At 65.0% G+C, this 57,671-nt stretch carries 46 protein-coding genes and 1 rRNA gene (1 of these 47 running past the window's edge); 32 read left to right on the forward strand and 15 right to left on the reverse strand.

What is annotated here, in order from left to right; translation table 11 throughout:
• Positions 1 to 88 (forward strand): 5S ribosomal RNA (gene rrf / locus F9929_RS08805); the annotation flags it as partial.
• 699 nt (positions 89 to 787) lie between these two features.
• On the forward strand, positions 788 to 1,795 hold the full coding sequence (locus F9929_RS08810) for a zinc-dependent alcohol dehydrogenase family protein (RefSeq protein WP_152046204.1): 1,008 nt from the start codon (positions 788 to 790) through the stop codon (positions 1,793 to 1,795).
• A 46-nt stretch (positions 1,796 to 1,841) separates the two neighbouring features.
• Here the strand turns inward: F9929_RS08810 and F9929_RS08815 are convergent, their stop codons facing one another.
• Positions 1,842 to 3,275, reverse strand: a complete 1,434-nt coding sequence (locus F9929_RS08815; protein ID WP_152046205.1) for an aldehyde dehydrogenase family protein — start codon at positions 3,273 to 3,275, stop codon at positions 1,842 to 1,844.
• A 184-nt stretch (positions 3,276 to 3,459) separates the two neighbouring features.
• On the opposite strand from F9929_RS08815, the gene F9929_RS08820 reads away from it, so the two are divergent.
• Entirely contained in the window at positions 3,460 to 4,521 is a 1,062-nt protein-coding gene (locus F9929_RS08820) for a fatty acid desaturase family protein (protein WP_152046206.1), read from the forward strand.
• 10 nt (positions 4,522 to 4,531) lie between these two features.
• Here F9929_RS08820 and F9929_RS08825 read toward each other — a convergent pair whose 3' ends face one another.
• Entirely contained in the window at positions 4,532 to 5,290 is a 759-nt protein-coding gene (locus tag F9929_RS08825) for a phosphocholine cytidylyltransferase family protein (RefSeq protein ID WP_152046207.1), read from the reverse strand.
• Between the two features lie 130 nt (positions 5,291 to 5,420).
• On the opposite strand from F9929_RS08825, the gene F9929_RS08830 reads away from it, so the two are divergent.
• The 6 genes from F9929_RS08830 to spt all read left to right on the forward strand — a co-directional run bounded on the left by F9929_RS08830 (position 5,421) and on the right by spt (position 12,258).
• Positions 5,421 to 6,548, forward strand: coding sequence for a sensor domain-containing protein (locus F9929_RS08830; protein ID WP_152046208.1), 1,128 nt, complete (start codon positions 5,421 to 5,423; stop codon positions 6,546 to 6,548).
• On the forward strand, positions 6,545 to 7,873 hold the full coding sequence (locus F9929_RS08835) for a lipopolysaccharide biosynthesis protein (RefSeq protein ID WP_152046209.1): 1,329 nt from the start codon (positions 6,545 to 6,547) through the stop codon (positions 7,871 to 7,873). Before F9929_RS08830 ends, F9929_RS08835 begins: the two co-directional genes overlap by 4 nt.
• A gap of 71 nt (positions 7,874 to 7,944) precedes the next feature.
• Complete coding sequence (locus F9929_RS08840; RefSeq protein ID WP_235919146.1) at positions 7,945 to 9,684, forward strand: fatty acyl-AMP ligase; 1,740 nt, start codon at positions 7,945 to 7,947, stop codon at positions 9,682 to 9,684.
• 5 nt (positions 9,685 to 9,689) lie between these two features.
• Positions 9,690 to 10,619, forward strand: coding sequence for an NAD-dependent epimerase/dehydratase family protein (locus tag F9929_RS08845; RefSeq protein WP_152046210.1), 930 nt, complete (start codon positions 9,690 to 9,692; stop codon positions 10,617 to 10,619).
• 112 nt (positions 10,620 to 10,731) lie between these two features.
• Complete coding sequence (locus F9929_RS08850; protein ID WP_235919147.1) at positions 10,732 to 10,989, forward strand: acyl carrier protein; 258 nt, start codon at positions 10,732 to 10,734, stop codon at positions 10,987 to 10,989.
• Between the two features lie 9 nt (positions 10,990 to 10,998).
• Entirely contained in the window at positions 10,999 to 12,258 is a 1,260-nt protein-coding gene (spt, locus tag F9929_RS08855) for a serine palmitoyltransferase (RefSeq protein WP_152046211.1), read from the forward strand.
• Here spt and F9929_RS08860 read toward each other — a convergent pair.
• The 3 genes from F9929_RS08860 to F9929_RS08870 are packed head-to-tail and all read right to left on the reverse strand — an operon-like array spanning position 12,218 to position 15,236.
• A complete protein-coding gene (locus tag F9929_RS08860; protein ID WP_152046212.1) occupies positions 12,218 to 13,156 on the reverse strand; it encodes a hypothetical protein in 939 nt (312 codons plus the stop codon). The genes spt and F9929_RS08860 overlap by 41 nt on opposite strands.
• Positions 13,153 to 14,100: a diacylglycerol/lipid kinase family protein gene (locus F9929_RS08865; protein WP_152046213.1), complete on the reverse strand. Its 948-nt coding sequence runs from the start codon at positions 14,098 to 14,100 to the stop codon at positions 13,153 to 13,155. Before F9929_RS08865 ends, F9929_RS08860 begins: the two co-directional genes overlap by 4 nt.
• The gene (locus F9929_RS08870; protein WP_235919150.1) at positions 14,097 to 15,236 is read right to left on the reverse strand and encodes a CDP-alcohol phosphatidyltransferase family protein; all 1,140 of its coding nucleotides are present in this window, start codon (positions 15,234 to 15,236) and stop codon (positions 14,097 to 14,099) included. Before F9929_RS08870 ends, F9929_RS08865 begins: the two co-directional genes overlap by 4 nt.
• A gap of 121 nt (positions 15,237 to 15,357) precedes the next feature.
• Here F9929_RS08870 and F9929_RS08875 point away from each other — a divergent pair, with 121 nt between their 5' ends.
• The 5 genes from F9929_RS08875 to mobA are packed head-to-tail and all read left to right on the forward strand — an operon-like array spanning position 15,358 to position 19,955.
• On the forward strand, positions 15,358 to 15,795 hold the full coding sequence (locus tag F9929_RS08875) for an HIT family protein (protein ID WP_152046214.1): 438 nt from the start codon (positions 15,358 to 15,360) through the stop codon (positions 15,793 to 15,795).
• Positions 15,796 to 15,797: 2 nt separating this feature from the next.
• On the forward strand, positions 15,798 to 17,018 hold the full coding sequence (locus F9929_RS08880) for an LptF/LptG family permease (protein ID WP_193227670.1): 1,221 nt from the start codon (positions 15,798 to 15,800) through the stop codon (positions 17,016 to 17,018).
• A complete protein-coding gene (locus F9929_RS08885; RefSeq protein WP_152046216.1) occupies positions 17,015 to 18,100 on the forward strand; it encodes an LptF/LptG family permease in 1,086 nt (361 codons plus the stop codon). Before F9929_RS08880 ends, F9929_RS08885 begins: the two co-directional genes overlap by 4 nt.
• Positions 18,097 to 19,215 carry a dATP pyrophosphohydrolase gene (locus F9929_RS08890; protein WP_152046217.1) on the forward strand — a complete coding sequence of 373 codons (1,119 nt, stop codon included), beginning with the start codon at positions 18,097 to 18,099 and terminating at the stop codon, positions 19,213 to 19,215. The genes F9929_RS08885 and F9929_RS08890 overlap by 4 nt, the downstream gene beginning before the upstream one ends.
• Positions 19,212 to 19,955: a molybdenum cofactor guanylyltransferase gene (mobA, locus tag F9929_RS08895; protein WP_152046218.1), complete on the forward strand. Its 744-nt coding sequence runs from the start codon at positions 19,212 to 19,214 to the stop codon at positions 19,953 to 19,955. Before F9929_RS08890 ends, mobA begins: the two co-directional genes overlap by 4 nt.
• On the opposite strand, the gene F9929_RS08900 is transcribed toward mobA, so the two are convergent.
• The 3 genes from F9929_RS08900 to F9929_RS08910 form a co-directional block, all read right to left on the reverse strand.
• Positions 19,952 to 21,136, reverse strand: coding sequence for an alpha-hydroxy acid oxidase (locus tag F9929_RS08900; RefSeq protein WP_152046521.1), 1,185 nt, complete (start codon positions 21,134 to 21,136; stop codon positions 19,952 to 19,954). The two genes, mobA and F9929_RS08900, sit on opposite strands and share 4 nt — an antisense overlap.
• A 25-nt stretch (positions 21,137 to 21,161) precedes the next feature.
• Positions 21,162 to 22,460, reverse strand: a complete 1,299-nt coding sequence (rhaI, locus tag F9929_RS08905; RefSeq protein ID WP_152046219.1) for an L-rhamnose catabolism isomerase — start codon at positions 22,458 to 22,460, stop codon at positions 21,162 to 21,164.
• A gap of 66 nt (positions 22,461 to 22,526) precedes the next feature.
• Entirely contained in the window at positions 22,527 to 24,629 is a 2,103-nt protein-coding gene (locus tag F9929_RS08910; RefSeq protein WP_152046220.1) for a bifunctional rhamnulose-1-phosphate aldolase/short-chain dehydrogenase, read from the reverse strand.
• 190 nt (positions 24,630 to 24,819) lie between these two features.
• Here F9929_RS08910 and F9929_RS08915 point away from each other — a divergent pair, with 190 nt between their 5' ends.
• From F9929_RS08915 to F9929_RS08945, 7 genes are all read left to right on the forward strand, one after another.
• Positions 24,820 to 25,629: a DeoR/GlpR family DNA-binding transcription regulator gene (locus tag F9929_RS08915; RefSeq protein WP_152046221.1), complete on the forward strand. Its 810-nt coding sequence runs from the start codon at positions 24,820 to 24,822 to the stop codon at positions 25,627 to 25,629.
• Positions 25,630 to 25,698: 69 nt separating this feature from the next.
• Positions 25,699 to 26,700 (forward strand): rhamnose ABC transporter substrate-binding protein, encoded by a 1,002-nt coding sequence (rhaS, locus tag F9929_RS08920; RefSeq protein ID WP_152046222.1) that lies wholly within the window; start codon positions 25,699 to 25,701, stop codon positions 26,698 to 26,700.
• Positions 26,701 to 26,807: 107 nt separating this feature from the next.
• The gene (locus F9929_RS08925; protein ID WP_152046223.1) at positions 26,808 to 28,355 is read left to right on the forward strand and encodes a sugar ABC transporter ATP-binding protein; all 1,548 of its coding nucleotides are present in this window, start codon (positions 26,808 to 26,810) and stop codon (positions 28,353 to 28,355) included.
• Between the two features lie 5 nt (positions 28,356 to 28,360).
• Complete coding sequence (locus F9929_RS08930; protein WP_152046522.1) at positions 28,361 to 29,353, forward strand: ABC transporter permease; 993 nt, start codon at positions 28,361 to 28,363, stop codon at positions 29,351 to 29,353.
• A gap of 2 nt (positions 29,354 to 29,355) precedes the next feature.
• The gene (locus F9929_RS08935) at positions 29,356 to 30,396 is read left to right on the forward strand and encodes an ABC transporter permease (protein WP_152046523.1); all 1,041 of its coding nucleotides are present in this window, start codon (positions 29,356 to 29,358) and stop codon (positions 30,394 to 30,396) included.
• Entirely contained in the window at positions 30,393 to 30,716 is a 324-nt protein-coding gene (rhaM, locus tag F9929_RS08940) for an L-rhamnose mutarotase (RefSeq protein ID WP_152046224.1), read from the forward strand. Before F9929_RS08935 ends, rhaM begins: the two co-directional genes overlap by 4 nt.
• On the forward strand, positions 30,713 to 32,101 hold the full coding sequence (locus tag F9929_RS08945) for an FGGY-family carbohydrate kinase (RefSeq protein WP_152046225.1): 1,389 nt from the start codon (positions 30,713 to 30,715) through the stop codon (positions 32,099 to 32,101). The genes rhaM and F9929_RS08945 overlap by 4 nt, the downstream gene beginning before the upstream one ends.
• Positions 32,102 to 32,156: 55 nt before the next feature.
• On the opposite strand, the gene F9929_RS08950 is transcribed toward F9929_RS08945, so the two are convergent.
• On the reverse strand, positions 32,157 to 33,470 hold the full coding sequence (locus F9929_RS08950; protein WP_193227671.1) for a polysaccharide biosynthesis/export family protein: 1,314 nt from the start codon (positions 33,468 to 33,470) through the stop codon (positions 32,157 to 32,159).
• A 583-nt stretch (positions 33,471 to 34,053) separates the two neighbouring features.
• Between F9929_RS08950 and F9929_RS08955 the strand changes: the two genes are divergently transcribed.
• Genes F9929_RS08955 through rfbC form a run of 4 tightly spaced genes read left to right on the forward strand, consistent with a single transcriptional unit; the run spans position 34,054 to position 37,780 of the window.
• The gene (locus F9929_RS08955) at positions 34,054 to 35,106 is read left to right on the forward strand and encodes an NAD-dependent epimerase/dehydratase family protein (protein WP_152046227.1); all 1,053 of its coding nucleotides are present in this window, start codon (positions 34,054 to 34,056) and stop codon (positions 35,104 to 35,106) included.
• Positions 35,103 to 35,879, forward strand: a complete 777-nt coding sequence (rfbF, locus tag F9929_RS08960; RefSeq protein ID WP_152046228.1) for a glucose-1-phosphate cytidylyltransferase — start codon at positions 35,103 to 35,105, stop codon at positions 35,877 to 35,879. Before F9929_RS08955 ends, rfbF begins: the two co-directional genes overlap by 4 nt.
• Before the next feature lie 6 nt (positions 35,880 to 35,885).
• Entirely contained in the window at positions 35,886 to 37,235 is a 1,350-nt protein-coding gene (locus F9929_RS08965; protein ID WP_152046229.1) for an NAD(P)H-dependent oxidoreductase, read from the forward strand.
• Positions 37,232 to 37,780, forward strand: coding sequence for a dTDP-4-dehydrorhamnose 3,5-epimerase (rfbC, locus tag F9929_RS08970; RefSeq protein WP_152046230.1), 549 nt, complete (start codon positions 37,232 to 37,234; stop codon positions 37,778 to 37,780). The genes F9929_RS08965 and rfbC overlap by 4 nt, the downstream gene beginning before the upstream one ends.
• A gap of 42 nt (positions 37,781 to 37,822) precedes the next feature.
• Here the strand turns inward: rfbC and F9929_RS08975 are convergent, their stop codons facing one another.
• The 3 genes from F9929_RS08975 to F9929_RS08985 form a co-directional block, all read right to left on the reverse strand.
• Positions 37,823 to 38,710 (reverse strand): hypothetical protein, encoded by an 888-nt coding sequence (locus F9929_RS08975; protein ID WP_152046231.1) that lies wholly within the window; start codon positions 38,708 to 38,710, stop codon positions 37,823 to 37,825.
• A gap of 348 nt (positions 38,711 to 39,058) precedes the next feature.
• Positions 39,059 to 40,168 carry an NAD(P)/FAD-dependent oxidoreductase gene (locus F9929_RS08980; RefSeq protein WP_152046232.1) on the reverse strand — a complete coding sequence of 370 codons (1,110 nt, stop codon included), beginning with the start codon at positions 40,166 to 40,168 and terminating at the stop codon, positions 39,059 to 39,061.
• A gap of 70 nt (positions 40,169 to 40,238) precedes the next feature.
• Complete coding sequence (locus tag F9929_RS08985) at positions 40,239 to 41,345, reverse strand: glycosyltransferase family 4 protein (protein WP_193227672.1); 1,107 nt, start codon at positions 41,343 to 41,345, stop codon at positions 40,239 to 40,241.
• Positions 41,346 to 41,924: 579 nt separating this feature from the next.
• Between F9929_RS08985 and F9929_RS08990 the strand changes: the two genes are divergently transcribed.
• The 7 genes from F9929_RS08990 to F9929_RS09020 all read left to right on the forward strand — a co-directional run bounded on the left by F9929_RS08990 (position 41,925) and on the right by F9929_RS09020 (position 52,852).
• A complete protein-coding gene (locus F9929_RS08990) occupies positions 41,925 to 43,442 on the forward strand; it encodes an oligosaccharide flippase family protein (RefSeq protein WP_152046234.1) in 1,518 nt (505 codons plus the stop codon).
• A 127-nt stretch (positions 43,443 to 43,569) separates the two neighbouring features.
• Complete coding sequence (locus F9929_RS08995) at positions 43,570 to 44,577, forward strand: glycosyltransferase (protein ID WP_152046235.1); 1,008 nt, start codon at positions 43,570 to 43,572, stop codon at positions 44,575 to 44,577.
• A gap of 567 nt (positions 44,578 to 45,144) precedes the next feature.
• Positions 45,145 to 46,842, forward strand: a complete 1,698-nt coding sequence (locus F9929_RS09000; protein ID WP_193227673.1) for a GumC family protein — start codon at positions 45,145 to 45,147, stop codon at positions 46,840 to 46,842.
• 65 nt (positions 46,843 to 46,907) lie between these two features.
• On the forward strand, positions 46,908 to 47,840 hold the full coding sequence (locus F9929_RS09005) for a glycosyltransferase family 2 protein (protein WP_235919182.1): 933 nt from the start codon (positions 46,908 to 46,910) through the stop codon (positions 47,838 to 47,840).
• A gap of 388 nt (positions 47,841 to 48,228) precedes the next feature.
• Positions 48,229 to 49,281 (forward strand): acyltransferase family protein, encoded by a 1,053-nt coding sequence (locus F9929_RS09010; RefSeq protein WP_235919184.1) that lies wholly within the window; start codon positions 48,229 to 48,231, stop codon positions 49,279 to 49,281.
• 165 nt (positions 49,282 to 49,446) lie between these two features.
• The gene (locus F9929_RS09015; RefSeq protein WP_152046239.1) at positions 49,447 to 50,901 is read left to right on the forward strand and encodes a hypothetical protein; all 1,455 of its coding nucleotides are present in this window, start codon (positions 49,447 to 49,449) and stop codon (positions 50,899 to 50,901) included.
• Positions 50,902 to 51,676: 775 nt separating this feature from the next.
• On the forward strand, positions 51,677 to 52,852 hold the full coding sequence (locus tag F9929_RS09020; protein WP_152046524.1) for a glycosyltransferase: 1,176 nt from the start codon (positions 51,677 to 51,679) through the stop codon (positions 52,850 to 52,852).
• A gap of 28 nt (positions 52,853 to 52,880) precedes the next feature.
• On the opposite strand, the gene F9929_RS09025 is transcribed toward F9929_RS09020, so the two are convergent.
• The 3 genes in view from F9929_RS09025 to F9929_RS09035 are tightly spaced (at most 21 nt apart) and all read right to left on the reverse strand, a layout consistent with a single transcriptional unit that may run on beyond the window.
• Positions 52,881 to 54,230 carry an HlyD family type I secretion periplasmic adaptor subunit gene (locus F9929_RS09025; protein ID WP_152046240.1) on the reverse strand — a complete coding sequence of 450 codons (1,350 nt, stop codon included), beginning with the start codon at positions 54,228 to 54,230 and terminating at the stop codon, positions 52,881 to 52,883.
• Positions 54,227 to 56,203 carry a type I secretion system permease/ATPase gene (locus F9929_RS09030; protein ID WP_235919154.1) on the reverse strand — a complete coding sequence of 659 codons (1,977 nt, stop codon included), beginning with the start codon at positions 56,201 to 56,203 and terminating at the stop codon, positions 54,227 to 54,229. The genes F9929_RS09025 and F9929_RS09030 overlap by 4 nt, the downstream gene beginning before the upstream one ends.
• Positions 56,204 to 56,224: 21 nt before the next feature.
• Positions 56,225 to 57,671, reverse strand: the 3' portion of a protein-coding gene (locus F9929_RS09035; RefSeq protein ID WP_152046241.1) for a type I secretion protein. The gene runs 617 nt beyond the window's last position; only the last 1,447 of its 2,064 coding nucleotides appear in the window; its start codon lies beyond the right edge, outside the window; it ends in the stop codon at positions 56,225 to 56,227.

Here is a 57,671-nt window from a genome sequence, read left to right on the forward strand (position 1 = left end):
CCCGATCCCATTCCGAACTCGGCCGTGAAACGCTCCAGCGCCCATGATACTTCGTCTCAAGACGCGGGAAAGTCGGTCGCCGCCAGATCCGCCAACAACAAATACACAGCTTCTCACCTCACAATCAGACACACAATCAACAATCCAAACACCTCCCCACAGCACCAAACATACCCGTACTCGCACGCACGCTCGCAAACGCAAACGCGTGGGGACGCGATGCGACGCGATCAGACGTGATGCGAGATGCGGCGCGGACAGAACTCAGCGCTCAACGGGCTCGCCGAGATGGCTTCAAGGCATCGGTGTCCAACGCTTGAAATGCCAAAGTGCCGAAGCGATCGGGACAAGGCGCAGCCGCCAGCGAACCAAGTAGATGCACTGACAGGCGAGGATTGCGGGAACAGGCTCGCAAGCCCAACGCGCCCATACCCGGTAGAGCGCCCCGCATAAACGCCCTCAGCCAAACACCCTGAACCGCGCTGCCTATCCAGACATCAAATAAACCCGTTCCATCACCAGAAAGACCAGCCAGCCTACCATCGGCCCGTCGGACCAGCAGAACGGCAGCCAACCCTTCCCAAATAAACCCCTCCATCCCAGCCGTTGGCGATCATCGCGTTTATCACCGCGCCAAGATCCGCTGACGGCAGTCGCGGTGGTCGGCCAAGGCGAGCATCAGCCATCCCTCTGCTCTCCACCGCTGATCAACTGACGCTCCAGTCGTCCGCTATGGCGCCTCGCCGTCACCTGCCTATCTGCTTCTGCCACCTGCAAGGAGCCAGACATGCGAGCCATCACTTTGCGCGCGCCGGGCGGTCTCGACCGGTTGGAAGTCACCGATCGCCCTGAACCGGCTTCGCCCGGACGGGGTGAGGTCCGGGTGCGCATCCGAGCCTCGTCCCTCAATTACCACGACTATGCCGTCGCCGCCGGATACATACCGGCGACCGACGGACGGATACCCATGGCCGATGGCGCTGGCATCGTGGAGGAGGTCGGCGAAGGCGTCCGGAATTTCTCGGTCGGCGACTGCGTGGTCTCGACATTCTTTCCGGACTGGCTCGATGGCGCACCGACGGTCGGCGAATTCTCGCGCACGCCCGGCGACGGAATCGACGGGTTCGCGCAGGAGCTGGTGACCCTGCCCGCCACGGCCTTCACGAAAGCGCCGAAGGGCTACGACCATGCCGAGGCAGCGACGATCACCACCGCAGGCCTCACGGCGTGGCGCGCGCTTGTCGTCGACGGCAAGCTGAAAGCCGGCGATACGGTTCTGGTGCTCGGCACCGGCGGCGTTTCGATCTGGGCCTTGCAGATCGCGAAGGCGATGGGTGCACGGGTCGCCGCCACGTCGTCCTCCGACGAGAAGCTGGAGCGCGTGCGGGCGCTTGGGGCGGAGTTTCTCGTGAACTACAAGTCGCAAGAGGATTGGGGCCGCGCGGTTCGCGACTGGACGGGCGGGCGCGGCGTCGATCACGTCGTGGAGGTCGGCGGTGCGGGCACGCTTGCCCAGTCGATCGAGGCCGTCAGGGTCGGCGGCCATATCTCGCTGATCGGCGTCCTGACGGGTCGCGGCGGCGAGGTTCCGACCGCCAAGCTCATGGCCAAACAAGCGCGGCTCCAAGGCCTCATCGTCGGCAGCCGGCGCGAGCAGGAGGATTTCGTGCGCGCTCTCGAAGCCAACGGCATCAAGCCCGTGATCGACAGCCGCTGGCCCTTGGAGCGTCTCGCCGACGCCTTCCGCCATCAGGAGGCGGGGCGCCACTTCGGCAAGATCGTGGTGGAATGGTGAGGGGCGCGGCGCCCCTCCCCTATCGCATCCGACCTTCCAGAGGGCGTCAGGGCGCCTCGTAGCCGCAGATTCCCTTGATCTCCAAGAACTCGGCCAGTCCGAAATCGGCATATTCGCGCCCGTTGCCGCTCTGCTTGTAACCGCCGAAAGGCGCGCCCGCGTCCCAGGCGGGATCGTTGATATAGACGTTGCCCGCCCGCAAGCGGGAAGCGACGCGGCGGGCGCGCGTGAGATCACCCGACTGCACATAGGCGGCGAGGCCGTAGACAGTGTCGTTGGCGAGTTCGATGGCGTCGTCCTCCGTCTCGTAGGAGAGGATCGACAGGACCGGGCCGAAGATTTCTTCCCGCGCGATGCGCATGTCGGGGGTGACGTCCGCGAAGATCGTGGGCTTCACGAAGTAGCCGCGGTTGAGGCCGTCCGGCCGCCCGAGGCCACCCGCGACAAGCCGGGCGCCGTCCCGGATGCCGCTTTCGATCAGGTCCTGGATCTTGTCGTACTGCACCTGGCTGACCACCGGCCCGAGCTTCGTGCCTTCGGTCGCGGCCGGGCCGACCTTGAAGCCCTCCGCCGCCCTTGCCGCGATCGCCGCCGCCTCGTCGCGGCGCTCGAGCGGCACGAACATGCGCGTCGGCGCATTGCAGCTCTGGCCCGAATTGCCGAAGCATTCGCCAACGCCCGCCGTCACGGCCTTTTCCAGATCGGCGTCGGGCAGGACGATGTTCGGCGACTTGCCGCCGAGTTCCTGGTGAACGCGCTTGATCGTGTCGGCCGCCGCCTTGGCGACGAGGATGCCGGCCCGCGTCGATCCGGTGAAGGACATCATGTCGATGCCCGGATGCGCCGACATCGCCTCGCCGACGCTCGGCCCGTCGCCGTTGACGAGGTTGAAGACACCCTTCGGCACCCCGGCCTCCTCCACGATCTCGGCGAAGAGAAGGCCGCTCATCGGCGCGATCTCGGAGGGCTTCAGGATCATCGTGCAGGCGGCGGCAAGGGCGGGCGCGACCTTGCACATGATTTGGTTCATCGGCCAGTTCCATGGCGTGATCATGCCGACGACGCCGATCGGCTCCCGGGCGATCAGCGTCTTGCCGCGCAGCTCCTCGAACTCGAACCCTTCCAGCGCCTCGATCGTCTTGGAAAGATGCGCGGTGCCGATGCCGGCCTGCGTCGAGATCGCCCAAGGAAGAGGCGCGCCCATCTCGCGGCTGATCGCCTCGCCCATCTCCTTCGCGCGCCGCTTGTAGACCGCGAGGAGGCGTCGCAGGAGATCGAGCCGCTCTTCTTTCGTCGTCTGCCCATAGGTGGCGAAGGCACGGCGCGCCGCCGCGACCGCCTTGTCGATATCTGCCGCCGAGCCCATCGCGATCTCGGCAAAGGCTTCCTCGGTGGATGGATCGGTCACCGGCAGCGTCGCTCCGGGCCGGGCCGGCTCCACCCACTCCCCGTCGATAAAGAACTTCAGCGCATGGCTCATGGTCGTCGATCCCGAAAGGTTCCGACGAAAGGCGTAGCGCAGGCGCCCCGGCGTTTCCATGGGGTGAGGAATGAGGGCGCGGCGGCTCCCGCTTTGCTTCGCGCGGAAACCATTTGTTTCTGGCGAGCCGAATAGGCCTCGCTTAACGGATGAAGCTCGACCCGCACGCGAAGACGACCTCGCCATGAAGGCTGAAACCCTGTCGCCCGCCCATGCCAACCGCCTGATCGGCGACGCGCACAAGATCTGCGCCGACCTCGCCAAGGCTTCCCCGCGCACCTACTGGACCGACCTCGTTGCCACGGCGTGTTTCGCCTATGGCGGGCTGGCAATCCTGCTTCTGGCCGGGCCGCTCGCGCTGCGGCTTCCGGGCGGCGTCGTCGCGGTGCTCGCCATCTATCGCGGCGTCAGCTTCATCCACGAAATCTCGCATTTGCGCAAAGACGACGTGCCGGGCTTCAAGACCGGCTACAATATCCTCATCGGCGTGCCCTTCCTCGTGCCCTCGTTCCTTTATGAGGGCGTCCACAACCTGCATCACGCGAAATCGCGCTACGGCACGGCCGAGGACCCGGAATATCTGCCGCTGGCCCGCCAGACGATCTGGCATGTCGCCGCTTTCGTGGCCATCGCGCTTCTGACGCCGGTCGGGCTCCTGATCCGTTTCGCGGTGCTCGGCCCCTTGTCGTTTCTGTTTCCAGCCGTGCGGCGCATGACGACCGAGCGTTTCTCGGCGCTGGCGATCAATCCGGCTTTTCGGCGCGAGGAGCCGACGGCGAGTCAGAAGCGTCTTTGGCGTATCCTCGATGCCCTCTGCTCGGCCTGGGCGCTCGGCTTCGTTTCAGCGGCGCTCAGTGGCTTGGTATCGGGCGGGGCTTTCCTGTCGGTGATGCTGGTCGGCTCCGGCGTCGGCGCAGTGAATCAGGTCCGCACGCTGGCGGCCCATCATTGGGAGAACGAGGGCGAGGAAATGACCGCGGAGGAGCAGTTCCTCGATTCCGTCACCGTGCCGCCGCCCGCGACGCTTCCGGTTCTTTGGGCGCCGGTGGGGCTACGCTACCACGCGCTGCACCATCTCCTGCCGCGCCTGCCCTATCATAATCTGGGTGCCGCCCATCAGCGGCTTTGCCGGATGCTGCCCGCCGACTCGCCCTATCATTCTGCGTCCCATCGCGGCTTCCTGCCGGTTCTCGGCCGACTTCTCGGTCAAGTGCGGGGCAAGCCCGCCGCCGCGCCTGCGGAGTAGTCTTTGAAGGCTATAGGCCGCGCGTCGTCCAGGCGGCGGCCATGGCTCGGTTGCGGTCGAGGTCTTCGGGAAAGTCCAACTCGCCCCATTCGAGCCCTTCGATGGAGCGCACACCGACATCGCCTTTTTCCCGCGCGATGCGGTCGATGGCGCTCAGGTACCAGAGCTTCAGTCCGGCCTCCGTCTTCATGATCGCCTCGACCCTCGACGCGAACAAGCGCCCGCCTTCGGGCGAAAAGCGCAGGAACCCGATCGATTCCCCATGGACGATCTCCGGGGCCAGCGCCTTGCCGATGGCGAGAAGCCGGTTCCCGTCGAGGCTCACCTTCATGTCGTCGGGGTCGTAGCCGTTCTTGCGGTCGATCGTCACCGTGATCGGAAAGGCCGGCTCGCCCGCGAACACGGCCTCGGCGAGTTTGGGCTCGATCAAGGTGTCGCCGTTGAGGATGGCGAAGGCTCCCGTCATTTCGCCGCGCGCCGCCCAGCAGCTTCCCAGATTGTCGGCGAGGGCGAAGAACGGGTTATGCAGCGTGCGAATGCGCGTGCCGGGTGCCACGCCCCCCCGCTCCATCGCCTGGAGCGCGTCCTCGACATGGGACGCGCCGAAGCCGGTGACGACCACGATCTCCGCCACGCCCGCCGCTTCCAGGGCGCGTACCTGCCATTCGAGCAGCGAGCGGCCGGAGATGTCGAGAAGGCATTTCGGCCGCTCGGCGGTCAGCCCCTGCAGGCGGCTGCCGCGACCGGCGCTCAGGATGATCGTCTTCATACGCAATCCGTCATATCGACCCGAAGCGATATAGGACCCCCTGCCCCCACGCAATCGACGCGGAAGCGGTTTCCTTCGACGGTTCGATCACTTAGAGACCCTTCAAGACGATGCGATGAAAGCCGTGTGCTTGCGGGTTCTCTTCCTTTACCTCGCCCAGATTCACCAGATCCCCCATACCCTGCCCATCGCCATGGAAATGGCGCGAACGGGCGAGGCCGAGGTGCATCTGGCGAGCGCCAGCGACGACCACCTTCGCTACATGAAGGAACTCGGCGGTCTTTACCCGGACGCCGCCGTGACCTATCGGCGCTTGTTCCTGCCCCCTCCCCTGCGCACCCTGTCACGGCTTCGCCATGCCACGACCCTGCCCAAGGTGCCGGCGCTTCTGTTCAACCTTGCCTATCTGCGCTCGTTCGATGCGATCGTCGTGCCGGAGCGCACGTCGCTTCTCCTGAAGAAGCTCGGCCTCGGCCGCACGCGGCTCGTCTGGACCGGCCATGGCGGGGGCGACCGCGCGCATGGCTATACGGAGAATGTCGGCCGCTTCGACTTCGTGCTCCTGCCCGGCGAGAAGCTGGTGCGCCGGCACCGCCAAGCCGGCAACCTCAGCGAAGGCCATTACGGCGTCGGCGGCTATGCCAAGTTCGATCTGGTGGAAAGGATGGCGGAAAGGCGCGCGCCGCTTTTCGCCAACGACCGGCCGACCGTCGTCTACAATCCGCATTTCCGCCCCGGTCTTTCCTCCTGGCCGGAGATGGGCTGGCAGGTGCTCGATTTCTTCGCGCAAAGCCGCGACTACAACCTCGTCTTTGCGCCCCACATGCGCCTGTTCGACCCGCCGACGCCGGAAAAATATGCGCCCTTCCGCCGCTTCGCCGATCTGCCGCATATGCGGATCGACCTTGGGAGCACGGCCTCCGTCGACATGACCTATACGGGGCAGGCCGACCTTTATCTCGGCGACGTGTCGAGCCAGATCGCCGAATTCACCATCCGTCCCCGGCCGCTCGTGTTCCTGAACCCGCGCCGCACGCCTTGGGCCGGCGATCCGAACTATCGCTCCTGGGAACTCGGCCCCGTGGTGGAGGACATCGCGGATCTTGGGGCAGCGTTAGGCGAGGCTCTGGCGACGCAGGACGAGATGCGCGAGCGCCGCGCCGCTTATTTCGCCGACACCTTTGATCTCGGGCACGCCGGCCCTTCCGCGCCGCGCGGCGCGCGGGCGATCCTCGACTACTTGAAGGGGCCCGCGTGAAGCGCCGCAAAGGCTTCGACGCCGACACTGCGAACCGAAGCCCGTTTCGCGCCATTCTCGGCAACACGGCCATGCTGCTCGGCGGGCGCGGCGTCACCGCCGTTCTCAGCCTCGTTTATGTCGGCCTTGCCGCACGCAGCCTCGGCGTCGAGGGTTTCGGCCTTCTGACGCTCGTCCACGCCTTCGCGCAGACGGTGGGCGATTTCGCCGAGTTCAATTCCTGGCAGGCGACGCTCCATTACGGCATCCAACCCTTACGCGACCGGCGCATCGGTGATCTCTACCGCGTTTTGCGCTTCTCGCTCCTTCTCGACGCCATCGGCGCGGTCGGGGGAACGGCGGTGGCGCTTCTGGCGATCCTGTTCTTTTCCGGCCCCCTCGGCATGCCGGCCGACCTCACCGCTGTGGCGATGCTGTATGCGACCTCGATCCTGTTCATGTCCTCCACGACGCCGCTCGGGGTTCTCCGGCTGATGGACCGTTTCGACCTCGTGGCGATCCAGACCACCGTCTCCTCCGTGATCCGCCTCATCGGCGCGCTCGTCGTCTTCTTCACCGGCGGCGGGCTCGGGGCCTGGCTCTTCGTCTGGTATGTCTCGACGCTCGCTGCCTTTCTGTTCATGGTGGGGGCGGCGATCCTCGTCATGCGCCGCCATGCGAAAGATGAGGCGATCCCGTTCCTGCGCGATCTGCGGCCTTTCACGCGCGACATGCCGGGGGCCTGGCGCTTCGTGTGGAACATCAACCTGTCCTCCTCGCTCGGCCTCGTCACCGGGCGCGTGGCGCTTCTGGCGGTCGGCTTCGGTCTCGGGGCGCGAGAGGCGGCTTTCTTCCGCATCGCCAAGCAGGTGGCCGACGCCGCGACCCGGCCCGCCAAGCTTCTGGTGCCCGCGCTCTACCCCGAGCTTGCCCGCCTCTGGATGGAGCGCGACATCCCGCGCCTCGGCCGCCTTTGCCTTCAGATCGCAGCCACGGCCGGCGCGGTCGCGACCGGGGCGCTGGCCATCCTGTTTTTGTTCGGCGACGATCTCATCACCCTCGTCGTCGGGCCTGAATTTCTGGGCGCGACGGAGGTCATGCTCTGGCTCTTCGGCTCGGCCGTGGTGACGGTCTGGGCGCTGCCTTTGGAGCCGCTCCTGATCTCGACCGGGCGCTCGGGCAAGGCGCTTCAAGCGCGCGCCATCGTGGCCGTGGCCTATCTCGCGACCCTCTTTCCCCTCATGAACGGGATGGGTCTGGCGGGCGCCGGCATCGCGGGCCTTGCCGCCGCGATCCTTCAATTCATGCTTCAACTGGCCTTCGTTCTGCGAAGCAACCGGAGATAGCCTGTCTTTCCCGCGCGTTGCTCTGAAGCGGCGATCTTGGTAACGACATCGCCACGTCGATGGGCGGCGACTTGCCGAGCAGTATGATCCATTCCAACGAGACCATGATCGACGCCAAGCGCGTGGCAGCTTCGCGGGCCTCGACGCTGATCGGCGCCCTCCGCGAAGCGGCGGCGACCGGCGAGGGCTTCCGCTTTTATTCCGGCAAGGGCGAGGCGCTGGAAACGCTGTCCTATGCCGATCTAGAGCGCGAGGCGACCGCGATCGCCCATCGGCTGATGGCTCTCGGCCTCCAACGGGGCGCGCGCGTCGCGATCCTCGCCGAAACCGACGGCGACTTCCCTCGCGCCTTTTTCGCCTGCCGTCTTGCCGGCCTCGTCCCGGCGCCGATGCCGCTTCCCGCCGCCTTCGGGGGCCGCGACACCTATCTGGCGCATCTGCGTCGCATGGTGGAAGCGGCGGGCGCTTCCGCCGCGATCGGCCCGCAATCCCTCGCCGACTGGCTAGTCGATGCGGTGGCGGGCCTCGATCTCGCCTATGCCGGCACGCTCGAAGGCCTGCCGGTGGCCGGTGGCCAAGGCGAACTGCCGGAAGCCCGCCCCGACGATCTTTCCTATCTCCAGTTCTCGTCCGGCTCGACGCGCTTTCCCGTTGGCGTCGCGGTGACGGAACGGGCGCTGATGGCCAATCTGCGCGCCATCGTGGATCACGGCCTTCAGGTGGTGGAAGGCGACCGCTGCGTGTCCTGGCTGCCCTTCTACCACGACATGGGCCTTGTCGGCTTTCTTCTGGCCCCGCTCGCCGGGCGCTTGTCGGTGGATTACCTCGCGACGCGCGACTTCGCGCGCCGACCGCTCCTTTGGCTCGATCTCATCTCGCGCCATCGCGCCACGATCTCCTACGCGCCGAGCTTCGGATACGATCTTTGCGTGCGCCGCGCGGGCGCGCAGGTCCCGGCCGGCCTCGACCTTTCCTCGTGGCGCGTCGCCGGCATCGGCGGCGACATGATCCGCCCGCAGGTGCTTTCCGCCTTCGCCGACCGCTTCGCCTCCGCCGGCTTCGGGCACGATCGCTTCGTGCCGAGCTACGGCATGGCCGAAACCACGCTCGCTTTGTCCTTCGCCCCTCTCGGCCAGCCCTTGCGCACCGAAAACCTCGACAGCCGGGCGCTGGAAACGCAAGGCCGGGCCGTCGCGGCACTGCCGGACGCGCCTTCCCGCACCTTCGTGTCCTGCGGGCGCGTTCTGCCCGATCACGAGATCGCGGTCTTGAGCGAATCCGGCGAACCGCTCGGCGAGCGCATGGTCGGGCGGCTTCTGGCGCGCGGCCCCTCCATGATGGAGGGCTATTTTCGCGATCAGGCCTCGACGCAAGCGGTTCTGTCGCCCGATGGCTGGCTCGACACCGGCGATCTCGGCTACCGCGTGGACGGCGAGATCGTGGTGACAGGGCGGGCCAAGGACCTCATCATCGTCAACGGCCGCAACATCTGGCCCCAGGACCTGGAACTCACGGCGGAAGCCGAGGTGCCCGGCCTTCGCGCCGGCGACGTCGCGGCCTTTTCGCTCGACCGGGGCGGCGAGGAGCGGGTCGTCGCCATGGTGGAATGCCGTTTGTCGGACGAGACGGCCCGGGCCGACTTCGCGCAAGCGGTTGAAAAGGCGCTGCGCACCCGGCACGGGCTGGAAGTCCATGTTGCGCTGGTCAGGCCGCACACCCTGCCTCAGACCTCGTCGGGCAAGCTCAGCCGCACCAAGGCGCGCGAGCTTTACCGGCGGATGCTGGACGAGGCCGCACAGCCGGCGGCGTGACCGCCATGCCCGGCCCGACGATCGCCCTCACCGGCGCGACCGGATTTCTCGGCACGCATTTGGGCACGCTTCTCACTGAGCGCGGCTTTCATCTCAAAGCGTTGACGAGGGCGGGCGTCTATCCCCCCTTTCGCTGCGAAACCGTCACCGGCCGCCTGGATGACGAGGCCGCGCTCGACCGGCTGCTGGCGGATGCCGACTTCGTGCTTCACGTCGCAGGGCTCACCAAGGCGCTCGGCGCGGCCGAATTTCACGCCGTGAACGGCGCCGGCACGGCGCGACTGATGAGGCGTGTCGTCGCAGTTGCGCCGGATTCTCACGTGACGCTCGTGTCGAGCCTTGCCGCTCGCGAGCCCGGATTATCCGCTTATGCCGCGAGCAAGGCGGCGGGCGAGGAGGAAGCGCGCCGCCTGATCGATCCGTCCCGTCTGCTCGTGATCCGCCCGCCCGCTCTTTACGGGCCGGGCGACAAGCAGACGCTCGAACTCTTCAAGGCCGCGCAGCTGCCTCTCGTGCCTTTGCCTGGAACGGGGCGCGAGCGCATCGCCGTTCTGCACGTCACCGACGCCGCGGAGGCGATCGCCGATCTTCTCCAGCCACGCGAAACGGGCGCCTTTACTTTGGCCGATAGCCGCCCGGAAGGTTACACGCTTGCCGAACTCTTCAGAGAAGCCGCCCGCGCGCAAGGGCGCAACGCTCGCTTCATGAAAGTTCCGACACCGGCGCTTCGCCTTCTGGGAAGGGTGGCGGAAGCCTCCGGCCACCTCCTGCGCCGGCCGCCGCTCCTGTCGCAAGGCAAGCTCGCCGAGATGCTGCACGAGGATTGGTCGGTAGATCCCGCCCTCATGCCGAACGATCTATTGAGGCAAGCGCGGGGCATTCGGCAAGGCTTTACCGAAACCGTCACATGGTACGAGCAAGCTGGTTGGCTTTAAGAATGTTTTTGAAGTGTCACATTCAGAAACTTTATTTGAGTCGAAACACCACCGCACTGCGATATTTGTTCAGCTTCGCCAAAAACATGGCGCCTCTTCGTTCGGAGGTCCTTTGGATCACAGCCTTTCGACCACGTCATCCGTCCTTCTGGGCGAGATCACGCAGGTCCTCCAGTCCATGCTCGGCCGCCCCGTGTTTCTGGAGCCCGAGACCAATATCGTCGCAGACCTCGGCCTGGATTCCCTGGCCTTGATGGACTTCTGCATGGAGTTGGAGGATCGGCTGGACATTTCCATCCCCCTTCACCAAATGGCGGACGTCGTCAGCGTGGGGGATCTTGCCTCCGCGATCTCTGGATTGCGTAAGTAAGGTCCGTCGATGTCGATCCTCGACAAGTTCAAGCCGTTGCGCGCCGCCCATGACCGGTTGAAATCGGTCGGGCGAGACCCCTTCTCGGTCACATTCGATGACATCGTTTCGCCCACCGAAGGCATCTTCGAAGGGCGGCGGACGGTTCTGCTCGGCACGAACAACTATCTCGGCCTCACCTTCGACGACGCCTGCATCGAAAGCTCGGTGGACGCCATCGTGCGCCACGGCACGGGCACCACGGGCTCGCGCATCGCCAACGGCTCCTATGACAGCCATTCGGCGCTGGAAGAAGAACTCGCCGCCTTTTTCGGCCGCCGACACGGCATGGTCTTCTCCACCGGCTATCAGGCCAATCTTGGCATCCTGTCGACGCTGGTCGGTAAGGACGACCACCTGATCATCGACGCCGACAGCCACGCCTCGATCTACGACGGCTCGCGCCTCGGCCATGCGCCGGTGATCCGCTTCCGCCACAACGACCCGGAAGACCTCGCCAAGCGCCTGAAGCGCCTCGACGGCCAGCCGGGCGCCAAGCTGATTGTCACCGAGGGCATCTATTCCATGCTCGGCGACACCGCGCCCTTGCGCGAGATCGCGGCGGTGAAGCGCGAATACGGCGCTTATCTCCTCGTTGACGAAGCCCATTCCATGGGCGTTCTGGGTGCGCGCGGCCGGGGCCTGGCCGAGGAAGCGGAAGTCGAGGCCGATGTCGACTTCATCATCGGCACCTTCTCCAAGTCGCTCGGCTCGGTCGGCGGCTTCTGCGTCGCCGATCTCGATGATTTCGACATCGTGCGGCTCGCCTGCCGGCCGTATATGTTCACCGCCTCGCTGCCCCCGGCCGTGATCGCCTCCACGCGCTTCGCGCTGAAGAAGCTGCAGCAGGAGCCAGCTTTGCGCGCGCAGTTGATGGCGAACGCCAAGCATCTCTATACGGCGCTCGGCGCGCAGGGGTTCAAGACCGGCCCTCAATGCTCGCCCATCGTGTCGGTGATCCTGTCCGACCCGCAAAAGGCGATGATGCTCTGGAACGCGCTTCTGGAGAACGGCCTTTACATGAACCTCGCTTTGCCGCCGGCGACGCCGTCCTCCTCGGCGTTCCTGCGCTCCAGCGTTTCGGCCCGGCACACGCCGGAGCAGATCGCGTTCGCGGCCAATCTCATGGGGCGTCTCGCCCGCGAACTCGGCATTCTGGAGCCGGAAACGGAGTCCTCCGACAACGCCTTCAGCCGGAAGCGCGCTTCCGCTGCCAGAGCCGCCGGATGATCGGCACGGACGCCAGCAGCGGAAAGCGCCGCTGGCGTTCGGTCAAGGGGATCGCGATCCCCGTATGGCGCTGGATCTTCCAGACGAGGTAATCCGCCCCGTTGCGGAAGGTGAAGGCCGCCTTCAGGAGGCGGACGAAATTCAACGGCTTGCCGAGCCGCCGCCGCCGCGCCCAGGCCGCCTGCGCCCCGCGCGGCGCATCGTCGACGAGCCTGATCCGCCCTTCCCCGGCATTCTCCCAAGCCAACCCTTCCGCCTTTGCGGCGGCCAGAAACATCCGCTCGTAGCGCTCGGGCGCGCGCGACACGATGTCGTCCGGCCGCGCTTCAGCCTCCACCCGGAGTTCCGACGCATAGGTGCGGCGGAAAAGGCCGCGCCAATAATCGGCCGGCGTCCCCTCGCGGGCCCCGAGCCTGACGCTCCAGACCACCGCCGCGCGCACCGCGCCGGCCACCGCCCCCACCGCCGCCTCCCGCGCCGCCTCGTCGCGCGCATAAACGCAGGCGACAGGCTGCGAGAAACGCGCCCAGACCGAATTGTCGAGGCTTTGGGGGCGTGCGAGACGCCGGAACTGGTTGAGCGACAGGATCGCGACCTTGGCCCGCAGCACACGCCCATCAAGCGTCGCCTCGTGATATTCGACATTGGGCGGCAGGAGGCGGTTCGCGCCGGCCGCCCAACGGCCATGCGTCCAGTCCGTCAAGCGATCCACCAGCACGTAGAAGTCGAGAAGGCCGTCGAGATCGCCGGTGCGCAAGGACGAGCCGTAGAACAGGATGGCGACCGGCGGGCGACGCGCTTCGCCGGCGAGCTTGTCCGCGAACCGGACCGCCTCCGATACGACGGGGACCGAGAGTTCCGCGGAAACAAGCCGCAGAAGGTCGTTTTCCCCGCTCACGGCGCCAGGAACTCCACCGCCGGGCCGGCGCCGATCGAGACTTTGCCGTCCGGTCCGGGCTCGAAAGCCTCGCCGTCGAGAATGAAGGGCTCGGAAAGGCGCAGGGAAATGCGCTCGGCTGAGCCGGAGCGGTATCCGGCCGCCTTCATCCAAGGGGTCGGGCGACCGCGCAAGGCGGGCAGAAGCGCCAGCCCCAAGCGCCGCGGCGGCGCGTCGACATCGAGATAGCGCAGGGGCTTCCCGTCAGCGTTCCAGAACGGCCAGATGCCGAGGGTGAAGCGGTGAAGCGTCGTGGCGAGGAAGATCAAACGCGGGCGAGCCTCGATGCCTCGGCCATGGCCGTCCACGTAGACCTCCATCGGCGTGCCCGACAGCCATTCGTCGCGCTCGCCCTTTCGCGCCAAACGCATCACCCCGCGCCCGATGCCGGTCGCGACCCTCAAGGGCCCGAGGCTGACGCGGTTGGCGACGCCCTGGTCGGACAGCGCCACCGCCCGGCGATAAGCGCCCGTTCCCATCACGAAGCCCGACAATTGGCTTGTGCCGGCCGTGATGTCGAGTGTCCGGATGCGCTGGCGGCGTCGGCCGAGGGTCCCGTCGCGCATCGCGGAAGCCAATTGTTCCAGCCCGGCCGCGCCGGTGCCCCAGGAGCCGGCATTCGCCGCGAGGATGTTGGTCTTGCCGGAGGCGACGAAGGCGAAGGCCGGCAGCGTTTCGAAGGCGCCCCGCGCGGCCGAGAGGACGTCGCGCACCGTGCCGTCGCCGCCGTCGATGCCGAGAACCGACACGCCCCGTTCGGCAAATTCGCGGCAGGTGGCGTCGAGTTCTTCGAGAGTGGCTGGCTCGCGCAAGACGACGCCGGGCGCCAGATGCGAGGCGTCGAAGCTGGCTCGGTTGCGGTTTCGCCGGCTTTTCGGGTTTCGGACGATGCCAAGAAGGCTCATCCGGCGAGCCAGGACCGGATGGGCCCTTGCCGGGACGCCAGCCCCGCCGCGACGATCTGCCAAAGGTGGACGAGGAAGCAGAGACCGGTCCAGACGGCGACGAGAAGGATGCCGAGGTCCGGCCGGCCGAACAAGGTCAGGACGGTGAGGATCAGAAGGTTCGGGTTGCGCCGCGCCGTGATGCCCCGGAACCAGGAATCGAACGGGCGCCAGATGTGCATCTCTATCCGGAAGAGCTTGATGAACACGCCCTCCTCGATCCGCTGGGCGATGTAACCGCCGACGATCACGAACAGCACCAGCCCGTAATAGGGCAGCGCGAAGCCGGCCGCGCCGCAGCCCACCATCCAGGCCCACCACCAGAAGGGCGGATGCACGAGGTCGATGCCGTGGTCGAGAACGTCGCCGCCCTTGGAATAGGTCATGGTGACGCGCGCGAGCTTGCCGTCCACCGTGTCGAGGAAGGTCATGATCCAGGCGCAAACGAGCCCCCAGCCGAAATGGCCGTGCCAGAAGAGCCAGAAGGCGAGAAGGACGAAGCCGAGGCTCGCCAGCGTCACCTGGTTCGGCGTGATGCCGGCCGAGGCGCACCAGCCGGTGACGACCTTGGCGGGCGGCGGCCAGACATGCTTGGTGATGAAGTCCGTGACGCCCTTGTAGGACGCCTGGAAAGTGCGATCGCGGATGGCGGGAAGGTTCTGCCTCGTCAACGGCAGGAGAAACGGCTCCTCGCGCTTTCTCAGCTTGTTGTTGTAGCTGCCGGCAAGGCCCGCCGGCGTTCTTGTTTCCAGCCCGGCCGGGGACAGGCCCTGCTCGTCGGCTTCGAGGCTCGCGGCCGCATCCAGCGTATGAACCGCCAGCACCGGCTGCCCCCCATCGGGAACGAGCGCGGTGCCCGGCGACTTCACGAGCGCTTCGATCAGGCGCTGGTCGAAGACATGGTCGGCGCGGATCAGGATCGCAGGGATTCCCGCCGGCGGCAGGTCGCCCGCACCGAAGCGCACGTCGCGCATGCCGACCCGCGCGAAGGAGCGGCGGAGCCGCTCGCCCGAACTCATGCCCCAGATGTCGACGCTGCCACTGCCCAGAACGATGACGGTGGGCGCGGGAAACTCGGGGCTTTGTTCGGCCTTCAATGTCTTTAACGTCTCGTGCCGTTGGAAAACCGGCCCTTCCTAGCCCTCCGGGGGCGGCGTGGCTAGCACTTGGGGGTTCGATCCACTACATCTCGCCTGTTGTCAGCCGAGCGGACACGCTATGCCCAATCCGACGATGGCGAAGTTCGACCATCCCCACACCCAGATCGCCGAAACTTCATCCTGGAGCGTCCTCCTGCGTCCGGGTCAGGTGACGCTCGGCTCCCTGGTGCTCGTCGCCAAAGAAGACGCTGAGGCCTTCGGCGATCTTTCCCCCGCCGCCTTCGCCGATCTCGGGAACGTGGTGCGCAAGGTGGAAGCGATGCTTCGCGCCTTCGTCGGCTTCGAGCGCATCAACTACCTGATGCTGATGATGGTCGATCCGGACGTGCATTTCCACGTGATCCCGCGCTACGAGGGCGCGCGCTCGTTCGAGGGCACCGAGTTTCCCGATGCCGGCTGGCCGGCCCAACCCGCCTTGAACCAAGCGACGGAGCCCGAGCCGGAAACGCTGGCCCGGCTTCGCGATGCACTTGCCGCCCATTGGGAACGAGCCTGACCGTGGCCTCTCGAAACGGCGCGCGGTTCGGCAGCATCATCGACCGCTATCTCTTGGGCCTTGCGCTGAAGCCGCTTCTCATCGGCGTCGGCGTTCTTCTGATCGCGCTTCTTCTCGGGCGCGTTTTGCGCCTCGTGAACATCCTGGCCGATGCCGGCTCCACCGAGTTCGGCCTTCTGGCGACGCTGGTGGCGAGCCTCGTGCCCCATTATCTCGGCCTCGCCATCACCGCGGCGCTGGTGGCGGCCGTGTTCGTGGCGATGATCCGGCTCGGCGATGGCTCCGAACTCGACGCCCTTTTGTCCAGCGGCCTGTCGCTCGGCCGTATCTCCGCGCCCTTCCTCGGGCTCGGCCTCGTGCTCGCGGCCTTGAGCTTCGTGCTGTATGGCTGGCTGAACCCGGTGTCGCGCTACGATTACCGAAGCCTCATCCACTCGGCGACCTCCGTCGTGTCGCGCACGGACATCCAGCCCGGCTCGTTTTTGGATGCCGGCAACGGCGCGACGATCTCGGCCGACCAGGTGTTCGGCGGCGCGCGGCGCGTCGAAGGGGTCTTCATCCACCAGATCGAGGACGGGCGCGAGCGCGTCACCACGGCGTCGAGCGGCGAGGTCGCGCTCGGCGACGACGGCGTCAACCTGAAGCTGATCCTTCAGGACGGCATCAGCGTCATCCAGGATGCCGGCGGCTCGCCGGTACGCACCCAGTTCCGCCGCCTGAACTTCCAGACCACCATTCCCTTCGAGGCGCAGCCCTTCCGCGAGCGCGGCACGAGCGAGCGCGAGCTGACCGTGCCGGAACTCTGGCAGGAAATGAGGGCGCCGCGCACCGAAATCGCGCCGCGCATCGTCGAGGCCGAGTTGATCGACCGGGTGCTGCGTCCCTTGTCGCTCGTCTTCATGCCGCTTCTGGCCATTCCCTTGAGCCTTGCCACCAAGCGCGGCTCGCGCGCGACCGGCCTCGTGGTCGCCGCCGTTCTGCTGGTCACCTTCAACAACGCGCTTCAACTCGGCAAGGATATCGGCGCGGCCGGCCATGGGCCGCCGATCCTCACCGCCGGCCTGCCCTTCCTGGTCTTCGCCGGGCTCGCCGTCGCCTTGTTCGCCTCCGCTTCGCGCCATCCGACGCAAGCCCCGCTCGGGCGCGCGATCGACCGGCTGCAAGCGCGTTTGGGCGCGATGGCACGACCGCTTCGCCGACGCACGGCGAGGGAAGCGGCATGACGCCGACGCTCGTGCGGCATCTGGGAGGCCGCTTCCTCGCCATCGCGACGGGAACGGTACTGCTGCTCGCCGCCCTCGTCCTCATCCTCGACCTTCTCGACACGGCCGAGGACATCCTCGCCATGCACAAGGGCGCGGGCGGTTTTGCCTATTACATCGTGATGCGCCTTCCCTCCATCGTTCCGGAAGTGCTGCCGCTCGGCGTGCTTCTGGCGGCGCTGTTCATGTTCGCTTCCTTGATGCGGCATTCCGAGCTGATCGCGATGCGCGCGGCCGGCATCAGCATCGCACAGATGCTGATCGCGATCCTGCCCGCCGTCACCCTGATCGCCCTCGTTCATTACGGCCTGTCCGACACGCTTCGCCCGAATGCCGAGCGCCGTCTGGCCCAATGGTGGAACGAGAACGAGGAGAGGGCAGCCGAGAAACCCGTTTGGCTGAAGGTGGACGACACCATCGTCGAGGTCGGGCGCGTGCGCGAGGGCGGGCGGCGGCTGGAGAACGTCAAGATCTACCGGCGCGACGCCAACGACGCCGTGTCCTTCGTCACCGTGGCGGACAGGGCATCCTACGACAACCGCCGCTGGGCGTTGCAGGATGCGACGCTCGCCGACTGGCGGCGCGGCGAAATCTCGACGCCCCGCCCGGCCGATGGCGACTGGCAGACGCGGCTTCGCCCGCGCGACGTGGTGGCCGCCATGACGCCCGACGCCAACATCTCGGCCGGCACCGCCTATGAGGCGCTGGTCGGCAAACGGCTCGCCATCGCCGCCCCGTCCGTCTACGCCACCGCCCTGCAGCGCGCCTTCTCGCAGCCGGCGAGCGATTTCGTGATGCTGCTTCTGGCCGCCCCGCTCGCCTTCGCCAACTGGCGTTCGGGCAGCGGCGGGCGCGTCTTTCTTTTGTCGCTCGGAGCGGGGCTTTTGTTCATCCTCACCGATGGCGTCGTGGCGACGCTCGGCCGGTCCGGCCTTCTCCATCCGGTGCCAGCGGCCTGGGGGCCGACCGTCCTCTTCGCCCTTCTCGCCCTCGCCGCGCTGCATCGCCTTCAAGGCACCGGCCGCGCAAGGAAAGTCTCTTGATCGACATCCGGCCCGTCTCCACCAAGCGCGAGCTCGACGCCTTCATCGCGCTGCCGAACCGCATCCAGAAGGGCGACCCGAACTATGTCGCGCCCCTCAAGATGGAGCGGCACGAGGCGCTGTCGCCCAAGCACAATCCCTTCTTCAACCACGCCGAGGTGCGCTTTCTCGCCGCCTTCCGGGGGGCTGAGATGGTCGGGCGCATCAGCGCGCAGGCCGACCGGCGTCTCGGCGATCTCGGCCATTTCGGGCTCCTGTCGGCGCAGAACGATCCGGCGATCTTCGCTGCGCTTTTCAAAGCCGCCGAGGACTGGCTGCGCGAGCGCGGGCGAACCCGCGTGCTCGGTCCCTTCGATCTGAACGTCAACGAGGAGATCGGCACGCTGGTCGAGGGCTTCGACACGCCGCCGATGCTGCTCATGCCGCACAATCCACCCTGGCAGGGCGCGCGGATCGAGGAACAGGGCTTTGCCAAAGCGAAAGACGTCCTCGCCTTCCTGTTCGACAACGTCGCGCCCAAGCCCGGCTGGTCGGAGCGCATCGAGAAGCGGCCGCTGCCGAAGAACGTCGTTTTGCGCCAGCTCGATTGGAAGCGCTACGAGGAGGATCTCGCTTCCGTCGTCTCGATCTTCAACGACGCCTGGGCCGACAACTGGAACTTCATGCCGCTCGGGCGCGACGATCTCGACGCCATGGCGAAATCGATGAAGCCGCTGATCCGCAAGGAGTTCGTCCAGATAGCGGAACTCAAAGGCGAGCCGGTCGCCTTCGGCATCTGCCTGCCGAACCTCAACGAGGCGATCCGCGATCTCGGCGGCGACCTCCTGCCGCTCGGCTGGGCGAAGCTCCTGTGGCGTTTGAAGGTGAAGGGCACGAAGACGGCGCGCATTCCCCTGATGGGCGTCAAGAAGTCCGCGTCGCGTTCGCCGATCGGCGCGCTTTTGCCTATGATCATCATGAACCGGCTCGGGCGCGAGGGAATGAAAGTGGGCGTCGAGGCGATCGAGATGTCGTGGATCCTGGAAGACAACCACGGCATGATGCATTTCGGCGAGACCATGGCCGGCGCGCCCTACAAGCGCTACCGCATCTACGAAAAGACGCTCGCCGCTTGAGCAGGGTCTCGGCGCTGATCCTCGCCGGCTCGCGGCCGGGCGGCGATCCACTGGCGCTCACTGAGGGGGTGCCGCAAAAGGCGCTGATCGCGATCGAGGGCCGGCCGATGCTCCATCATGTGGTGACGGCGCTCAAAGCCGTACCGGAGATCGGCCGCATCGCGGTTTCATCGCCCGAACCGCTGCCCGGCGACGGGTTCGAATGGATCGCTTCCCGCGAAACGCCGAGCCTCAGCGTCTCGGCCGCGCTGGATGCGCTCGGCACGCCGCTCCTCGTCACCACCGCCGACCATCCGCTTTTGAAGCCCAAATGGATCGCGCATTTCCTGGCGCATTCCCCGCCGGGGGCGAGCGCGGTCGTCGGTCTGGCCAAGGAAGCGGCCGTTCAGGCGGCGGCCCCGGAAACGAAGCGCACCTACCTGCGCCTCGGGGGGCAGGCGTGGTCCGGCTGCAACCTGTTTCTGCTGGCCGACCCGCAAGCGCGGCAAGTCGTCGGCTTCTGGCGACGCCTCGAGGCCCATCGCAAGAAGCCGTGGCGCATGGCGAGCCTGATCGGTCCGGGCGCGATCCTCGCCTATCTGACGGGCCGCTTGCGGATCGAGGGCGCGCTGTCCCGCATCGGCCGGCTCACCGGCGCGACGGTCGGCATGGTCGACATGCCCTTCGGCGAAGCGGCGATCGACGTCGACAAGCCTTCGGACTTGGTTCTCGTCCGAAGGCTGATGGCGGCGCGCCGCTAGAGCGTGTCGAGGACGCTTCCATCGATGTCCCGGATGTCGCGCTTGCCGCAGAGCGCCATGGTGACGTCGAGTTCCTTGCGGATGATCTCCAACGCCCGCGCAACCCCCGCGCGGCCACCGGCTCCGAGGCCGTAGAGGAACGGGCGGCCGATATAGGTGCCCTTGGCGCCGAGCGCGACCGCCTTCAACACGTCCTGCCCGGAGCGGATGCCGCCGTCGAGATGCACCTCGATCCGGTCGCCCACCGCTTCCACGATGTGAGGCAGCATGGCGATGGAGGAGCGCGCCCCGTCGAGCTGGCGGCCGCCATGGTTGGAGACGATGATCGCGTCGGCGCCCGTATCGGCCGCCATGCGCGCGTCTTCAGGGTCGAGGATGCCCTTCAGGATCAGTTTGCCGCCCCATTGCTCCTTGATCCAGGCGACATCGGCCCAGGACAGCTTCGGGTCGAACTGCTCGGCCGTCCAGGAGGACAGGGAGGACAGGTCCGAAACGTTCTTGGCATGGCCGACGATGTTGCCGAAGGAGCGGCGCTTGGTGCCGAGCATTTCCAGCGCCCAGAAGGGGCGCGTCGCCACCTGCCAGGCATGTTTCGGCGTCCATTTCGGTGGCGCGGACAGGCCGTTGCGCAAGTCCTTGTGGCGCTGGCCGAGGATCTGGAGATCGAGGGTCAGAACCAGCGCCGAGCAGCCCGCCGCCTTCGCGCGGCCGATGAGGTTCTGGACGAACTCGCGGTCGCGCATCACGTAGAGCTGGAACCAGAAGGGCTTGCGGGTGACGGAGGCCACGTCCTCGATGGAACAGATGCTCATGGTGGAGAGCGTGAAGGGCACGCCGAACTCTTCGGCCGCCTGCGCCGCCAGCATCTCGCCGTCGGCATGCTGCATGCCGGTGAGGCCGGTCGGCGCGATGGCGACGGGCATCGCCACCCGCTCGCCCACCATCTCCGTCCGCAGGCTGCGCCCTGTCATGTCGACCAGCACGCGCTGGCGCAGCTTGATGCGCGAAAAGTCCTCCTCGTTGGCGCGATAGGTCCCTTCGGTCCACGCGCCGGAATCGGCATAGTCGAAGAACATCTTCGGCACCCGCCGGCGCGCCCGGCGCTTCAGATCGGCGATGGTCAGCGCGGAATCGACGGAATGTTTGGCGCGATGCGGCACCGGCTGGTTCGCCGACTGCATGTCCTCCGCTTCGACGCGTGCCTTCTCAGACAATTCCCCCTCCCCCGGAAACCGACGCTGGCCGCTCGTTCGCGACCTTGTCCCGGTAGCCGCTCTCGCGGAAGGCTGCAATCGGGTCGATCGCACCGCCATGGCGAAGACGGGCCTCCGCGAGGATCGGCTCGACATCGGTGCGGAAGGCGTTCTTCAAGGTTTCGGACGCCAAGAGGACGTCGTTGCTGTCCTGGTATTCGGCAAGCTTCGCGCGATCCACCAGAAGCGCCTGCGCATAGGCGCGGCGGATTTCGGCGCCCGAGCGGATGAGGCTTTCGATCGGATCGGTGACGTTGTGCGACTGGTCGATCATGTGGGCGGGGCTCAGCCGGTCCAAGGCCTCGCCCGCCGCGACGAGTTCGTTGAAGACGAGGAACAGGCGGAAGGGGTCGATGGAGCCGGCGTCGAGATCGTCGTCGCCGTATTTCGAGTCGTTGAAATGGAAGCCGCCGAGCTTGCCCGCCCGGATGAGGCGCGCAACGATCTGCTCGATATTGACGTTCGGCGCGTGGTGGCCGAGATCCACGAGGCAGAAGGCCTTTTCGCCCAGTTCCTGTGCCGTCATGAGGCTCGTGCCCCAGTCCGAAACGACGGTGGAATAAAAGGCCGGCTCGTACATCTTGTGTTCGGAGAAGATGCGCCAATCCGCCGGCAGGCCGGCCGTGATCGCCTTCATGGATTCCAGATAGCGCTCGAAAGAGCGCGACAGATCGCTCTGGCCGGCGAAGTTCGCGCCGTCGCCGATCCAGACCGTGATGGCCTTGGAGCCGAGCTTGTCGCCGATGGCCACCGTTTCGAGATTGTGCTCGACCGCCTGCCGGCGCACGGCCGGGTCGGCGTGGGAGAGCGAGCCGTATTTATAGGACAACGGCTGGCGGGGATCGCCCGGATGATCCTGGAAGGTGTTGGAGTTCATCGCATCGAAATGAAGGCCGAGCGCATCGGCATGGGCCTTCAGTTCAGTCGGGTCCGCCTTGTCCCAGGGGATATGCAGCGACACGCCGGGCGAAGCGCGGCCGAGCGCCTGGATCACGGCGCAATCCGTCAGCTTCTCGAAGATGCCCCGCGGCTCGCCCCGGCCGGGAAAACGGGCGAAGCGCGTGCCGCCCGTGCCCGTGCCCCAGGACGGAACCGCGACGGTGAACTCTGCGACCTTTTCGGTGATCGCGTCGATGTCGATCCCGCGCCGCGCGAGCTTCTCCCCAAGGCTCGCATAGTCGCTGGCCTGATCCTTGGAGCGCGCCGCGTTGTGGCGCTCGATCACGCTCTGGTCGATGGGTGACGTGGTCATGGTGGCAGATCCTCCCTTCCGCCGGTTCGGATGAATGCCCTCCCTGGTCCGGGAGGGCACGAGGCTTCAGCGCGTGAAGCTCACCGCGTTGCCGGCATCGACATTGACGATGTTGCCGGTGGACTTGGCGGAAATGTCGGACGCGAAGAAGTAGACGGCTTCCGCGATGTCCTCGGGAAACACCGAGCGCTTCAGGAGCGAGCGGTTGCGGTAGTGCTCTTCCAATTCGCTCATCTCGATCCGGGAGGAGGCGGCGCGCTGTTCGCGCCATTCGCCGCTCCAGATCTTGGAGCCGCGCAGAACCGCGTCCGGGTTCACCGTGTTGACGCGGATGCCGGCTTCCGCCCCTTCGAGCGCCAGGCAGCGCGCCAGATGAATCTCGGCGGCTTTGGCCGTGCAATAGGCCGATGCGCCAGCGGAGGCCGCGAGCCCGTTCTTGGAGGAGATGAAGACGATCGACCCGCCGAGCTTCTGGCGGCGGAACAAGCGGAAGGCTTCACGTGAAACAAGGAAATAGCCGGTCGCAAGAATCGAGATGTTCTTGTCCCAGATCTCCAGCGTCGTGTCCTCCACCGGCGACGCGGAGGCGATGCCGGCATTCGAGACGAGGATGTCGAGCCCGCCATATTCCACCACGGCGTCGGAGAAGCTCTTGGCCACCTCACCCTCGGCGGTCACGTTCATGTTGACGGTTCGCACCTGGTCGCTGCCGAAACTCTTGGCGAAGTCGGCCTTGGCGCTTTCCAGGGCCGAAGCGTCGATATCGGCGAGCACCACGCAGGCGCCTTCGCTTAAGAATCGCGCGGCAATCGCCCGGCCGATGCCGCCGGCCCCGCCGGTGACGAGCGCGACGCGGCCCTGCAAGGGCTTGGCTTTGGGCATGCGCTGGAGCTTGGCCTCCTCCAGAAGCCAGTATTCGATGTCGAAGGCCTCCTGCTCGGGCAGGCCTTGGTAGGTATCGACGCCGGAGGCCCCGCGCATGACGTTGATGGCGTTGACGTAGAACTCGCCCGCGATGCGCGCCGTCGCCTTGTCCTTGGCGAACGAGATCATGCCGACGCCCGGCACGAGATAGATCACCGCGTTCGGATCGCGGATCGCCGGCGAATTGTCGTGGCGGCAGCGTTCGTAATAAGCGGCGTAATCGGCGCGGTAAGCGGCGATACTCGATTCAAGGCCGACCAAGAGCGTGTCGATGTCTCCGCCAGCCGGATCGAAGTCGAGAACCAGCGGGCGGATCTTGGTGCGCAGGAAATGGTCCGGGCAGGACGTGCCGAGCGCGGCGAGGCTTCGAAGGTTCTTGGAACCGACAAATTCGAGCACGGCAGCCGAGTCGTCGAAATGGCCGACCTTGGCTTCCGCCGTGCCGATATGGCTGCGGATCGCCGGCATGAGCTTGCCCGCGACCTCGCGGCGCTTTTCGGACGGCATCGAGGCCACCGCTTCGCCGCCGAAGGCCGGCTTGCCCGACAACTCGCTCTCGAACCATTCGATGGCGCGGTTGATGATGCGAAGCGTCGTCTCGTAGGCCTCCTCCGCCGTATCCCCCCAGGTGAAGAGACCGTGGGAGCCCAGAACCACGCCCTTGGCATCGGGGTGCTCGGCCGCGAAGCGCGAAAGTTCGAGGCCGAGCTCGAAGCCGGGCCGGCGCCATTCGAGCCAGCCGATCTCGTCGCCGTAGACTTGGCTCGTGATCTCGCGCCCGTTCTCGGTCGCCGCGATGGCGATCACCGCGTCCGGGTGCATGTGGTCGACGTGGCGGTAGGGCAGATAGGCGTGGAGCGGCGTGTCGATGGAGGCGGCGCGCGGATTGAGGTTGAAGGTGCAGTGGGGCAGGTAGCCCACCATCTCGTCCTCGTGCGCTTCGCCCCGATAGATGTCGCGAAGCTTGTTCAGCTTGTCCTGGTAGAGCGTCGCGAAGCCGTCGAGCTTGATCGTGCCGACGTCGCCGCCAGAGCCCTTCACCCAAAGAACGGTCACGTCCTCGCCCGTCAGGGGGTCGCGATGGGTGACCTTGGCGGAGGTGTTGCCGCCGCCGTAATTGGTGATTCGCTTGTCGGAACCGAGCAGGTTCGAGCGGTAAAGCAGTAGGCCCGGCTCATCGAGCGTGGCGGCCTTGGCCTTGTCCCACAGGTTGCGGACGCGGCTTCCATCACTGTTCGCGGACATGATTCCTCCCCAGGAGCCGGCGCGGCGTGAGCGGCGCAGGATTGGCGTGATGGATGCGGCAACTTCGATCATCTGTCAACAAATTCGATCATGATCGTGCTTATGTTGCACTGCACTGCAAGAAAATGATCGAAGCTGATTGACAGTTTTCGTTTCGGTCGCGATTGTCGGCGTTGGGAGACAGCCACGAATGCACGAGCTCGAACGACATCGCATCATCCTCAGCGCCGTTCAGGGACGGTCGGTGGCGGGCGTCGGCGAGTTGGCGGAACTGACGGGCGCTTCCGAGGCGACGATCCGGCGCGACATCGCGGCGCTCGCCCTGGAAAAGCGGTTGAAACGCGTGCGCGGCGGGGCCGAAGCCTTGAACGCATCGCCCTACGGCCGGATCGGCGGCCCCTCGCTCGTGGCGTCGGAAGCGCTGAAGCGCTCGGAAAAGCGGCTGATCGCCAAGGCCGCTGTGGCGCTTTGCGCGGAAGGCGACTCGATCGTCATCAACGGCGGCACCACGACCTTCCAGATGGTGCATCACCTCACGACCCAGAAAATCCAGGTGATGACGAATTCGTTTCAGATCGCCGAGCATCTGATCCGCCACGCCAAATGCACGGTTCTGGTGCCGGCGGGCGCGATCTATCGCGAGCAGGGCCTCATCATCAGCCCGTTTGAAACGGACGGCATCGCCAATTTCGCCGCGCAGAAGATGTTCATGGGCTGCCGCGCCATTTCGAGTCTGGGCATCGGCGAGGCGGACCCCTTGATCGTCCAGTCCGAGCAGCGCCTGATGCGCCAATCGGACGAGATCGTGGTTCTGGCCGATTCCTCCAAGTTCCGCGCCCGCTCCTCCATGATCGTCGCGCCCTTGTCGCGCGTGTCCGTGATCGTGACGGACGAGAACATCGAGGACGCGGCGGCGCAGATGATCGAGGCGGCGGGCGTGCGCCTCGTGGTGGCCGAGCGCCACAGGAATTCGGACGGCGGCGAGGCCTTCGCCGCCTGACAGAATAAGTGCCGCAAAGGGGGAGGCCCGGCGGCATTCGAACATTCGCTCAATCGGGAGGAAACAAGCATGACCAGTTTCAAACGCATGGCCGTCCTGGCGGCGCTGGCCGCCAGCCTGATGGCAGGCACCGCGGCGCAGGCCGCCGACACGCGCATCGCGCTCGTCGTGAAATCGCTCGGCAACGGCTTCTTCGACGCCGCCAACAAGGGCGCGGAGGAAGCGGCCAAGGAGATCGGCGGCACCGAGATCATCTATACCGGCCCGACCTCCACCACGGCGGAAGGCCAGATCGAGGTCATCAATTCGCTGATCTCGCAGAAGGTGGACGCCATCGCCGTTTCCGCCAACGACCCCGACGCCCTCGTGCCGGCCCTGAAGAAGGCGATGCAGCGCGGCATCAAGGTCATCTCCTTCGATTCGGGCGTCGCCCCGGCCGGCCGCATCCTGCAGCTCAACCCCTCGTCCAACCCGCTGATCGGCGAGACCTGCCTGAAGCTCGCGGCCGACGCGCTTCCCGAGGGCAAGGGCGAGATCGCCATCCTGTCGGCGACGGCGACCTCGACCAACCAGAACATCTGGATCGCCGAAATGAAGAAGGCGATGCCGAAGTTTCCGGGCCTGAAGCTCGTGGCCACCGTTTACGGCGACGACCTGTCGGACAAGAGCTATCGCGAAACGCAGGCGCTTCTGAAGAGCCATCCGGAAGTGAAGGTCATCGTCGCGCCGACCTCGGTCGGCATCGTCGCGGCGGCGCAGGCCGTGAAGGATGCCGGCAAGATCGGCGAGGTCCATGTGACGGGTCTCGGCCTTCCCTCCGAAATGGCGGGCGCGATCAAGTCCGGCGCGTCCAAGAGCTTCGCCATCTGGAACCCGATCGATCTCGGCTATTCCGCCGCCATGCTCGCTTCCGACCTCGTGAAGAAGGACCAGAGCCAAGTGAAGGCCGGCGACAAGCTCGCCGCCGGGCGCATGGGCGAGATCACGATCGGCGAAGGCGGCGAAGCAGCCATGTCCGTGCCCTTCACCTACGACGCATCGAACATCGATCAGTTCTCCAAGATCTTCTGATCGTCGGAAGAACGAAGGCTTCGAGAAGAACGCAACCCTTTCCCGGCACGGCCGGGAAGGGGCTGGCGTCCTTCGCCCATGATGCCGTCCGTCCGGGACAGATATCCATGACACCTGCCGCCCCCATCGCCGACACGCCACCCATTCTCGAAATGCGCCCCATTCTCGAAATGAGGAAGATCACCAAGGTCTTTCCGGGCGTGCGCGCCCTGTCGGACGTCGATCTCAAGCTCCATCCCGGCCGCGTCACCGCGCTGATCGGCGAGAACGGGGCGGGGAAATCGACGCTGGTGAAGACCATGACCGGCCTTTACCGCGCCGATGGCGGCGAAATCCTCATCGACGGGACGCCGACCCGCTTCGACAATTCGCACGACGCGGAACGCGCCGGCATCACCGCCATCCATCAGGAAACGGTGCTGTTCGACGAGCTGTCCGTCGCCGAGAATATCTATCTCGGCCACACGCCGAAGACCCGCCTCGGCCTCGTCGACTGGAAGGCGGTGAACGCACGCGCTGCCGCCATTCTCCATTCGCTCGACGCGCCCTTCGGTCCCCGCACGCGGTTGAAGGACCTTTCCATCGGCCAGCGCCATCTCGTCGCCGTCGCACGCGCGCTGTCGGTCGAAGCGCGCGTCGTGATCATGGACGAGCCGACCGCAGCTCTGTCGCAGAAGGAAACGGAAGAGCTCTTCACCATCGTGGAGCGCCTGAAGGCCAAGGGCACCGCAATCCTCTTCATCAGCCACAAGTTCGAGGAAGTATTTCGCATCGCCGACGACTACGCCGTGTTCCGCGACGGGCAGTCGGTCGGCGCGGGCGTCCTGGCCGAAACCGATCAGGCCTCGATCGTGCGCTTGATGGTCGGACGCTCGGTGGATGTCGCCTTTCCGAAAATCGAGGTCCGGCCCGGCGAAACGGTGCTGGACGTTGCGGATTATTCGCATCCAACCGAGTTCGACGGCATCTCGCTGAATCTGCGGCGCGGCGAAATCCTCGGCCTTTACGGATTGGTCGGCGCCGGGCGCTCGGAATTCTGCCAATCGCTCTTCGGCGTGACGAAGCCCTCGCGCGGGACGCTCACGATCGATGGCCGGGTAACCCGCATCCGCTCGGCGGCACAGGCCATCGAGGCCGGACTCGTCTACGTGCCGGAGGAGCGCGGCCGGCACGGCGCGGTTCTCGCCATGCCGATCTTCGAGAACGTGACGCTCGCGTCCCTCGGCACCGTGTCGCGCAAGGGCTTCCTGAAGATGGCGGACGAATTCGCGCTCGCCCGCAAATATGCCGAGCGCCTGGACCTTCGCGCGAGCGCCCTCGACCAGCCGGTCGGCAACCTTTCCGGCGGCAACCAGCAGAAGGTGGTGATCGGCAAGTGGCTCGCCACGAAGCCGAAGGTCATCATTCTCGACGAGCCCACCAAAGGCATCGACATCGGCTCGAAGGCCGCCGTCCACGCCTTCATCTCGGAACTCGCCGCCGAGGGCTTGGCCGTTCTCATGGTGTCCTCCGAACTCCCTGAGATTCTCGGCATGAGCGACCGCGTCACGGTGTTTCGCGAAGGCCGGCAGATCGGCACCTGGGACCGGGCCGGCCTATCGCCGGAGGTTCTGGTGCGCGCGGCGACCGGCAATGCGGAGGAGATCGCGGCATGAGCCTTGTGAAAACCCTCCTGAAGGTCCGCGAGCTTCTGCTCGTTCTCGCCATCGCGCTGCTTCTCCTCGGCGTGTCGGGCGCGCGCTCCGACTTCGCGGCGCCCGCCAATCTCGCGGCGATCTTCACCGACACCTCGATCCTGGTGATCCTGGCACTCGGACAGGCCGCCGTGATCATGACGCGCTCGGTGGACCTGTCGGTGGCCGCCAACCTCGCCTTCACCGGCATGGCCGCGGCGATGCTGAACGCCAACTTCCCCGGCCTTCCCGTGCCCCTTCTCGTTCTCTTCTGCTTGTGCATGGGTCTGGTGCTCGGCTCGATCAACGGCCTCCTCGTGTGGCGGTTGAAGCTGCCCGCCATCGTCGTGACCCTCGGCACGCTCACCATTTATCGCGGCCTCGCCTTCGTTCTGTCGGGCGGCGCCTGGATCAACACCTTCCAGATGTCGGAAACCTTCCTCAGCCTGCCGCGTCACCAGATCCTCGGCTTCCCCGTTCTCGCCTGGATCGCGGTCGTCGTCGTCCTCGCCGCGTGGGTTCTGTTCGGACGAACGAGCTTCGGCCGCGCGCTCTACGCCACCGGCGGCAACCCGACCGCTGCCACCTATGCCGGCATCGACACCGGGCGCACCACCTTTTTCGCCTTCTGCTTGTCGGGCGCGCTGGCGGGTCTCTGCGGTTATCTCTGGGTGTCGCGCTTTGCCGTCGCCTATGTGGATGTGGCCTCCGGCTTCGAGCTCGACGTGATCGCGGCCTGCGTCATCGGCGGCGTGTCGATCGCCGGCGGCATCGGCTCGGTCGGGGGCGCGGTTCTCGGCGCCCTTTTCCTCGGCATCCTGAAGAACGCGCTGCCGGTGATCGGCGTTTCGCCCTTCTGGCAGATGGCGATCTCAGGGGGCATCATCATCGCGGCCGTCACCCTCAACACCCGCGCCGAGCGCACGCGCGGCCGCGTCATCCTGCGTAAAGTGGACGCCATCCGGGGAGCCAGGGCATGACGATGACCGACACCGCGCCGGCGACCCTTGCCAAACCCGCCGAGCCCGGTCCCCGTCGCTTGCCCGATCGCGGCCGCTCTCGGGCGAGCAACCTCGCGACGAGCTGGGAAGCGCTGCTTTTCCTTCTGTTCCTGGCGATCTTTGCGGCGAACTCCCTCGCTTCCCCCTATTTCCTCGACATCTGGAACATCTCGGACGCAACCTTCAACTTCACCGAAAAGGCGATCGTCGCCTTGGCGCTGGCCTTCGTGATCCTCACCGGCGAGATCGACATCTCGGTGGCCGGCATCATCGCCCTCGCCTCCACCGTCATGGGCTGGCTCGCCTCCACAGGCGCCGGCATGCCGGAAGTGGCGATCGCGGGCATTCTCACGGGCCTCGCCTGCGGGATCGTCAACGGCTTGCTTGTAACGCGGCTCGGCCTTCCTTCCATCGTCGCCACCATCGGCACGATGAGCCTTTTCCGGGGCCTCGCCTATGCCATTCTCGGCGACGGGGCTTTCACCGACTACCCGGAAGGCTTCGATTATTTCGGGCAGGGCTATGTGTGGGAGTGGCTTTCCTTCGAATTCACGGTCTTCCTCGGGCTGGCCGTCCTCGCCGGCGTGGTTCTCCATAAGACGAGGATCGGCCGTTCGGTGCGGGCCATCGGCTTCAACCCGGCGGCGGCGCGCTTTTCGGGGCTGCGCGTCGAGCGGATGAAGTTCCTGGCCTTCGCGGTGACGGGGCTCGCAGCGGGGCTCGCCTCCGTGATGCTGACGAGCCGGCTCGGCTCGACGCGGCCCTCCATCGCGCTCGGCTGGGAACTCGACATCATCACCATGGTCGTCCTCGGCGGCATCTCGATCAACGGCGGCTCGGGCTCGATCCCCGGCGTCGTTCTCGCCGCCTTCGTGATGGGCCTCATCACCTTCGGCCTCGGCCTCCTCAACGTGCCGGGCATCATCATGTCCATCTTCATCGGCCTCCTCCTGATCGCCGTGATCTCGCTGCCCGTCCTCCTGTCCCGGCTGGCCACGCGCTTCAAAAGGAACCGGGCATGACCTCATCCGAGAAGATCGCCTTCCGCATGGTGCTGAAAAGCGGCATGGAAGCGGAATACCGCCGCCGCCACGACGAGATCTGGCCGGAACTCGTCAGCCTTCTGAAAGACGCCGGCGTCAGCGATTATTCGATCCATCTCGACCGCGAAACCAACCACCTCTTCGGTGTCCTCTGGCGTGACCTCGATCACCGCATGGACGCGCTGCCGACCCATGCCGTGATGCGGCGCTGGTGGGACATGATGGCCGACATCATGGAGGTGAAGGCGGACAACGAGCCGGTCGCAACCCCGCTCGAAACCGTGTTCCACCTTCCATGAGCGCCCCTTCCTCCGCCCGCCGCGTGGCGGTGATCGACATCGGCAAGACCAATGCCAAGGTGGCGCTGCACGACCTGGAGGCGGGTGCCGACCTCCTCGTGCGAACCACGCCGAACCGGGTCCGCACCGATGGTCCTTACCCGCATTTCGATGCCGACGCCTTGTTCGCCTTCATTGAGGATGCGCTGAAGGAGTTCAGGGCGCGAGGTCGCATCGAGGCCATCTCGATCACCGCCCATGGCGGCTCCTGTACCCTCGTCGGCGAGAACGACCTCGCGCTGCCGATCCTCGACTACGAGCATGAGGGCCCTGAGGAAACGCGCGCCGATTACGACGCTTCACGCCCGCCCTTCTCCGAAACCTTTTCGCCGCCTTTCCCGAACGGGCTCAATGTCGGGGCGCAGCTCTTCTGGCTGGAACAGCGCTTTCCGGACGATTTCGCGCAGGCGCGGCACCTTCTTTTCCTGCCGCAATATTGGGCCTGGAAGCTGACGGGGGTCGCGGCGAACGAGATCACCTCGGCCGGCTGCCATACCGATCTTTGGGCACCGCTTGCCGGCGCACCCTCCTCGCTGGTCGAGGCCCGTGGCTGGAGCCGCCTGTTCCCGCCGATGCGCAGCGCCTTCGATGCGCTCGGCCCCCTGAGACCTGAGATCGCAGAGGCCATCGGCGCGACGGGCGAGACCATTCCCGTTCATTGCGGCATTCACGATTCCAACGCCTCGCTGCTTCCCTATCTTCTCCAACGGGAAGCGCCCTTCACGGTTCTGTCCACGGGCACCTGGGTCGTGTCCTTCGCCGTTGGCGGAAAGGCGCGCGAGATTGAGCCCGGCCACGGCCTTCTCGTCAATCTCGACGCCTTCGGACAAACGGCCCTGTCGGGCCGTTTCATGGGCGGGCGCGAGTTCGACATTCTGACGCGGGGCGATCCGGCCGAGCCGACCGAGGCCGAGATCGCCGAGGTGCTGGAAACCCAAATTTTCGCCCTGCCGACCTTCGTCGCCGGCACCGGGCCGTTTCCGAAAGGATCGGGTCGCTGGAGCCACGATCCGGACACGTTGTCTCCCGGCGCACGCTGCGCCGTCGCGAGCCTTTATTGCGCAGCCGTGGCAGGCGAGATGCTGCGCCTCACCGGCGCGGACGGGCCAACGATCGTGGAAGGCCCGTTCGGGCGCAACGCCCTGTTTCTCAATGCCTTGGAAGCCGTCACCGGACGGCCCGTTTCGCGCGCGTCCGGGGCGACCGGCACGACGGCCGGCGCGGCGCTGCTAGTGCGCGGACCGATCAGGGCCGAGCCGACACGCCCGGCGCCGGCGGAGCGGGCCGCCGTGTCACTGGCACTCAACACCTATGTCCAAGCATGGCGGCGGGCGGCGGCCGCATAGAAAAACCCACCGCGCGGAGCTTTCGACCCGCCCGGTGGGCTGGGATTTCCAAGGATCAGAACCCGTCGGAAGCGGTGCGGGGCGCGCCCTCGGTCTGGCTGAGGCGCGGGCCGTCGCGCATCGCGCTGCCGCTCGACGTACCGACCCCGTTCGGGCCGAAGCCGAACTTGATCTTCACGAGATCATGGGGCTGCAGTTCGGTGGTTTCCTGCGCCGTCAGCGTCGTATAGGTGCCGTCCGCGTTGCGCCGCACCACCTCGAACTCCGGCTGCATCTCGCGCACGTCCCGCTCTTCGAGCTGGAGCTGCTGGGCCTGGATGCCGGCCTGGTTCGCCAGAAGCTGCGCGACCTGCATATCGAGCTGCGCCTTGCGCAACGCCAATTCGACCTCGTTCAACTCCCGCTGGCTTTCGGCATTGCGCGTGTTGGTGATGGTCGTGATCTCGCGGCTGTTCTCGGCGAGCGACTGGCGCGACTTCGTCAGCGCGATCTCGAGATCGAGCAGCCCGCTCTTCACGTCGGCGAGCGAGCGCTCGAGTTCGTATTGCCGCGAATTGATGGACAGGCCCTTGGAGGCCAGGCTTTCGCCCGCCTTCATCAGGTTGTTGGCGAGTTCGATCTGGCGGTTCTGCGTGACGATCTTGGCTTGCAGCGTCGCGATTTCCTGCGTGTAGAGTTCCTTCAGGTCGTTTGCGGCGCGGATCTGGCTTTCCAGCTCCACGCGGCGCAGGCGCATGAGGTTGCGCTCGTCGGCGAGCTGCGCTTCGGCCGTCGGGCTGGTCTTGATCTCGTCGGGCAGATCGAAACTATCGCGGCCGGCGATCTCGGCGCGAAGGCGCGCCGCGCGAAGCAGAAGGCCGCTCTGGTCGATGCTGGCGGTGCGCACCGCGCCGGCCGCCTGGATGCGGTCGCGCTCGTAGTTCAGGAACATATTGTCGCCGCGGTTCTCGATGCCGCCGGCAAGGCTCACCGCCTTCATCACGGTCAGGTCAGCGTCGAAGGGAAACTTGCCCGGCGTCTTGACCGTGCCGACCACGTAGATCGGTGCGTGCTCGGTGATCTCGATCGAAATGAAGGGCCGCATGGACGAGCCGCCGTTGCGGCTGAGAGCATCGGAAATCGCGGCGGACAATTCGGTGGTGGTGAGACCCTGCGCCTTGACCTCCCCGACGAGCGGGATCGCGGTATTCCCGGAACCATCGACGGTGTATTCGCCGTTCACGGCTTCCCAAGCCTGATACTTGGCCTCGGTGGAACTCCATTCCACGACGCGCAGCATGATCTTGTCTTCGGAAACGATCCGATAGGGCGCAGCCTGTGCCATATTGGCCGGCAAAGTAAAACCGAGCGCGCAGAAAGAAGCGAGCAAGAAACCGGCTGCGCCTCGGCGGGTGCCGGCGCCCTGCCCCGGTCTTGCCCCGGCGAAGGCGCTCTCCAAACGAACCGAACGCGAAACCGCCTTCATCCATTCCGACATGGGGAAACTCAACTCCACCGGTTCATCGCCCGAATTCAAGAATAGGGAACGGGCGCTTGGCACCCGATTTTCCGCCACGGACCGAAAACCTCATCGAGTTCAGCCGCCTGTGGTCGTTACGGCAGCATGGTCGAGAAAGTCGGCCCCAATACGGCAGCATGACCCATCATTGCCGATACTATCGCTTCTGCATGACGAATTGTCCATCATGACAACCGCCGCGCGTCTCGGATCGAACCTTTAACCGCTAACCCACACTTCCCGCGACCCGAAAAATTCGCGTCGCGGAGCGAAACCCACAAACTTCATTCCGCAAGGTTAACCACGCCCGCGCGAGAAACGCGCCATGATCTCGACGATAACCACCTTTGCCATTTACCAAGAATTGGCTATGCGCAACTTTCTGGGGCGATCCTCCGCGGATTGGCGTAGATAGATCGCCACGCCGTCTATGCTTGTGGAAAAGAGCTCATCCATGAAAATTCTGATCACCGGCAATATGGGCTATGTCGGGCCCGCCGTCATACGGGAATTGCGCGGAGCCCATCCCGACGCCACGCTTGTCGGCTACGATTCGGCCTTCTTCGCTCATTGCCTGACCGCCGTGGAAGCCGTTCCCGAAGGCCTTCTGAACGAGCAGCGGTTCGGCGACGTTCGCGCCATTCCCGCCGAACTCCTGCAAGGCTGCGACGCCGTCATTCATCTGGCCGCCGTGTCGAACGACCCGATGGGCAGCCGGTTCGAGCAGGTCACCCACGACATCAACCAGGAAGCCTCCGTCGCCATCGCAAAGGCGGCGGCCGCAGCCGGGGTCAAGAACTTCGTTTTCGCGTCGAGCTGCAGCGTCTACGGCGTCGCCGCCGGTGATTCGCGGAAAGAAACCGATCCGCTGAACCCGATGACTGCCTATGCCAAGTCCAAGGTCGGCACCGAACAGGGGCTGGCCGGGATCGACGGCTCCATGACGGTCACCTGCCTGCGCTTCGCCACCGCTTGCGGCATGTCCCCGCGCCTTCGCCTCGATCTGGTGCTGAACGACTTCGTGGCCTGCGCCCTGTCGTCCGGCGAAATCACGGTGCTCAGCGACGGCACGCCCTGGCGCCCGCTGATCGACACGCAGGACATGGCCCGCGCCATCGCCTGGGCCGCGACGCGAGCAAGCGACAATGGCGGGCACTATCTCGTGGTCAATGCCGGCGCGGACTCGGCGAACTATCAGGTTCGCGATCTCGCCGAAGCCGTGGCGCGTCAGGTGCCCGGCACGCGGATCTCGATCAACACCTCGGCGGCCGTCGACAGCCGCTCCTATAAGGTGGACTTCACCCGCTACGCGGAACTGGCCCCCGACCACCAGCCGCGCGTCAAGCTCGACGATTCCATCGCCGAACTCGTCGCGGGGCTGACCGCCATGGGCTTCAACGATCCCGACTTCCGGCAGTCGAAGATGATCCGCCTGAAGGTTCTGGAAGGACATATCGCGTCCGGCCGCTTGTCCGGCGCCTTGGAATGGCAGGGGAACAAGGTATGAAGGTCGCACTTCTGGCAGGCGGTTTCGGAACCCGGCTGAGCGAGGAAACCTCCGTTCGACCGAAACCCATGGTGGAGATCGGCGGACGTCCGATTCTCTGGCACATCATGAAGTTCTACGCCCATCACGGCTTGCGCGACTTCGTGGTGCTGGGCGGCTACAAGGTCGAGTATATCCGCGACTACTTCCTGAACTACCGCGCCAACGAAAGCGATTTCACCATCGAGCTGAAATCGGGCGAGGTGCAGTGGGCGAGCGCCGTCAACGAGGACTGGCGCGTCACCGTCGTGGATACGGGCATGAACTCGATGACCGGGGGCCGTATCCGGCGCGCCCGCCATCTTCTGGGGGACGATACCTTCTGCCTGACCTATGGCGACGGCGTCAGCAACGTGAACATTCCCGCCCTGATCGACACCCACCGCGCCGCCGAAGCCCTTTGCACGATGACAGCCGTGGTGCAGCCGGGCCGCTACGGCGCGCTGCGCATCGAGGACGAGACGAACCTCGTCCAGGGCTTCCGCGAAAAGGGCGCGCATGACGGCGGCCTCATCAATGGCGGCTTCTTCGTGTGCGAGCCGGGCATGATCGATCTCATCGACGCCGACGACACCGTGTTCGAAGGCGAGCCGATGGAGCGGATGATCGAGCGCGGCAAGCTGGCGAGCTACGCGCATGACGGCTTCTGGCAGAGCATGGACTCGCTTCGCGACCGGCACGTGCTGGAAGAAATGTGGGCCAAGGGCAAGGCGCCCTGGAAGGTGTGGGGATAAGCGGCGGTGATCCTCGTCGATACGGCGCTGGCAAAGCGCGAGGCCGAGAACCGGCCGATCAGGGTGGCGCTGGTCGGCGCCGGCTTTCAGGGCAAGGGCATCGTCCGCCAGATCATGACGTCTGCGGCCGGCAAGCCGATGAAGGGCATGCGCGTCGTCGGCGTCGCCAACCGCAATATCGGCCCTGCCCAGAAGGCCTTCTCCGAGATCGGCATCGAGCCGACCGTCGCTGATGGGCGCGGCGCGATCGAGCGCGCCATCACTGACGGCCGGCCCGTCGTGACCGAGGATGCGGAAGGCTTGGCGAGCGCCGAGGGCGTCGACGTCGTGGTCGAGGTCACGGGCTCCATCGACTACGCGGCGCGCGTCGTCCTCAGCGCCATCGAGGCGGGCAAGCACGTCGTCCACATGAATGCCGAAATGGACGGCACGGTCGGTCCGATCCTGAAGAACAAGGCGGACGAGAAGGGCGTCATCTACAGCTTCTCCGATGGCGACCAGCCGGGCGTCCAGATGAACCTCTACCGCTTCGTCGCGGGCCTTGGGGTGACGCCGGTTCTTTGCGGCAACATCAAGGGCCTGCACGACCCCTACCGCAATCCGACGACGCAGCGCCCCTTCGCCGAGAAATGGGGGCAGAAGCCCGCCATGGTCGCGTCCTTCGCGGACGGCACCAAGATCTCCTACGAGCAGGCGATCGTGGCCAACGGCACCGGCTTTCGCGTGGCGCGGCGCGGCATGATCGGCCCGGACTTCTCCGGCGGCGATCCTACCGCCCCGCTCGTGCCCTTGGAAGAAACGCTGGCCGCCTTCGGCGAGCATCTGAAGGGCGCCGAGACGGGCCTCGTGGATTATGTCGTGGGCGCCCGCCCCGGCCCCGGCGTTTTCGTGCTCGGCACCCATGACGACCCGGTGCAGAAGCACTTCCTCAATCTCTACAAGCTCGGCACCGGGCCCTTCTACTGCTTCTACACGCCCTACCATCTCTGCCATTTCGAGGTGCCGAACTCGATCGCCCGCGCGGTTCTCTTCGGCGACGCGGTGCTGACGCCCCGAGGCGGCCCCGAGGTCGGGGTGATCGCGCTCGCCAAGAAGGATCTGGCGGCCGGCGAGGTCATCGAGGAGTTCGGCGGCTACGAGGCCTATGGCGTGGCGGAGAATTCCGACGTGATCGAGCGGGACGACCTCCTGCCGCTCGGCCTCGCGCTCGGCGCGACGCTGCGCCATCCGGTGGCGAAGGACACCCCGCTTCGCTTCGCCGATGTTTCCATTCCCGAGGGCCGGATCGTGGACGCGCTTTATTCCGAACAGCGCCGACGCTTCGCGGCCCCTTCTTCATCAGGACCTGCCGCATGATCATCCAGGAAACGGAACTCAAGGACGCGCGTATCATCGACATCGAGGCGCGCGGCGACGAGCGCGGCTGGTTCGGGCGCACATTCTGCGACGCCGAATTCGGCGCGGCGGGCCTCGAAACCCGCTTCGTCCAGCAGAACGCTTCGGTGTCGGCGGAGAAGGGCACGATCCGCGGCATGCATTTCCAGCGCCCGCCTCATGCCGAGGTGAAACTGATCCGCTGCCTTCGCGGCGCGATCCTCGACGTGATCGTGGACATGCGCAAGGACTCCCCGACCTATCTGAAGCACCAGGGCTTCGAGCTGTCGGCCGCGAACCGTCGCCTTCTCTACGTGCCGCGCGGCTTCGCCCACGGCTTCCAGACGCTGACCGACGATATCGAGGTGAGCTATCTCGTGTCGGCGCCCTATACGCCGTCAGTCGAAGGCGGCGTGCGCTACAGCGACCCGAAGATCGGCATCTCCTGGCCCCTCCCCGTCAGCGTGATCTCCGACAAGGACGCCAACTGGCCCCTTCTCGACGGCACGAACCACCCCGATCTCTGACGATCCCCGCGCACCGGGGCGTGAAACCTCTCCGGTGCGCTTCTAGAAGACCTTCCAGACGAGGCTGGAGTAGCGATACTGCGCGCGCTTCTTCGCGACTCGGACGCGGACGATCCGAAATCCCAGCATTCTCTGGAAATGCCGCAGGCCATTGTCCAGCTCGAAGGGGCTGCGCGTATCCGCCAGGTAACGGACACCTTTGGCCGACAGTCGCTCCACCACGATCTGGGTCAGATAATAGCGCGTATCCGAGTGCTGCTTGCTGTCGCCAAGCGTCAGAAAGGCGGTCAGAACCGCCCATTGTCCGTCATGGGGCGTGACGGCGATCATCAACGGCTCGCCGTCCTGCGAGAAGGCGACGGTCCACATGCCGAGGCCAATCAGAAACTTGTGGTCCGCATCGACCTGCCGATAACGGGCATCGGCTTTCTTTTCCAACGCCTCTTCCAGCACCCCGACGAGCCGCTCCTGTTCGGCCCAGTCGTCAACGGCCCGCCATGTGACGCCGGCACCAACCGCCGCCCTCGCCTTGCGGCGCAAGGTCTGGCGGCTCGAACCCTGGCTATAGGCTTCCGGTTTATCGGGAACGGGAAGGATGCACGCGCCGGTGGCGCCCAAGGTGACCGTGTTCTTGAAAAATCGCTTGGTCAGGGCTTCGTGGATCGTTTTTCCCTGGGAACATTCCGATAGCGAAGCGTCCACAACAGGCAACCGCAGCACGTTCTGGATTGCGCGAATGGATCGGCGTGGATGACGAAGAAAAAAGGAAAGGTACTTCCTTTCCATGGTCCTATAGAATTCCAAATAACTCGAAAGATCCTGTTCGGCCGTGACGACCGTTGCTGCAGGCGCATCTGAGCGCTCTGTCCAATTCCAAATCTTCTTCAAAAGGTCACGCATCCGATAATCGAATTTGAGTTCGGCAACCATGTCATCGGGATCGCACGCGGAATCTTGTGCTTTTCCTATAGACGCGACACATGGATATCTTCAATCCATTGATGCCGCTTTCCACTTGGATCTGTCGCCATTACTAACAAATCCGATTTTCATCCAGACATCGCGACTGAGCCGGGGCTCCAAAACCTACCTGACTCTATGTCATGAAAAGCCGACGCATCCTTCGAGCGACGCCGAACCCGCTTGGGGCTTCGCATCGCGCGGAAATCAGCCTTTCAATAATGCATCGGCATGAAGAGTCTACGAATGTCCGCCGAACAAGAAACCCCGACCTCTCGCCGGACAGGGGGCGTTAGCCAGAGGCGACGCTTCGTGGCTTCACGCCACCTGATCGGCGAGTCCGAGCTTGGCCATGACGAGTTCGGCAATGGCGAGCGACGACGTCAGGCCGGGCGACTCGATCCCGAAGAGATTGACGAGCCCCGGCAGCGAATGCGCCTCCGGCCCGTCGATGCGGAAATCCGCTGCAGGCTCGCCAGGACCGGAAAGCTTGGCGCGAATTCCTGAATAAGCGGGCACCATCCTGTCCGGGTCGATCCGTCCCCAGATCTTGCGCGCCGCTTCCACGAAAGATTCCCGGCGTCCCGCGTCCACGGTGTAGTCGACGGCCTCGATCCATTCGACATCAGGACCGAAGCGCCCGGCTCCGCCCATGTCGAAGGTCAAGTGCGTTCCAAGCCCGCCCGGAACCGGAATCGGGTAGATGAGATGGGAGAAAGGCAGCCGCCCGCCATAGGCGAAATAGTTGCCGCGGGCGTAACGCACGTGCGGCACGAACGCCTCACCGAGGCCTTCGGTGCGCTCCGCCAGGCGATGGGCCGCAAGGCCGGCGGCATTGACCACGAAGGATGCGGTGACGCGATCCTCCCCGATCCTCAGTTCCCATTCGTTTTTGACCTGCGACAGGCCCTCGACGGAGGTGAGCCCGACGAAGCGCGCGCCATGCGCTTCGGCTTCGGCCAGAAGAGCCGTCATGTAGTCGTGGGCGTCGACGATGCCGGTGGAAGGCGACAAAAGCGCCTCGGCGCAGTCGAGTTCGGGTTCGAGAGCGCGTGCTTCGGCGCCCGTCAGACGTCGCAGATCGCGAACGCTGGCGGCTTCGGCATTGCGGACGATCCGATCGAGATCGGCGCCCTGGTCGGGCGTCGCGGCGAAGATCAGCTTGCCGATCCGCTTGAAGGGCACTTGGTGGCTTTCGCAAAAGGCGTAGAGCAGCTCGCGACCGCGCACGCAAAGCCGCTCCTTCAACGGCAAGCCCGAATAATAGATGCCGGCATGGATCACTTCGCTGTTGCGCGAACTCGTCCAGGAACCGAAGGAGCGCTCTCCGTCCAGAATCAGGCATTCGCGCCCGGACCGGGCCAAAGCCGCGCCGATCGCCAGACCGACAACACCCGCGCCGACGACGACGGCATCCACATCCGCCATGGAAGATTCCTTTCGAAAAGCCGGCGTGCCGACGCTCGGCACTGCTGGGATGAACAAAAAGGCGCCGTTTCTAGCCCCTCGCAGGTTTCGAGGCCTCGATCGCCTTGAGCATCGTCCGAGCCGCGCGCTCCCAGGTGAAGCCGCGCGCCTGGTCGAGCCCCTTCCGCCGCATCTCCTCGCGAAAAGGCACGTCGTCGACGAGGCGGCGAATGGCGCTCGTCCATTCGCTCGCGCGGTGAGGGTCGGCGATCAAAGCCGCATCGCCGCAGACTTCCGGTAAAGCGCCGCAGGGCGCGATGATGGCCGGGCAGCCGAGAAGCATGGCTTCAAGGGGCGGCAGGCCGAAGCCTTCGGTGAGGGAGGGACACGCGAAGGCCTTGGCCTGCCCGAAAAGGGCGGCAAGTTCCCCATCGCTGATCCGGCCGAGAAAGCGCACGTTTGGCCCCGCTTGGACGCCTTCCTTCTCGAAATCGGCCCGGCCTGCCGCCCCGAACAGGACGAGCTCCACGTCGGCGAGAGCGGGATCGGAGAAGGCCTCAATGAGGATGCGCACGTTCTTGTGCGCCTGCGTATTGGCGAGAGCGAGAACGAAGTTCCGGCCCTCGAGCCCGACCGACGCCGGATAGCCAGCCTGCGGCACGACGCGCAGGATATGGTCGCAGCCATTGGGAACCACGACGATCTTTTCCGGCTTCGCGATGCCGTAATGCACGAGCTGGGACTTGGAATATTCCGAAACGGTCAGAACCAGGCGGCCCCGCTTCGCCGCCACGGGGAAGTTCGTCTTGTACCAAAGGCGGAAGCCCTTGGAATAGGACTGAGGCGTCGAATAAACCTGCGCGTCATGCATCATCATGACGGAGTTCGAATAGGCGAGCGGGCTGATGTTGCAAAGGCTGACAAGCGTGCGTCCCCGCGCCAGCCTCGGCAATTCGACCTGCTCCCACAGGATGTTCCGCAAATATCCGCTGAGCCGGCCGCTTTTCGTGCTGGCAATCCGCGACAAGGAAAGGTCGTGCGTTTCGGCTTCCGGCATCAACAGTTCGGCCGACACCCTCGACGCCACGTCCTTGTCCTTGGCCAGGATCTCGTCCAAGGCGAGAATGATCTCGCCGGCGACGCGGTGCACGCCGGTCGGGGCGCTGGTCAGAAACTTGCCGTTGAAGACGATATCCATTCCGTATCCAAATCTCCGGCGCTCGAAGCGCGACCGCCCTGCCTGGACCGCCACTCCAGCTTCCATGCCCGATCAGCTTTTGCCGAAGCAAGCGCTTCCGACGATCCTGCGCGCGACCAAAGGGGCCGAGGCAACAGATCGGAGGCGAAGAACAGTCTGCAACGTGCGGCACGACGTCGGCCCTGTTTCCCGGCGGGAATGGTTCGCAGATGCGTTCCTGTCATGCAAGTTCGAGCGCCCGTTGGGAAGCGACGTTTGAATCGAAGGTAAATTCACCAGGTCTTGCAAGGACAAAAGCAAAGCGCGGAGCGCTTGGAAACGTGTTCCGGGGCCGGAAAGAAAGATCCGGCCCAGCGGAACGACCGTGAACCATAATCCGATAATCAAGCGAAATCACTCGCTGCCTCCAAGTCTGCGATGATCGGGACGATGGCGTTCGGCTCCGCGTCCGCCTACAAGCGGTCGGCAGCCCGAACCGGGCAGCGGCGCATGAATCAACGCGCGGGTCACCGTTCCACGATTGCGTGCGCCGGCCGCATCGCCCTTGGGGCGAAAGCCGCAAGGAGACGAAAAAGAACGATGGCGTCGCCGAGCCTCACTCACAAGGCCGCCCTTGCGAGCATATGGGCGGTCGGCGGACGATTCATCGCCCGCATCATCGACCTTGCCAGCCTGCTGATCCTGGCGCGCATTCTCACGCCCGCCGATTTCGGCATGGTCGCCGTCGCGACGACCGTTCTTTCGCTCGTGGAGGCGATCCTCGAACTGCCGCTGAACCAAGCGCTGATCCGCCAGCCGACGCTGACGAAGCCGATGTTCGACACGGCGCTGACTCTCGGCCTCATGCGCAGCGTGGCGATCGGCGCCATCATGGTCGTCGCGGCATGGCCGCTCTCGATCTACTACGAAAATCCCGCCTTGTTTCCGCTGATCGCAGCCTTATCGCTGGCCCCGGCGTTGCGCGGTCTCGTCAGTCCGAAGCTTGTCGTCTTCATGCGCGAGTTCGACTTTCGCCGGGAATTCACCATCGACATCGCCGGCAAGCTTTGCACCCTCGTCGTGTCCACGAGCCTCGCCATCTGGACGGGCAGTTACTGGGCTTTGGCGGCCGGGACGGTCGCCGGCCCGCTGATGTCGACGGCCCTGTCCTATGTTCTGGCGCCGCTGGCGCCCCGCCTGACGCTTTCCGAATGGAAGATCTATCAGGACATGATCGGCTGGAACACCTTGTCCCAGACCATCAGCGCCTTCAACTGGCAGTTCGACCGCCTGCTTCTTCCGCGCTACACGAGTCTTTCGCTGTTCGGCGCCTTCGGTGTCGCCGATACGCTGGCGGGCATCATCCAGCAGACCTTCGTCGTGCCCTTGATCCGGCCCTTGAGCGCAGCGTTCACCAAGCTTTCCACGAACGAGGAGCGCATCGCCGCTTATCGCAGCGCAACGGAAGCCGTCGTGATCGTCGCGGCCCCGCTTCTGATCGGTCTGGCGGCTCTGGCCGAGCCTGCCCTTCGCATCGTCGTGGGTGAAAAATGGCTGGCGGCAACGCCGTTTCTCACCAGCCTCGCTCTTATCGGTCTCCTCAGCCTGCCGCTGCTGATCCTCGGGCCGCTCGTCGTGGCGCTCGACCGCACGCGCTATGGCGCGGCGCGCGTGGCGGTGGAAATGGCCGTGAAGACCCCGGCGACCCTGATCGGCGTCATCTATTACGGCATCGAGGGAGCGCTGGTGGCCAGGGCACTGGCGGGCATAGCCGCCTATGCCGCCAATGTCGTGATCGTCAGGCGCCTTATCGGGATGGGCATCGTCGCGCAGCTCCGGGCGCTTGTCCGCCCCGCCTGCTGCGCGGCAATCATGGCGGTTTGCCTGCTCGCCGTCCGGCCCTTGCTGGCCGGCATGCCCTTGTCGCCGCAACTGGTACTGGGCTCGCTCGTCGTCGGCCTCCTCGGAATGACGCTCTTTTGGGTGATGATTCTCGCGAGCTGGTACGCCGTCGGCTGCCCCAACGGCATCGAGACCGTCGTCATGAGAACTCTCGATCATCTTCGCACCCGCGCGATGACGATCGCCCGGCGCCGGCGGGCTACCAACCATGAATGATCGGCAGCCGCACCTGAAAAACGGCAAGAACAGATTGCCGCGGCGTTGACGCGAATGTTATCCTTGCCTATCCAGCGTCAAATTACTTTGTCTTAGAAGCAAAGCAAAGAAGAGAAGGCATCCGGCCATGACAGCTTCTCACGGAAACCCTCCGCTGGTCGCCATCGTCACGCCTGTCTACAATGGCGAGGCCTTTCTCGAAAAGACCATGGCCAGCGTCCAGAACCAGACCTATCCGAACATCGTCCATGTCGTTCTGGACAATGCCAGCGTGGACGGATCGGCCGCCATCATCGAGCGCTTCCTTCATGGTCGCGTGAAGGTCGAATTCCACCGGAACGAGGCCGTTCTGCCGCTGCAGGAAAACTGGAACCGCGCCTTTTCCTTCGTCCCGGAGGAAACGCGCTACGTCAAACTGAACTGCGCCGACGACCTCATGCGGCCCGACGCGATCGAGCGCATGGTGGAGCTTGCCGAGACGAACGAGGAGATCGAGGTCGTTCTCAGCGACGACGTCTTCGACGACAGGGTACGCCAGTCCTGGATGCCCCGTACGGCAAAGGTCCATGATGGACGAACGGTCGTGCGTCGATATCTGGAAGGCACGGTCGGCTGGCTTCCGTTCCACCATTTCTTCGTGCGCATGCGGCCGGAATTCCCGCGCGAGCAGTTCTGCGGCACGGTCTGGGCGCCGGACCCCTTCGTGGTCGCGCGCAGCGCCCTTCGCGGCAAGGTCGGCTACATTCCCGAACCGTTAGTCTACACACGCTACCACGCCGAAAGCGTCACCGGTAAGGAGGTGAAACTCGGCAGCATTCGCCTTCATCTCGTGCCGGTGAACCTTTGGCGCGAATTCGGCTCCCGGATCTATGACGCGCGCGAGCAGATGGTGTTCCAGCATCGCTTCCAACGAAGAATGGCGCGGATGTGCTTGATCATGTGGTCGCGCAAACAACATCAGGGCGTCAAACTTCTGCGGGACGAGTTGCAGAAGGCCGGCCAATCCTTGTCCTTCTCGAATTTCGCCGTTTCGGCCGCTGGTTATCCCTTCTACAAGATCAGAAAGCTCCTGCGCGAGCCCGCCCCGCGCCGCGTCATGCACGAGACCGATTTCGCCGCCGATGGCCGAAACTGAGGGAAGCGCGAGCGCCGTTTCGATGGTGACCGGGGCCAAACAACCCTTGCCGTCATCATATTCGGATCGCCGACAGAGGCTTCCTTTGTTGAAGATCTCGACGCGTCGAGGGATTAGCTCCTTCCGAAGACAGTTGAGGGCGCGCGCCTTGCCACCTCGAACCGTTCAGATGAGGTTTTTCGTGGAGCGGTCGCACGGACAACAATCGCGACCGTGACCGGAATTAGTCATCCGCCCAAAAAACTCCCACCTTCCGCCTATGTCACGACACCCGAGGCTGCCGATGTTCTATCGGAAACCGCAAACATACTTACCCGGTTTCGTTGGAAACAATTTGAAATATTCTACGGACCTCGACCCTCGTAAACCAACACACGACAATCCGGGTGAAACGATGTTCGTGACGGCTTGGAGCACACCACCGTTTACTTGCAATTTCTTTACGCTTAAGGCAGGTTGCGTCGGACGTGGCGCATTCGCAAGACTGGCCCGGCGCCGAAAAATCAGAACAAACGAAGCGTCTCAGGGCTCGATATGACAAATCAAATGGTCTACCGATCCCCGGCGATGTCCTCCGCGCCTTCCGGGAGCGCGGTGGAAAGCTCGCCGGTGTCGATGCAGGCCATCCTGCACTTCCTGCGGATGCGCTGGATGACGATCGTGGCGACGACGCTCGTCGCCGGCGCGCTCGGTTTCCTTTACGTCGCCACGGCGACGCCGAGCTATTCAACATCGACGCTTCTTCTTCTGAACCGGCAGACCTCGGGAACGGATGTCCAGGCTCTCGAAGTTCAGGCGAGCTTCATCGAAGGCCAACTCGAGATCGCCAATTCCTTCGATACGCTGGCTTCCGTCGTCAAGAAGCTTGATCTCGGCTCGAAGCCCGAATTTCAGGAGGAAGCGCCCTCGCTGATTTCAAGGCTACGCGAGCAGGTCGCCCCCCCTCCCGCGGGCTCGAGCGCTGAACCTGCCGCCAATCCCTTCCAGACCGACGAAGAGATTCACGTCAACGCGCTCGTGACCGCCCTTCGCGGTCACGTCACCCTGCGCCAGATCGGTCAGTCCGCCGTGATCGAGATCACCGCGTCGTCTTCCGATCCTTATCAGGCGATGCAGATCGCCAATGCGCTGGCCGACGAATACATTGCCAAGAACATTTCCATGAAGTCCTCCGGCGCGCGCACCTACAGCGAATGGCTGGGACGCTTCGTGACCGATCAGCAGCGCGAACTCGTCGATGCCGCGAACGCGTTGTCGCAGTTCCGCGCGACGGGAGATCCGCGCGATCAGTTCAAGCTGACGGAACTGCAGAGTGCGGCGGAAGCGCGCAAGACGCTCTACGAGACCACGCTGACGCGCTTCACGGAGGCCCGGCAGCAGATCAGCTATCCGGTATCCGACGCGACCGTGATCTCCAAGGCCGGCCTGCCTCTTTCGAAGTCTCATCCGCGGCGCGGGCTCGTGATGGCCTTCACCGTTCTTGTCGGCCTTCTGGCCGGCCTGATGCTGGCTTTCGGACGGCACGCGACCGACCGCCGCATCACTCAGGCCGGCCGCCTCGGGGCCGAGGCCGGCCTGCCGTTTGTCGCCAAGCTCTCGTCCTCCAAGTCGCGCTTGAGCGGACGCAAGACACCGGTCGCGTTGTTTTCGGAAGAGTCCCAACAATCGGGTTCGAGCCTGTCGCGGGATGTCGCAGAACTCGGTGCGAGCCTTGCCGTTGTTCGCCACGTCAAGCGCAGCCCGATCATCGGAATCGTCGGCGTGGAGCCGGATGTGGGCGCCACCACCACCGCCTTCGGCCTCGCGCGCCAATGGGCCGATACCGGCATTCGCGTCCTTCTTCTGGATGCTTCGGACGAAACGACCTTGAGCCGGCTTCTGGCGCCCGATGCCGATTTCGGCATTTCCGACGTGCTCGACGCGGCCGAGTCCTTTGAATCGACCGTTGTCTGGCTGACGCCGAACTTCGCCTTCGTTCCCTTCGGCTCGCGAACCGGCGCCACCCCGGCCGCCCGCGTCAGTTCCAAGCGCACGGGCCTGCGCCTTCAGGACCTGAAGGAAAAGTTCGACGCGGTGCTCATCGACCTGCCCGCCGTTTCGGCTTCGGCGGACGCGCGCCTCATCGCCTCTAGTCTGGACGGCGTCGTCGTCGTTTCACGCTACAGGCGCACTTCCGTCGATCTGGCGGTGGAAACCGTGAGGCAGTTGCGCAGTTCGGGCGCGGACGTTCTCGGGGGCGTCGTGAACTTCGCGACCAAAGCTTGATCGGCGATCCCCGCATGTCCGTTCCTCGACCGACCGGGAGCGACCATACGCAGCGTCTTGATCCAATGCGCGTCGTGATCGCTATCGCATCGGCGGGGCGGCCTGCCGTCCTCGGCCAGACCGTCCGCTACATGGCCGGAACCCTCATCCCGGCGGCCGACGAAATTCTCGTTTGCACGCCGAACAAGGAGGATGCCGCCGACCTTCCCGATCTGCCGAACCTTCGCGCGATGGTGGGCCCGCGCGGCTCCTGCGCTCAGCGCAACGAACTTCTGAAGGCGGCGACATCCGCCGATCTCGTCATCTTCTTCGACGACGACTTCTACCCGGCACGCGACTTCGTGGAGCGCACCGTCGCGCTTTTCCGCTCGCGGAACGACGTCGCCGTGGCGACCGGCAACGTCCTTCTCGATGGCATTCACGGGCCGGGCGTCACCCCCGACGAGGCGAAAGCCTTTCTGGCCGAAGTCCCACCGCAGCCGCACGCGATCGGCGACACCTACAATGCCTATGGCTGCAACATGGTGGTCCGGATGGATCTCATTCGCGCGCACGGGCTTTCGTTCGACGAGCGCCTGCCGCTCTATGCCTGGCTGGAAGACCTCGATCTTTCCCGCCAGCTCGCGCGCCATGGCCGGTCGGTGCGCTGCACCGACATGGTGGGCGTGCATCTGGGCGTGAAGACGGGCCGCTCGCCGGGCCGGCGCCTCGGTTATTCGCAGATCGCCAATCCCTGGTATCTCGTGCGCAAGGGAACCATGTCCCCGTCGAAGGCATGGTCGCATGTGAGCCGGAACGTCCTCGCCAATCTGGCCGGCGCCGTGAAGGGCGATGCGCTTGTCGACCGCAGGGGCCGTCTTTCCGGCAATATCGGCGCGATCGTCGACATCCTGCGCGGTCGCAGTTCGCCCGACCGCGTCCTGTCGTTCCAAGACCCGAAAGCAAACGGCACCGTGTCCGGAACCGGCGGGACCTCGGCGAAGCAGCAGGGATCTTAAGGCGCAAGGGCGACCACCTTTCGTCGATCCGTTTCTGCAAAGGCGGATAGCGAATTATATCCTGCACAACCTGACGGGGCAGGCCTTTACAGCCGCAGGACCTTACGCAAGAACAGGCCGAATGAAAGGCTGACGCTCTTGGCTGTTCATCATGAAGAATGAACCCTCTTTTCCCTGACGTCCGAAGCAAGTACGCTTCAGTCGATCGCCTCCTTCAACAACATGAGGGGTGCGTCTTCGAAATTTCTGGTTCGACGACGTATGCGGGAAATAACGGACGCGCGCGCTCATGGAAACGGTCTCGACGCATTCCTCGATATTGAACCCGCAAACCCCGAGCGGATCGTCCCATGATCGCCCGCCGGGAGCCGGCGAGAAAAACCGCGTGATGTTTCTCGACTCGCTGCGCTTCGTGGCAGCGTCAGCCGTGGTGTTCCAGCATGTGGCGGAAGGCGAAGGAGGTCTCGGCAAATACGCCGTGGAAATGCTTTCCCCGGGCGTTTTCGGCGTCGTCCTGTTCTTTATCGTCAGCGGCTTTGTCATTCCCATGTCCGCGCGTGGTCGGTTCGATCCCAAAATCTTCGCCATCCGGCGGTTCTTCCGCATCTATCCGCTGGTCCTCGCCACCTTCCTTCTGCTGGCGATCCTGGCCTATGGCGGCTTCGTCCCAGCCTTCGACGCCGTGCGCTCGTCGACATTCAAGGATTGGGCGGCCAATCTCCTACTCGTGCAGGACTATGTGGGCGCGGTTCCCCTTTGGGGCGTGACCTGGACGCTGAGCCTGGAAGTCGCCTGGTACGCCGTTTTCGCGATCGCGCTTCTTTCGCTCGGGTCCCGCTTCGACAAATGGCTCGCGATCATTTTTCCCCTGGCCATGCTGGCTTTGGCGCTCGGCTCGATCCTGATCGATCATCGCCTGCCTTTGGCGCGCGTGAACATGCTCTACGCGGCGGTGCTGGGTTGCCGCATCTATCGGCATCTGGAAGGAGAAGTCGGCCTTGGCCGCGTGTGCGCCGATGTCGCCGCGTTTCTGTTCGCGACCCTGGTCTGCAATGTCGTTTCCTTCGGGCACTTCACGCATCCCAACATCACGATGAGCCAAGCCGTTTTCCCCTGGATCGCAGCGACGCTGGTTTTCGCCGGAGCAACGCTTATCCCAGCCGTTCGCCGGTCGTATCTCTTGAACAATGTTGTTCTTGGTTGGCTCGGCGCCATCAGTTTCTCGACCTATCTCCTCCATGGCTTTGCCATGGCGATCGCAAGCGACATCGCGCCCGAAAGATTGGTGGCCGCATCGAGCGTGGCTCTGACGCTCGCCTTTTCGGTTCTGGGCTATTACCTCGTCGAAAAGCCCGGGCAGGCCCTTGGACGGATCGTCACGCGCCGCGCAAGGTCGCGAACGGAGATGAACCTTCGACTGGACAGTTCCACGTCCCGATGAAACGCAACGCGATCCTTGTGAAACCACGCCTTCACCGGCTTCGCCGTTCCTTCACCGTGGTTGCAATCCGGGAAGGCGGAGCCTTTCCAGTTTGCGCCTCGATGCGCTAGAAGCTGTTATCATGCGCGCCACCGTCCGACACATCTCGCATCTTCGGCAGATCCCATGATCCTGGAGCCGATCGGCGTCGCGATCATGATCGTGGGCCTTCTCACCTTCGTCTACGGCATCGGGTTCGGCCTTGCGATCCTCATGAGCCTCCTTGCGGTCGGCTCGGCGGCGGCCCTCAACCTGACGGCGCTCGGCAATTCGAGCATTCAACCGAGCCATTTTCTTCTTCTCTTCATCGCGGGCGCGGCGGTTCTGAAGCCGCGCATCCTCCAGGCCGCCCTCGTCAATCTGCGATATCCCGGCCCCGGATTCTGGTTTGCGAGCTTCGTTCTCTACAGCATCATCACCGGCTTCTTCATGCCGAGGATCTTTGTCGGCGAAACCATGGTCTATTCGGCCGCGCGCAACGCTGCGGGCAGGACGTCGATCATCACGGTCCCGCTGCAACCTTCCACGGCGAACATCACCCAGACGGTTTATCTTCTCGGCAGCCTCGGCTGCTTTGCCGTGGTTTCGGCCTATGCCTCGCTCGGTCGCCTCCATTTCCTGGCGAAGGCGCTCTGCACGGCCGGTCTTGTCTGCCTGCTTCTTGCGGCCGTCGACATGGTGACCTTCTGGACGGGCACCGGCTATCTGATGGATTTCCTGCGGAACGCGAACTACGCCATCATGTCGGAAGCCGAAATCGGCGGCATCAAGCGGATCGTCGGCGCATTTCCTGAAGCGAGTTCCTACGGCTCCTGCGCCATCTCCCTTTTCGCTTTCGTCCTCATCATGAAGATCGAGCGGTTCGAGTTTCCCCTTCTGGGCGTCATCACCGGCGGGCTCGCCCTGACCGTCCTTCTCTGCACGGCCACCACCGCCTATGTGGCGAGCATCGTGCCGATCTTCTGCACTTTCGCCTTCTGCGTCACGTGCATCGTGAAGCGCAGGGCGACATCCAGGCACATTTCCTTCCTGGTTTTCGGCTTCCTGATCGCGCCACTCATTCTGCTCGGATCGATGCTCATCCCGGCCGTATGGGAAACGATGACCACCATCGTCGACCAGACCCTGACCAACAAGCTGGCGACGGATTCGGGCGTGGAGCGCATGGCCTGGAACCGGGCCGCGATCGTGTCCTTCTTCGACACCTACAGTTTCGGGGCCGGGCTCGGAAGCGTTCGGGGATCGAGCTTCGTCACCGCTCTCCTGTCCAATGTGGGGATCGTGGGCACGCTGTTGTTCGGCTGCTTCATGGCGAGCCTCCTGCGTTCGGTCCTTTCCGGCGGCGGAACGCGGATCGAGCGCTCGATCGGTCTGGCAGCCCTTTTCGCCGCCCTCACTCAGGCCTCGGCCTCCGTTGTTTCCGGCACCGTGGTCGATCTCGGCCTGCTTTTCAGCACCACGGCGGGCCTTGCCGCAGGTTACGCCGCCATGGGTCGCAGCGCGCACGCCGAGGACGACATCGCCTCGACGCGGGTCCAGCGCGTGCCGATGCCCATGTCGCCGTCGCTTACGGCTCCTTGAAGGCATCCGCGTCCTCACTGGGACAAAGACCGCTTTTCGCGAAACAAGGGCGATGCGCGACCTGGAACAGGGATGGAAAGGCGGCGCAGCGGCTGACGGCCTAATACATCGCCGCACGCGGAAATTCATGACCTCACCAATTAAATCGACAACCGGTTGAAAAGAAAACGCTATTCCAGCTTTAACAATGACGGTTCTCCGCCCATGACGAACCGACATCAAAGTTCAACAACCGTTTAGCGCACCATCCTCTATCATTTTACCTTGTTGATCGAAGATAATGCGCCTTGTTCTCGCGGCTGAAAGGCAGCTTATCCTTATCGCGTTGCGGGAACCCAATGGATCGAACCGGGTGCCCAGCAACCTCCGCCGTACGAGGACACTGCCGAGAACCGGACCAAAAAGTTGCTAACCTAAGATCAGTTTACCGGACATGGGCTGCGATCATTAACTCGTGATCGTACATCTTGTGTGGAAAGTGCCATAGATAATATAGCGGCTTGATGCATATAGCGCTCTGACAAGGTATATCGGCGCCGTTCAAGCCAAGTTTAGGAATGTCGGAATTACGTATACCACTTCAAGACGGCGTCCGACTTCGAGGGCGCGTAGCAAGTATTATTCAATTGCCGTCGATTAATGATTTCCTCTGAATGTCGGGAGGATATCCGAGAAGTGGACTTTACGAAATTACGCTATGTCATGTAAATCGACCTGACTTGGGTCGACGGAGGTATAATTGAAGATCGCGATCGTTCACTACTGGCTGGTTTCGATGCGCGGCGGCGAAAAGGTCCTGGAGGAGCTTTGCCGGCTTTATCCCACCGCCGATATCTTCACGCTCGTCCTGGATCGCGATTCGCTGTCGCCGTTCCTGGCCACGCGCAACATCACGACCTCCTTTCTTCAGCGCATTCCGGGCATCCGCAAGCATTACCAGAAGGTGCTGCCCTTGATGCCCTTCGCGCTGGAGCATCTCGACCTCAGCGCCTACGACCTGATCATTTCCAGCGAATCCGGCCCGGCCAAGGGCGTCATCACGCGGCCGGACGCGGTGCATGTTTGTTATTGCCATTCGCCCATGCGCTACGTCTGGGACCACTACCACGTCTACCGGCGCGACCTGCCGCGCACCGCGCGGATGATGCTGGCGCTTTTCGCGCCGCCCTTGCGCGCCTGGGACGCTTCGACCGCGGCCCGCGTCGATGCCTTTATCGCCAATTCGCACCATGTCGCGCGGCGCATCAAGCGCTACTACAACCGCGACGCCGTGGTGATCCCGCCGCCGGTTTCGGTGGACGACTTCGCCATCCAGGAAGGGCCGAAGGACTTCTATCTCTGCGCCGGGCAGCTCGTCACCTACAAGCGCATCGATCTGGCGGTGAGGGCCTTCACGCAGACCGGGCGCAACCTCGTGATCATCGGCGAAGGGCCGCAATACGACCGGCTGCGCCAGATCGCCGGCCCGACGATCAAATTTCTCGGCCGCCAGCCCTTCGATTCCATGCGCGAGCACATGGCGCGCTGCCGTGCCCTGATCTTCCCCGGCGAGGAGGATTTCGGCATCGTTCCCCTGGAAGTCATGGCGAGCGGCCGTCCCGTGATCGCCTTCGACGCCGGCGGCGCGAAGGAAACGGTTCCGCTTTGGGGCGGCTTCCGCTTTCCCGAGCAGACGGTGGAAAGCCTGCTCGCAGCGGTGGAGCGCTACGAAGCGGTGGAGGCCGATATCGACTCGGCCGCGCTGCGCCGCCATGCGCAGGGTTTCGCGCCCGACATCTTCCGCGCCCGGATCGCCGAGTTCGTGGATGGCTGCATCACGAATGCCGGCGCGCGGGAACAGCCGACGGTTCTGGAGGGCGAAGTCGTTCCCTTCCGTCCGCGCCTTGCCAGCGACGACGTGCTCGTTTCGCTTCCCGTGAAGCACCGCGCGTCGGAAGGCATGAGTTCCTGACGGCGCGAGAAAGCCGCGCCGCCAAGTCTCATTGCTCGTTGAAGGCGCGCGACATGGAGTCGGCGATCGGCTTCGTGATGTAGTTGAAGAAGGTGCGCTCCGCCGTCTGGATCAGGATTTCGGCGGGCATGCCGGGCGTCGGCACGAAGCCCGGCACGCGGGCGATCTCGGCGGCCGGTAGCTTGACGCGCGCCACATAGACTTCCCGGTTCTCGAAGCCGCTCGGTACCTGCACCGCATCGGCGGACACGTAGAACACCTCGCCTTCCAGGATCGGCGTCGTGCGCTGGTTCAAGGCAGTCAGGCGAACGGACGCCTTTTCCGAGACCTTCACGAGATCGATGTCGGTGCGGGGGATCTGCGTTTCGATGATGAGCGGCACGTCGGACGGCAGGATCTCCATGATCGGCCGCCCGCTCTCGATCACGCCGCCGGCCGAATGGTAGTGCAGGCGCACCACCGTGCCGGACACCGGCGCCTGGACCGTGGTGCGGTCGAGAACGTTGCGCGCTTCCACCGATTGCTCGCGCACCCCGTCGAGGTCGCCTTCGGCCCGCTGCAACTCGTCCAGCGCGGCCTGTCCATAGGCCTGGCGGGCCTGGACGATCTGCTGGTCGAGCTTGGCGATCTGCGCTTGCGTTTCCCCGACCTCGCCGGCCAGTCGGCCGATCTGCCCTTCCGCATCGGCCATGGCGCGCTGGATCGCGGCGATCTCGGTGCGGCGCAGGAGCCCGGCGCGGAAGAGCTTGTTCTTGCCCTCGAACTCCTCGGCCAGAAGCGCGAGCTGCCGACGCAGGGACGTCGCCTGATCCTCGTAGCCTTTGATGCGGAAATCGAGCGAGGCGATGTTCTGCTTCAAAAGGCCGACCTCGCCGTTCAGCTTGACGCGGGTCGCCGCCAGGATCGCTTCCTGGCTTTCCTTGATCGCGACGACATCCGGGTCGGGGAGGTGGTCGACGATGTCCGCCGGAAAGGCGATGGGCGCGTCCCCCGCGATATCGGTGCGCAGCCGCGCCACCACCGCTTCCAGCCGCGCCTTGCGGAGGTAAAGTTGGCGCTCGTTGGCGAGCGCCGCCGTTTCGTCGAGGCGCACGAGCGCCTGCCCCATGCCGACGCGGTCGCCCTCGTTGACGAGAAGCTCCTTGATGATGCCACCGCCGAAATGCTGGACGATCTTGTTCTGGCCGGTGGCCACAAAACTGCCCTGCGCGATGATCGCGGCGGCGAGCGGGGCGGTGAAGGCCCAGACGCTGAACGTGCCGAAGGTCAGGATCATCAGGGCGATGCCCGCGACGGCTTGCTTGCGGATGGAGCGCGGCACCTCCGCATACCATTCGATGTCGTGGAAGCTCAAAGGTCCGGAAACCGCGCGCGTCATTGGATCTGCCCCAGGGGACCGCCGCCATCGAGAACGGTGCCGCGGGCGGCCAGCGCCTTCAACACGTCCTGGCGCATGCCGAACAAGGCCACAGTGCCGTTGGCGACCACGAGGATCTTGTCCACCACCTGAAGAAGCGCCGGGCGCTGCGTGATGGTCACCACGGTGATGCGCTGGCGCCGGGCATGTTCCAGCGCGCGGGCGAGCGCGGCGTCGCCGGCCGAATCCAGATTGGAGTTCGGCTCGTCCAGAACCACGAGCTTCGGATTGCCGAAAAAGGCGCGCGCGAGCGCGATGCGCTGCTTCTGTCCGCCCGACAAGGGCGTGCCGTCGGCGGCGACAAACGTCTCGTAGCCTTGCGCGAGCGAAGAGATCATCTCGTGGACATCGGCGAGCTGCGCGGCGGCGAAGACGTCGGCGTCGCTCGCGTCCTCCTGCATCCGGGCGATATTGGCCTTCACGCTGGCCGGAAAAAGCTGCACGTCCTGCGGCAGATAGCCGATGCTTTCGCCGAACTGCCGCTGGTCCCAGTTGCGAAGATCCATGAGGTCGAGACGCACATTGCCGGAAGTCGGCAGGATCGAGCCGACCAGCATCTTGCCGAGCGTCGTCTTGCCCGCCCCCGAATTGCCGATGATGGCGAGCGAGTCGCCGGGCGACAGCGAGAAGCTGATGCCGTTGAGAACGACGCGCTTGGTGCCCTGGGGCACGAACAGAAGGCGCTCCACGTCGAGACGGCCTTCCGGGCTCGGCAGGGTCAGACGCTCGAAGTTGAGCGGCGAGCCCTGGAGGAGCGTGGCGATGCGGCCATAGGCGGCGCGGGTCTGAACGAACTGATGCCAGCCCTCGATCGCGCCCTCGATGGGCGCGAGCGCCCGGCCGGCGATCACGGATGCGGCGATCACCATGCCTCCCGTCAACTCGCCATGCAGCGACAGGAAAGCGCCCCAGCCGAGCATCGTCACCTGCGTCAGCATCCGCGCGGCGCGCGAAAAGGCGGCGCAGGTGATGTTGCGGTCCTGCGCCACGACCTGCGCCTTCAGGGAAGCGGCGGTGTCGCGGCCCCAGATGCGAACAGCCTCCGGGATCATAGCGAGCGCGTTGATGATCTGCGCGTTGCGCGACATGGAGTCGAGATGAACGTTGGCTTTGGCCTGATGAAGATTGGCTTCGCCGAAGGAGGGGGCGGTGAGCTTCTGGTTCACCAGCGTGACGGCCAGAAGCACCAGCGAGGAGGCGATCACGATCATCCCCAGATGCGGATGAACGAGAAAGGTCGCGAGCACAAAGAAGGGCGCCATCGGCGCGTCGAGAAAGGACAGAAGCACCGGGGACACGAGAAACGAGCGAAGCTGTGCGAGATCGCCGAGGATCTGGTATTCGCGCCCGTTGCCGTGAAGCGAGGCACGGGCGGCGGCGCTCAGGACCGGGCCGCCGAGCTGGGCGGCGACTTCGACGGCCGTGCGCATCAGGATGAAGCGGCGGATCGCGTCGAAGGCTGCCTGAAGGATCACCGCGCCGACGATCACCGTCGTCAGCATCACGAGCGTATCCACCGAGCGGCTGGTGAGAACGCGGTCGGAAATCTGGAAGAGATAAACGGGGATCGCGAGCACGAGGACGTTGGCCGCGAAGGTGAAGACGAAGACCACCGCGAGGTTGCGGTAGACGGCGTCCTTGGCGCGCTTCAGGAGCGCGTTGAAATCCACCGGCCCGACGCGCTTGTGGAACTGGTTCGCCCCGTTCCCGCTCGCGCGTGCCAGGATCGGGCCGCGATCGGCCTCGATCGTCACCATGCCGGCCGGCCGCGCGCCCGTATTGGCGGGCACTCGCTCGGGGGCAAGCACCGCCGGCTCGCCACGATCGTTGTCGGGCTGAAGTGCAGCGCTTGCCGGTGCCGGCTCGTTGTGCGCCCGATCACCCAACGGTTCCCCCCGCGCGGCCCCGCCTGCCGCCCGCATGCCTTCGTCCATGTCTTCTCATCCCCTCGAAAATCATGCGGCCAGCGTGTGCATCGGATCGGCCTGCAGGCTGTTCAGCGGTAGGCCCCCGCCGCTTCCGGCATGGACCGCGTCGAGCCCGTGGGCGGCGGTGGCGGAGGACGACAGCATGTCGTCCGTCAGGAACACGACGGCCTCGCTGACCAGCGCGTCGGCGCCGGGGAGCTTGAGATCCGGCGCGGCGGACACGAGATCGGCCTGGATCAGGATCTCGTCGGAATAGGCGCCGCCCCCGACGAGCGTCTTGCCCAGCGCATCGACATCCACGATCGATGCGACGTTCAACAGCGTGTTGTGGCCGGTGGAGATCGTCCAGTCGGCCCCGGCATCGGCATGGGTCCGGCTCATGGCGAGCGCCACCGTGTCCGCGTCGCCGAGGATATTGGTCTGGCGCACGAACTGGAGATCGATCATGTCGCCGGAAATGTAGAGGGTGCGAAGAACGCCCGTTCCGGCAAATCCCGCATCGTGCAGGAGATCGGCGGGTGGCCGCCCACCCCCTCCCGCCAGCGTGTCGGCGGCCTGCCGGAACGGCTCGCTCAAGGCCCCGAAGCGGTCCGGCGCGCCGACATCCACGATGCGCGCCTCGTTCCACAGGAGGTTGCCGTGGCTCGCCACCGTGCTCGCGCCCGACGCGCCGAAGCCGCCCACCGCACCGACGAGATCGTCGTCCAGAAGAACGTTCATCTGGCGCACGATGTTGATGTCGTAGACGCTGCCCCCGACCACGATCAGATCGTAGAACGAGCCGAGTTCGGACAACGAAACGAAGTTGGTCGCCGTGTTCCCGCCGGTCACGATGCCGAGCCGCGTGCCGGCGGCGGCGAGCGTCGCGACATCCCCGTCCGACATGAAGTTGATCTGTTCCAGCCAGTTCATGACCAGAAGGTCGCCCTTGATCTCCGTCACCGCCCAGAAGGACGGGAAAGGCTTGGCCGAGGCCGCCGCCGCGCCGTGGTCGTGGTTGGCGGCGGGATCGATGCGCAGAAACGTGGCGATGTTGAAGGCCGCCGTCGCAGCGTCGTCGGCCGCGTGACCGATCGAGGATGTCAGGAAGTCGTGGTCGCTATAGGCGTTGATCTGAACGATGGCGTTCAACTCGACATGGTCGCCCATCACCGCCGTCACGCGTCCCGCGATCCAGTTGTTGGTGAGTTCCACGACATTCACGAGGCGGTTGTCGCCGGCTTCCAGGTCGATCGTCGACTGACGAAGAAAGCCGCCTTGTCCGTCCGCATGGGCACCCGACGCGTGAAAAAGGCCGTTCCCCTTCGCCTCCTCGGCTCCGGACGCGGTGTTCTCGTCCGGCCGCAGCAGCTTGAAGTCCGGAAGTTCAGCGCCCAGAACGCCGTTGACATATGTCCCCGCGAGATGATCGCCGCTCGCGCGAAAGACGCTCGCCTCGCCGCCATCGAAGAGTGCGGTCGCCTCGGGGTGGAGA

This window comes from Aureimonas psammosilenae (assembly GCF_009176975.1).
GTDB lineage: Bacteria > Pseudomonadota > Alphaproteobacteria > Rhizobiales > Rhizobiaceae > Plantimonas > Plantimonas psammosilenae.

Coding starts and splice junctions, on each gene's coding strand:
- F9929_RS08810 (WP_152046204.1), top strand. CDS start 788: ATGCGAGCCATCACTTTGCGCGCGCCGGGCGGTCTCGACCGGTTGGAA.
- F9929_RS08815 (WP_152046205.1), bottom strand. CDS start 3,275: ATGAGCCATGCGCTGAAGTTCTTTATCGACGGGGAGTGGGTGGAGCCG.
- F9929_RS08820 (WP_152046206.1), top strand. CDS start 3,460: ATGAAGGCTGAAACCCTGTCGCCCGCCCATGCCAACCGCCTGATCGGC.
- F9929_RS08825 (WP_152046207.1), bottom strand. CDS start 5,290: ATGAAGACGATCATCCTGAGCGCCGGTCGCGGCAGCCGCCTGCAGGGG.
- F9929_RS08845 (WP_152046210.1), top strand. CDS start 9,690: ATGCCCGGCCCGACGATCGCCCTCACCGGCGCGACCGGATTTCTCGGC.
- spt (WP_152046211.1), top strand. CDS start 10,999: ATGTCGATCCTCGACAAGTTCAAGCCGTTGCGCGCCGCCCATGACCGG.
- F9929_RS08865 (WP_152046213.1), bottom strand. CDS start 14,100: ATGAGCCTTCTTGGCATCGTCCGAAACCCGAAAAGCCGGCGAAACCGC.
- F9929_RS08875 (WP_152046214.1), top strand. CDS start 15,358: ATGCCCAATCCGACGATGGCGAAGTTCGACCATCCCCACACCCAGATC.
- F9929_RS08885 (WP_152046216.1), top strand. CDS start 17,015: ATGACGCCGACGCTCGTGCGGCATCTGGGAGGCCGCTTCCTCGCCATC.
- F9929_RS08900 (WP_152046521.1), bottom strand. CDS start 21,136: ATGCAGTCGGCGAACCAGCCGGTGCCGCATCGCGCCAAACATTCCGTC.
- rhaI (WP_152046219.1), bottom strand. CDS start 22,460: ATGACCACGTCACCCATCGACCAGAGCGTGATCGAGCGCCACAACGCG.
- F9929_RS08910 (WP_152046220.1), bottom strand. CDS start 24,629: ATGTCCGCGAACAGTGATGGAAGCCGCGTCCGCAACCTGTGGGACAAG.
- F9929_RS08915 (WP_152046221.1), top strand. CDS start 24,820: ATGCACGAGCTCGAACGACATCGCATCATCCTCAGCGCCGTTCAGGGA.
- rhaS (WP_152046222.1), top strand. CDS start 25,699: ATGACCAGTTTCAAACGCATGGCCGTCCTGGCGGCGCTGGCCGCCAGC.
- F9929_RS08925 (WP_152046223.1), top strand. CDS start 26,808: ATGACACCTGCCGCCCCCATCGCCGACACGCCACCCATTCTCGAAATG.
- F9929_RS08935 (WP_152046523.1), top strand. CDS start 29,356: ATGACCGACACCGCGCCGGCGACCCTTGCCAAACCCGCCGAGCCCGGT.
- rhaM (WP_152046224.1), top strand. CDS start 30,393: ATGACCTCATCCGAGAAGATCGCCTTCCGCATGGTGCTGAAAAGCGGC.
- F9929_RS08945 (WP_152046225.1), top strand. CDS start 30,713: ATGAGCGCCCCTTCCTCCGCCCGCCGCGTGGCGGTGATCGACATCGGC.
- F9929_RS08955 (WP_152046227.1), top strand. CDS start 34,054: ATGAAAATTCTGATCACCGGCAATATGGGCTATGTCGGGCCCGCCGTC.
- rfbF (WP_152046228.1), top strand. CDS start 35,103: ATGAAGGTCGCACTTCTGGCAGGCGGTTTCGGAACCCGGCTGAGCGAG.
- rfbC (WP_152046230.1), top strand. CDS start 37,232: ATGATCATCCAGGAAACGGAACTCAAGGACGCGCGTATCATCGACATC.
- F9929_RS08975 (WP_152046231.1), bottom strand. CDS start 38,710: ATGGTTGCCGAACTCAAATTCGATTATCGGATGCGTGACCTTTTGAAG.
- F9929_RS08980 (WP_152046232.1), bottom strand. CDS start 40,168: ATGGCGGATGTGGATGCCGTCGTCGTCGGCGCGGGTGTTGTCGGTCTG.
- F9929_RS08985 (WP_193227672.1), bottom strand. CDS start 41,345: ATGGATATCGTCTTCAACGGCAAGTTTCTGACCAGCGCCCCGACCGGC.
- F9929_RS08990 (WP_152046234.1), top strand. CDS start 41,925: ATGGCGTCGCCGAGCCTCACTCACAAGGCCGCCCTTGCGAGCATATGG.
- F9929_RS08995 (WP_152046235.1), top strand. CDS start 43,570: ATGACAGCTTCTCACGGAAACCCTCCGCTGGTCGCCATCGTCACGCCT.
- F9929_RS09000 (WP_193227673.1), top strand. CDS start 45,145: ATGTCCTCCGCGCCTTCCGGGAGCGCGGTGGAAAGCTCGCCGGTGTCG.
- F9929_RS09005 (WP_235919182.1), top strand. CDS start 46,908: ATGCGCGTCGTGATCGCTATCGCATCGGCGGGGCGGCCTGCCGTCCTC.
- F9929_RS09010 (WP_235919184.1), top strand. CDS start 48,229: ATGTTTCTCGACTCGCTGCGCTTCGTGGCAGCGTCAGCCGTGGTGTTC.
- F9929_RS09015 (WP_152046239.1), top strand. CDS start 49,447: ATGATCCTGGAGCCGATCGGCGTCGCGATCATGATCGTGGGCCTTCTC.
- F9929_RS09020 (WP_152046524.1), top strand. CDS start 51,677: ATGCGCGGCGGCGAAAAGGTCCTGGAGGAGCTTTGCCGGCTTTATCCC.
- F9929_RS09025 (WP_152046240.1), bottom strand. CDS start 54,230: ATGACGCGCGCGGTTTCCGGACCTTTGAGCTTCCACGACATCGAATGG.
- F9929_RS09030 (WP_235919154.1), bottom strand. CDS start 56,203: ATGGACGAAGGCATGCGGGCGGCAGGCGGGGCCGCGCGGGGGGAACCG.